Below are 57,671 nucleotides of genomic sequence, written 5' to 3' on the forward strand. Positions count from 1 at the left end.
AGCGCCGCTGCGCATCGGATTCGCCTTCCCCGGCCCGTTCGACTATGCCGCCGGCGTGGCGCGCCTGCAGGGCCTCGGCAAGTACGAGCGCCTCTACGGCGTGAACGTGCGCGAGGCGCTGCGGACCGAGTTCGCCCGTCAAGCCATGCGCGGGGCGCCGCACGCGGCTCAGCTCGCCCGGGCCGACATCCGCTTCGCGAACGATGCGCTGCTGTTCGCGCTCGGGCTCAGCCGCCGCTATCCGGGCGAACGCCTGCTGTGCCTGACGCTCGGCACCGGCCTCGGCTCCGCCTTCATCGAGGACGGGCAGCCGGTCGCGGGCCGAGACGGCGTGCCGCCGGGCGGCCAGCTTTATGCGGAGCCCTACCGCGGACAGCCCGCGGACGGCCATTTCGGCCGCCGCGGCATTTTGCGGCTCGCCGGCGAGCTTGGCTCGGGCGCTGCGGGCAGCGCAGGCGGCGACGTGCATGATCTCGCCGCGGCCGCGTATGGCGGCGATCCCCGGGCGGCCGCGGTCTTCCATGAATATGGCAGACGGCTCAGCGAGTTCCTCGCGCCGTATGTCGCGGCCTTCCGCCCCCGCCGCCTGATCCTCGGCGGGCAGATTGCGAAGAGCGCCAGCTTGTTCCTCGCCCCGCTGGATGCGCTGCTGCGAAGCGGCGGCGGCTTCGCGGAGACAAGCGATCGCGTCATGGAGCACACGTATGAGGGCATTGACGCTTTATTCGGATAATCAATGACTTCGGTCAACGGAGAACGTTTTAGACCACCGAGAAAGGATGATAAACTTGAGCCGACAGATTCAACAGGCCGACATGCCGAAGCCGAAGCGGGCATGGACCATCTGCGCCATTCATCATTCGCACACCGATATCGGATATACGGAACGGCAAGAGAAAATTGAGCAGTATCACGTCGATTTTATCCGCCAGGCGCTTCGCATCCTTGCCCAGGCCAAGGATGGCAGCCGCCCGGAATACGACGGCTTCCGCTGGACCTGCGAGACGTTCTGGGCGGTTGAGCGGTTCCTGGAGCGCGCCGCGCCGGAAGAGCGGGAGCAGTTCGCCGAAGCGGTCCGCGGCGGCCATATCGAGCTCTCCGGCACCTACCTGAATATGACGGAGCTGCCCGACTATTCGCTCCTGAGCCATATGCACGGCAAAGCGGCTTCCTATGCGGCTTCCATCGGCCATGCCGTCGACTCGGCGATGACCGCCGATATTAACGGCTATGGCTGGGGCTACGCGCGAAGCCTGCTTGAGAACGGCATCAAGCATCTATTCAGCTGCGTCCACACCCATCATGGCATGTTCCCGCTGGGACGCAAGCAGACGCCCTTCTGGTGGGAAGCGTCCACGGGAGAACGGCTGCTCGTGTGGAATGGGGAGCACTATATGTTCGGCAATGAACTTGGCCTGTGCCCAGGCGCGCTCGGCAAATATATCATCCGGGACGAATTCGATCACCGGCTCATTGACGAGCGGCATGACGACATCGCACGCATCCGTCTTCATCGCTATGTCTGCAAGCTGGAAGAGGAGGGCTATCCGTTCGACTTCGTTCCGGTCATGCTCTCCGGTCTTGGCACGGACAACGGTGCGCCGAACGGGCGCATCATGGAGTTCATCCGCCAATGGAATGAACAGTACGGAGAAACGATCCGGATCGAGATGACCAGCCTGCACGGCTTCTTCACCCGCCTCAAACGGGAGGATACGAGCCTTCTGCCTGTCCATCGCGGGGATTGGCCTGACTGGTGGTCGGACGGCGTCGCCTCGACCGCCATGCATACGCAAATTTTCCGGGATGCCCAACGCGTGCTCAGGCAGGCGGAGCGGCTGGATCCGGAACGGGCCGTGCTGACGGAAGCCGATCGGGACGAAGCCCTGCGGCCTCTGATCATGTATGCGGAGCATACGTGGGGATACCACTCCTCCATTTCCGAGCCCTGGCATCCGAACGTGCAGCGCCTGGAGGTGCGGAAGCTGGCCTATGCCGCGGAGGCCAGCCGCCGTGCTCATCAAGCTCTGGATAAAGTGCTCAGCGCCCAAGGCGGCGCGATGCTCTTCCCGGAACGGCCGCTTCGCTACCGGATCATCAACCCGGCATCCGTCGCCTCGATGCAGCTGGTGACCCTGCCGCTGGATGGATGGGAGCCCGCTCTGCTCGCCAATGGATTCGATGTCATTTGTGAAGCGACCGGACAGAGACTGGCTTGGCAACAGCCGGATCCGCAGGCCATTGTCGTCGAGGTCGCATTGGGAGCCGAAGAGGCTTGCGTGCTTCGCATTCAACCTTGTGCGGAAGAACAGGATACGGCTGGCGGGGCCATGACATCCAGCACGCGGCTAATCGGCAGCGATCGCGTGTATGATATGGAAGACATGTACCCCAACGCTCCCGGTCATGGGCCGATTTCGATTACAGAGCATGGAGTTGAATCTCCATTTTGCCGCATCGAATGGCAGGAAGATCGGGGCATTGTATCGTGGCGCAACCGGTTGACCGGACAAGAGCTGCTCCACCCGGATCATCCGCATGGGGCATTCACGCCCATTTATGAAGTGACTCCGGCAGAAGATCCGACGAGCCCCCACCAAGTATGGTCCGTGCGAAGCCAAATGGGCCGCAACCGCAAAGGGATGGGCGTCCGGCGCTCCGCGGGCCGGCTCGTCCGGGTCAAACCGTTGGAGAACGGCCCGCTTTACGCCACCCTGGAGCTGCAGTACAAGGTGGACGGCATGAGCTATTACAGTCTCCTTCTCAAGGTGTATGCCGCGTTGAACCGGGTCGATGTCGCTGTCCGTCTACACAAAGACAGCGTCTGGCAGCCGGAGAACGTCTATGTCGCCCTGCCATTCACGAATGGCCATCCGTCCGCAGATACCCTGTATGCCGACAAGGCGGGCGAGCTGATTCGACCGTGGACAGATCAGCTTCCGGGAACGTGCCTGGACTATACTTGCGTTCAGCACGGGCTGGCGTGGGTCAACGAGTCGACCGGCGCTCTCCTGCTGGGCATGCCGGATACGCCGCTGGTACAGTTAGGTCCGCTCGAGTATGGACGGCGCCTTGTTCATACCCAGCAGCCAGCGGACGCGAAGCCGCAGACGTACTCCTGGCTGATGACGAACTACTGGGAGACGAACTTCAAGGCAACGCTGGGCGGATTCTATGAGTTCCGCTACCTGTTGGCAGCCGGCGATTCGATCGGCGCAGCAGACATTGGACATGAGCTGCAGGCGCTCAATGACGGACTCATTGTCTCCCGCATGAAGCAATCGATATAGACACCTATGAACAGAACGCTCGGCAAGGGCAGTACGGATGCGCTCCGGCTGCCCTTGCCGCCTTCTTTTTCCCGCCATCTGCGTCCCCCGGACACGGACTGGACAAATGTGCTCGCGAAGGAAGCTCTAATTATGATATGTTCAAGGGAGAGTCATCGAATTGCTGCACTACGGAAAGGATGAAAACCGATGAACAAGTCCTGGATTACATTACGTACGGCAATGGAGCAGGAGGGCCATGACGCCGTCCTCATTACCGACCCGAAGCATGTCTATTACTTGACCGGTTTCGCCTGCGATCCGCATGAGCGCTTCCTCGGCCTCGTCATCGGGCGGGATGCCGAGCCGACGCTCATCGTGCCGGCCCTGGATGCGGACAAGGCGGCGTCCGCCTCTTCCGTCAAGAACATCGTAACTCATGAAGACACGGATAATCCTTACGATGTGTTGAAGCCCTGCCTGCCCGCCGGGCTGAACCAGTTGGCCTTCGAGAAGAATCATGTCTCGGTCGCCCGGTTCGAGGCGCTGGCCGCAGCGCTGGAGGCCAAGCGCTATGCCGATGCAGGGCCGATTCTGCAGGAGATGCGCGTCATCAAGTCTCCGGAAGAAGTGGAGCGGCTGCTGGAGGCGATCCGGGTCATCGAAGCGGTGCTGCAGGAAGTCACAAGCCGTGTGCGTCCCGGGATGACCGAGCTGGACGTGGTGGCGGAGCTGGAATATGTCATGAAGAAAAAGGGCGCGGAGCGGCCTTCGTTCGATACGATGGTGCTGGCCGGCGAAAGAGCCGCGCTGCCGCATGGCGTTCCAGGCAATCGCGTCATTCGCGAAGGCGAGCTGCTTCTGTTCGATCTGGGCGTCTACGTGAACGGATACGCTTCCGACATTACCCGCACCTTCGCCGTCGGCGAAGTGAACGAAGAGAGCCGCCGCATCTACGATACCGTATTGGCGGCGAATGAAGCGGCCGTTGCCGCCGTCAAGCCCGGGGTCACCTTCGGCTCGCTCGATCGCACGGCGCGGCAGGTCATTGAGGACCGAGGCTACGGCCCCTACTTTACCCATCGGCTCGGGCACGGGCTCGGCCTGGACGTGCACGAGTATCCATCGGTGCATGGCCGGAATGAGGATGTGCTGAAGCCGGGCATGGTCTTCACGATCGAGCCGGGCGTCTATGTGCCGAACGTGGCGGGCGTGCGCATCGAGGATGACGTCATCGTCACGGAGGATGGCGTGCGCGTGCTCACCTCCTATCCGAAGGAGTTGACCGTCATCGGAGGATAGCGGCTTCACTTGCCAATGCTGCAAAAATACAATATTTTCAAAGGTGCTGAATGAAGAAAAAGGAATTCCTGCAAAAGTGCGGCAATTTGCGCCGTTATCGCATCGATCCGAGGCAATGCGGGCAAAAAGATGTAAAATTGCAGGATTTTCGCCGCCTCCCGCCCACCAGGGCCAAAAATACTGCATTTACGCAGGATTCAGAAGTTCAGCTCCATAGCGAAAACAAGCCCTCCCCAAGCAATGCTTCGGGAGGGCTTGTTTCATTTTTATTTCTTCATGCCGAGCGTGAAGATTTCCGCTGCGCCGAGCTCAACGCTGACGCTGCGCTTGTCGCCGGATGCGAGGTCTTCGCCCTTCACTTCCATGATGCTGCTGCGGTAGAAGCCGCTGCCTGCCTGCGGAAGCGTCACGTTCAACGTGTTCGCTTCATGCGCGAAGTTGACCCAACGGCCAACCATGTCGCCAGTCTGCTCCGCCATTTTGATCGAGGAGAACGCGATGCCTTCGCCTTCCCATGCCAGGAACGCATGGTTGGCCGGCAGCTTGCCGTCATGCACCTCGGCCTGGCGGACAATCCACGGCACCTGGAACGCGTGCGCTTCCTTGTACGCGCCGGAGGTCACGACATCGCCCGCATGCGGAATAATCGCATATTCGGCCGTGTACGTGCCCAAGCATTGCGCTTCCGGCGTCGGGAAGACGCCCCAGTCGCCGAGCTCGCCGGAGGAGCGGAGCAAGGTGACCGCCATCGTGTTGCGGCCGTCGCGCAGCACTTCATATTCGAACAGCCCTTTGTTGGCGATGGTCAAGCCGAGTTGGCCGTCGCTTACGCTGACGAACGTATGCTGATGCTGATCGTTGCTCGGATTCTCCCATTCCGGAGCCGGCTGCGTATTGCGGCGGGCCACCTCGAAGATGGATTCCGCCTGATGCGTCTCGGCCTGAAGAGCGGTCGGGAACAGCGCGCGCAAACGGTGATCCTTCGATTCGTTATGAATGGTCACCTGAACTTCGACGCGCTTCGCGCCGCGATCAAGCGTGTAACGGGTCACCAGCCGGAACGGCGCCATGACTGTGGAGCGTTGAGCGGTACGTCTTGGGAAATCGACCAACTCATTCATCTCCTCCTGCAGCTTCTCGTCGGCGGAAGCCGGAATCTCCCAATGGTGGACGGCTTCGATGACGGCGCGGTATGGCGCGTCTTCGACGACGCGGATATCGGCCGCCAGGCCTGCCGTCGTCAGCGGCACCTCGCCGTCCGGCTTGCGGAACATGTACTCGTTGCCGATGTCTCCGCTGTCTTCGTACACATTCAGCCCGCTGAACGTATGGCCCGTCGCCTTGTCGGTCAGCGTCAAGGAACCGTCCGCTTCGACGATCGCCTTCAGATGTTCGTTCTCCAGCGTATTGTGCCCGTTCAACAGGCTGGCCGCTTGCGGCGATTCTCCGCCCGCCACCCAGGCGAAGGTCTGATACGCGAAGGCCGGCATGCCGCTAGCCTGCAGGCGAACCTTCACGCAGCGCGCCACGTAAGGCTGGCGGAACTTATCCTTCGGCAGATCGTAGCCGAACTGGACGCCGGCGTCTTCCCATTCGCAGACGACCGCATTGCCGTTCGCATCGATGACGGTGCCCGGCACGATCGGCTCCTGCTTCAGCTCGCGCGCCAGCTTCGTCGGATGCCCTTCGCGGAAGTAGCGGCGCTTCAGCTCTAGCGTCACTTCGACGACGCCGCTGCGCTCGTAGCCCGCCGTGTTGAAGACGACGAACGGCACGGCTTCCTTGGCGCCGTATGCCGAAGTATCGATCTGGTTCACAAGGCTGTCTACCGTCTCGTTAATGATCATCTCGGTCATATGCTTCGACTTCTCGAAGCGCGTCACCATCTCGCGGTGCACTTCATCGACGCTGCATCCGCAGATGCTGTCATGCGGATGGTTCTGCATCAATGTCTTCCACGCATAGACGAACAGATGATGCGGATACGGTTTGCCCGCCTGGTCGGCGAATGCCGCCAGCGGCTCCGCCACCTTCTCCAGGAGCGTCTGGTTCTCGGCGTTCATCTGCTTGAGATAGACGCGGGAAGACGCGGTATTGACCAGCGTATACCAGCCGTCGGTGCGCTGGCTGCGCAGCTCGCCTTTTACCGTCTGCAGATTCTCGGGCAATTCCTGTCTCAGCACATCCACATAGTAGTTGAAATTGGAGTGAACGAAGTCCACATCCGGGAACAGCTTCTTCGCCACTTCGATCGCCTTGGAAAGATCGGTCTGAATCGGCTGGTGGTCGCAGCCATTCATGAATAACAGATGCGGCGTGGAAGCGAATTTCTCCGCATTGGCGATATTTTTCTCCCAATAGGCGATCGCTTGCTTCTCGTCAACCGGCACTTCCATGCCGTTGCAGTACCAGTTCGCGAACAGAATGCCGATGACGCGCGATCCGTCCGGCGATTCCCAGATCATTTCCGAGAATGGAGACTCGTATGCGGCATCTTCGGATACCTGGTTGTTGAAGCCGGTCGGCTTCACGCCGCGTCCGAACACGGCGACATCGATATTGGCCTGCTTGAGCATCTGCGGCGCCTGGCCCATATTGCCGAACGAATCGGGGAAATACCCGATTTTGGAGATGGTGCCGCCGTAGTGGTTGGCGTCGCGATGTCCGATTTGCAGGTTGCGCACGTTCGCCTCGCTGCTCGTCAGGAACTCATCCTGCAGAATGTACCATGGACCGATATGAATGCGGCCTTCGCGGATATATTTCTCCAGCTTGTCCTTCATTTCCGGGCGGACCTGGAGGTAATCTTCCAGCATGATGGTCTGGCCGTCGAGATGGAAGCTCTTGAAGCCCGGGTCGTGGTCGAGCGTATCCAGCAGCGTGTCCATCAATTCGATCAGCAGCGCATGGTGATACTCGTAAGGCATATACCACTCGCGATCCCAGTGCGTATGAGAGATGATGTGGGCCGTTTTTTTCGTCATGTTCTGTCCCTCTCTTCTTGTCGGATTAGGCTTTCAACCAATATTCGCGGTAGATTAGCTCAGAGAACAAGCTGTTCGACCACGCGAACCATTCACGAGTGAATTGGGCCGGATCGTCGACATGAAATCCTTCATGCATATAACCGGTATCGGCATCCGTCGCCGTCAACAGCCGAATCAGGCCGTCGATCTCTTCCTGCGTTCCGGCGGTCAGCCCCTGCATCGACAAGGCGATATGCCAAATATATCGGTCAGGGGTATGCGGGCTGCCGATGCCCTGAGCGGCCTTGCCGGAATAGTAGTAAGGATTGTCCTCGCTCAGGATGAAGCGGCGCGTATTCTGATAGATCGGATCGTCCTCCGTCGTATAGCCGAGGTAAGGAATGGCCAGCAAGCTCGGCACGTTGGCGTCATCCATCAGATTGTAGTTGCCGAAGCCATCGGTTTCATAAGCATAGATTTTTCCGTATTTCGGGTGATGAAAGATGCCATAATTGCGAATGCCGTCTTCAATCTCTTCACACAGCGCCCGTGCCTTGGCAGCGAATGGCGCATCCTCGTAGACCGCCGTCGCGATCTCCTCCAAATAACGAAGCACGACAACCGCGAACATATTCGAAGGAATCAGGTAACCGAAGGTGCACGCATCGTCGCTTGGGCGGAAGCCCGACCACGTCATCCCCGTGTAGTTGACCGGCATGCCTCGTCCGTTGTTCTTGAGCGTGTCCGTCTTGCGGCAGTCCATCCGCGAGAAACGGTAAGGGGATTGCTCGAAGTGGCGCTGCTCCGTCGTCCACAGGTTCATGATAATATGCGCAACCGTCTTGTATTCGCCATCGAAGAGCGACGTATCGCCCGTCTCTTTCCAGTACAAATAGCTCAACTGGATGGGATAGCACAGCGAATCGATCTCGTATTTCCGTTCCCACACCCAGCCGTTCAATTCCGTCTGATCCCGGTGATGAATCTGATCGAGCGGAATCTCTTCTTCATTGAATGCATTGGCGTACGGGTCGATCTGAATATATTTCAACTGCTTGCGCACCAGCCCGGCAATGATGCGGCGAATATCCGCATCCTCTTTGGCCAGCGGCATATACTGGCGCACCTGGGCGCTGGAGTCGCGCAACCACATGGCCGGAATGTCTCCGGTGAAGACATACGACGTGCCGTCTTCATGCAATTTGGTTGTCGTCTGCAGCGTGTTCGGGAAACAATTCAAGAACAGCTGCTGCAATTTCGGGTTGTCCGCCAATCGGGTCTTGGCTTCTTCCATCACGCGAAGCACGGCTTGCGGTAGGCGTTCCATATCAGCTCTCTCCTTCTCCATCCATCGATCAAAGTCGTTGTTGTAGCCGTCTTATCCGGCCATTATCTTATTTATTACATTAGATATGTCCATCATATTGTATATAAGGCTTGTGCAAAATTCAACCAATCATCCCTACCTATTTCGCAGTCGTCAAGCGCGAATAGCAGACAGTCAGGTGAAGCCTACGCTCCACCTGACTGCACAGTTGCGGCGATTCATTGCTGGCCGGCAGCAGACTGCCTTCAACCAGCGAATGGAACGATGCCGTTACTTATTTTCTGGATGCTTTCCACTCATCCAATTGTTTTTGCATTTCGGCTTGAACTTTGTCCAATCCAGCCGCCTTGAACTTCTCGATTGCTTTCGGCACGTATACCTTCGGATCTACCGAGCCGGTGAACAGGGACGCATAGAACTCGTCTTTGACGTTCGTCAGCGCGGTCATTTCCGTTTTTACGCTGTCCGCATTGAAGTGGAAGCCAAGCAATGGAGCGTTTTTCGCGCTGTCGTTGAACTTCGCGAATTGATCCCACTTGTCTGCCGGGTCAGCAGGCAGTCTGTCCAGAATGAAGAAGTTGCCCAGCGTAAAGGTTGGCATATCATACGATTCTGTTTTTGCCGGCAAGTACTCTACCGTTTCGTCATCGATGCGCTTGTAGTGCACGCCTTCGATACCGTTGTTCACCAGGTTGCGCAGGTAGCGGTCAGAGTTCAACAGGTTCAGGAATTGCATCGCTTTTTCAGGATGCGGGCTGTTCGCGGAAATCGCGTGCATAGAACCCATTACAGACCAGTTATACACATATGGTTCGGTGTAAGGAACCGATACGACCGGATAGCCCAAAGATTGGGACCACAGGTTATCGGCGAACGGCTGCGTATCCGGCATGTCTACGAGCCATTTTCCGGTTTTCATTTCGTCCCCGCCGGAAGCGGTTGCGGCATCCTTCTTCAGGTAGCCTTTTTTGTAGTACTCATGCATCGTCTCGAAGCCTTTCATCATGTCAGGCTGTTCGAGAATGTTGACGATTTTGAGATCGTTCGTATCGGTCAACGCGACGCCCAACGGCAAATTCTCGTTCACCAGGTCATAAGGAACGGCGAATTTGAATTGCTTATCTGCGGACAACGGATACAGCCCTGGCTCGCCCTCTTTGACCTTTGCAAGCAGCGGCTCCAGATCTTCCAGCGTCTTCACGCTGTTTATGTCCAGATTGTATTTGTCAACAAGCCCTTTGTTGAAGCGGAATACTTTCTGTGCCGGCAATTCCTTGTTGACCGGAATGGCATATGTTTTGCCGTCGATTTTGGCGCCTTCGAGGAACGAAGGGTGAACCAGCTTTTTAATGTCTTGGCCATATTGATCCATCAAGTCATCGAGCGGGTAGAATGCGCCCTTTTTCGCATTGGCAACGTATTCAAAAGCCCACGAAGAAGTGAATGCGATATCAAAAGGCTCTCCGGAAGCGGCGATAACACCCATCTTTTGGTTGTAATCGCCCCAATCAAACAGTTTCATTTTTACGGTTACGCCGATTTTTTCTTTGGTGTACTCGCTAACCTTTTCCATGACCTTGTCCAAATCTTTTTGCGGCGCACCGATGGAATACCAGATCAGCTCAACCGGCTGCTCGCTCGTGCCTGCTTCTGCTCCGCCCGCTTCTTCCTTCTTGCTGCCGCAGCCAGCCAATGCCAGCGAAGCGACCAGGACAAGACAGAAGGTCATGAGCAACAATTTTTTTGCCTTAGCCATGTTTTTCCTCCCCTTTTTGTGACCAAGTTGTGGTGTATATTATTTCCGGAGCGGCCGCCTGCTTATGTATGCCGCCGCCCGGGAATAATCGAAGGTTGTCTTGCTTATTCTTTGACAGCTCCAATGGTCAAGCCTTGAACGAAATAGCGCTGGAAGAACGGGTACGCACATGCGATCGGCAGCGTAGCCAGGACGACGAGCGCCATCCGTGTCGATTCTTGCGGAAGTGTCCGCATCAATTCAAGCGTCTGCCCCGATGCGTTGAGCTGCGCATTGTTGAGCAAGAATTGCATGCTGTTCTCGATCCGCATCAGCATCGATTGCAGCGGAACGAGCGCAGGGTTGTCGATGTACAGCAAGGCGTTGAACCAGTCGTTCCAGAAACCAAGCGTGGCGAACAATCCAATCGTGGCAATCCCCGGCAAGGAGATGGGCAGCACAATCGTAATGAATGCCCGCAATTCCCCGGCTCCGTCAATCTTGGCCGATTCGATGATCGCATCCGGCACTGTTGTATTATAGAACGTTCTCATGATAAGGACGTAGAACGCATTCATGATCAGCGGCAAAATCAGCGCCCAGATCGTGTCCTTCAAATGAAGCACCTGCGTTAGAACCATATAGGTCGGAACTAACCCGCCATTGAACAGCATCGTAAAGAAGGCGATAAAAGAGAAGAATCCTCGATATTGGAAGTTCTTACGCGAAATCGCGTAAGCGTATAGACAAATTACCGCCAAGCTGATAAGCGTCCCCACAACCGTAATCAGGATGGTGACTCCATAGGAGCGAAGAAGCTGATCTCCGGCCTTGAAAATGTATTCATAAGCGGAAAAGCTCCATTTCTCCGGGAATATGGAATACCCGTTCCGTGCGAGCGCCTCCTCATTCGTCAATGAAATGACAATGACGAACAAGAACGGGTAGACGCACAGGAAAGCAAACACACCGGCAATGAGGTTGAATATCAGGTTCGTGCCTCTCGATAAATTGTGGAAATCTCGTGTTTTTTTTCTCAATGTCGTCCCCCCCTTAGAACAGCGCGTTGTCCTTGTCCACTTTACGCACAATCCAGTTCGATGTCATAACGAGAATGAATCCGACCAGCGACTGATACAAGCCTGCGGCCGTACTCATCGAGATTTCCCCTGTTGCCTTCAGCCCCCGGTACACGTACGTATCGATGACGTTCGTTACACTGTATAACGGACCGGAGTCGCGTGGAATCTGATAGAACAATCCGAAATCCGCATAAAAGATTCTGCCGATGGCCAGCAAGGTCAGAATGGTCATCAAAGGCGTAATCGCAGGTATCGTAATATGGCGAATCTGCTGCCACTTGTTGGCGCCGTCAATCATCGCTGCCTCATAATAAGTCTTGTCAATCCCGACAATGGCGGCCAGATAGACGACGCTGGAGTACCCGATTCCTTTCCACAGATTGAGAAACACGAGAATATAAGGCCAATACGTTGTATCGGAATACCAGGAGACCGGATCCTTTCCTAGCCAAGTGAGGAATTGGTTGAGCACCCCTTTGTCGACGCTCAGGAAGCTGAACGTGAAATAACCGACGATGACCCACGACAAGAAGTGAGGAAGGAACATCCCGGTCTGGTATATCTTCGCCAGTCGCTTGTTCACAATCTCGCTCAAGATGATGGCCATCGCCACGGCCCCGACCAGGCCAAGCACGATAAACACCATGTTGTACAAAATTGTGTTTCGCGTAATGACATAAGCGTCATTGGTACTGAAAAGATATTCGAAATTTTTAAAGCCTACCCATTCACTCTGCTGCAAGCTGGCAAGGAAGCCGTCTCTGCTAAAACGATAATCCTTGAAAGCGATAACAGTCCCGAACATCGGCAGGTAGGAGAAGAACAAAAACCACAAGGCTCCCGGAAGAACCATGATGAGAAAAATCCAGTTGCGGTTTAAGCTCCGAAAAACGTTCTTGATGGATTGCATCAGATTCATCCCCCGTTGCTATGTTGTACCTATAGCGTACCCCAATTGATGCGCTTCCAATAGTCAACAAACTTTAGATTTGGTGTACAAAATAAAGGAAGGGCTTTCACAGCGGCCACATTTTGATGTGTCGCCGTGGAACCCCTTCCCAGTAATGTATTTCATACGATTTCATTTCGGTTTGCATGGAATTCTCTGTATTCTTTCGGGGATACGCCGACGTACTTGCGGAACTGTTTATAGAAATAACTTTTATCCCAATAACCGACATTGGAGGCAATATCGGTCATTCGAAGATTCGTATTGACAAGCATTTCCTTCGCCATCTTGATGCGGGTCTTGTTCAAATAATCGGAGAAGGTCGACTGGACCTCCTTCTGGAACAATTGCCCTAAATAGACCGGATTGATATTATACACCTGGCTTAAGGTCTTCAATGACAGCTCTTCCGCATACCGGGCATGAATATCATGCAGTACTTGCTTGATGACCGGACTCATATGCTCCGGCTCCGCCAACTGCTCCATAATTCGGTAGGCGACCTGGAGCACATGATCCTTCAGCACCTCCAGGGTCTGAATATGGTACACATCATCGAACCAGTCCCGCTCCTCTTCCATTAAATAGTGAGCGGTATCCTTCACGGCCTGCTTCCAGGCGATAAGCAATTCGACGGCGAAGTTGCGAATATCCCGCGGCGTAACCCCTGACGTCGATGACAGCCGTTCGAAATCGGCTTCAAGCTGCTGCCGAAGCTGCTCCTTGTCCCGGTCGTACAGCAGCTTCACGTAAGGCTCTGTCTCCGGCTGGACATCCGCCGGACGGGACGAGCGATAGTCGGCGATCTCATCGGCGTCGACCCATTCGTCATCCGCACGGACAAGATGGTAAGGCTGGACCCGCTTCGCATGCAAGTAGCTTGCCGAAGCATTGGCGTATCCTTCCTGGATACTTCCCAGCGTAATCTGCAGGGAGGTGCCCAGCGTATCCTCTACCTCCCGCTTCCATTGGCGCAGCCGCTCCGTCAGCTCTTCCTTCTCCACGCTCCGGTACAGGCCGAAAATGATCGCGGTCTCTCCGTCCCATTCCGGGACGCAAAATCCGCCGTTCGTCTGCTGCAACAGACGTCTGGCGTGGTTAACGACCTCTTCCTGCTTGTCATAATCCGCCTCCTGATCCATTCGCGGCTCGTGCCGGACGAGGACAACCATATAATAGGGGTGAACAAAACGGATATCCAACAAGTCCGCCCGCTGCTGCAGCTCTTCCAGATGAATCAAATCACGCAGCCAGCGGTACAGCACATTATCCCGCAAAATATCACGATTATGCTGCTCCGCCATCCGATGAACCCGGGACTGGTCAATCTTCTGCACGGTCGTTTCCAGCGTGGAGCGGAACTCCTCAATATTGATCGGCTTCAGCAAATAGTTCTCCACGCCCAGCTTAATGCCTTCCTTCACATACATGAACTCGTTATAGCCGCTCAATATAATGAACCGGGTCTGAGGATGATCCTCCTTCACTTTCTCGATCAACTGAAGGCCGGTCATGCGCGGCATCATAATATCGGTAATAATCAAATCCACCGGCTGGCGCTGCAGCTTCTCCCATGCATCCTCCCCATTCTCCGCCGTTCCCGCCACGCTTAACCCGTAATCGTTCCACTCCAGAATCGTCTGCAAGCCTTCTATAATAAATGGTTCGTCATCTACTAAAAATACGCTGTACATCGTATCCCCCCTTAACCGCTTCCCGGCGTCAATTCAAAGGCACACGAATGGTGACCGTCGTGCCGGCCCCGAGAACGCCTTCCAGCGTAATCCCGCAGTTGTCTCCATACCATATCCGCAGGCGGTCATGAATATTGTCAACCCCAATGAACCATGTTCCTGAATGCCCGATTAGACCGGGAGCTGCCCCGGCATGAAATCGGTTTACGCATCCATTATCATATCATAACTCGGCAGCCCGTTTGATACCGTCGATGAATTCGCATATCAACCTTGCCGGCAGCCAACAACTTCCAAATACAACCTTGTGATGAATGATTTAGAGGATATAATAAAAATATAAAAAGTTTGAAATAACTGTACCGCATTGCTGCAATACCACTTTTTGTTATCCAGTCTGCTCTTGGATTTCCACTCTATTTGTAATAAAGTAAAAAATGTTGCATAATTATACCGAAATCTAAGGAGAATTATTCATATATGGTAGCCAAGAACGACAATGCGCAGCCAAAACTTGCGCACACACAGCAATTGAATCTAAGAGGCCTGCTGCATTTCGTCATTCCCTCTTTACTTGGGTTGCTTCTCTTCGTCATTCCCGTTCCGTGGAACGGAGAAGTGACCGTGCCCATTGCATTCCTGACCAACGCCATCACCCAAGGGCTTGCGCCTTGGCTTCCGTCGGCGGTCACCATCATCATCGTGCTCGCCTGGCTGGGAACCGCTTATACCCGCTGGTTCAAACCGGTCAGGCTGCTGCATATGCCGCTATGGAATGCACTGTTCCATATTTCCCCTTTCTGGTTCGCCGCACGGACGTTAGGGGTCATATTCGCGATACTTACCTTTTTCCGGGTCGGGCCGGAATGGATATGGTCGGAGAATACGGGAGGCATGCTGCTCTCCGGTCTTATCCCCGGCTTGTTCGTTGTTTTCTTGCTGGCCGGGCTTCTGCTCCCGCTGTTGGTCGATTTTGGCCTGCTAGAGTTTTTCGGCACACTGATGACCCGAATTATGCGCCCCATCTTTACTTTGCCGGGACGAGCCTCGATTAATTGCATGGCATCCTGGCTTGGAGACGGCACCATTGGCGTCATGATGACGAGCAAGCAATATGAATCCGGATACTACACGAAGCGCGAAGCCGCCGTCATCGGCACGACATTTACGGCTGTGTCCATTACGTTCAGTTTCATCGTGTTGAGCAATGTCGGGCTAGGGCATATGTTTCTTCCTTTTTATGCGACGGTAACCTTTGCCGGGATGGCAGCCGCCGTTATCATGCCGCGCATTCCGCCGCTGTCGCGCAAGCCGGACACCTATTCGCCCGATGCCGCGCCTGCGGAAGAAGAGGTCATCCCGGCCGCATGGAGCCCCTGGCGTTGGGGACTGCGCCAGGCCGTCGGCAAGGCGCGCCAGCATGGGGGAGCAGGCTCCTTCCTTCGGGACGGCTGCAAAAACATTATCGACCTGTGGTTCGGCGTTATCCCGGTAGTTATGGCCATCGGCACACTGGCTGTGGCCATCGCCAAATTCACGCCCATCTTCAAATGGCTCGGCTTGCCCTTCATTCCGCTGCTGCAAATGCTCGGTATTCCGGAAGCGGAAGCGGCTTCCCAGACCATTCTTGTCGGATTCGCGGACATGTTCCTGCCTACGGTGCTGGCCTCCGACATTACGAGCGGCATGACCCGCTTCGTCATTGCCGCATTGTCCGTTACCCAACTCATCTATATGTCCGAGGTCGGCGGATTGCTGCTCGGCTCCAAGCTGCCCGTAAGCTTCAAGGATCTGGTTGTCATTTTCCTGCTCCGCACCTTGCTTACATTGCCGATTATCGCGTTCATCGCGCATCTTCTATTTTAATGGCACTCACATTCGATAGGACCCAATCCTGCGAGATTTCTTCCAAGCTTCTCGAGGATTAGGGTCTTTTCTTGGTGTCGGATATCCCTTCGTCAAATCAATGGCACGCGAATGGTGACCGTCGTGCCGGAGCCGAGAACGCTTTCCAGCGCAATCCCGTAGTGGTCTCCATACAATATTCGCAGGCGGTCATGGACATTTTTCAGCCCCAATGAACCATGCTCCTGAATGCTCGACTGTCTCAGTTCGTTTTGAATCTGCTTCAGCCGCTCGGGCTCAATCCCTTTCCCGTTGTCGGCAACCCGGATCACCAAATCCCCTTCATCAGACTCGACTTCGATGGCGATATGGTTGTCGGTCCGGTCCAACCCGAGCCCGTGCACCAGATAGTTCTCAATAATCGGCTGCACGGAGAGCTTCATAATATTATACCCGCCCAGACGCTCGTCCATAAAGATAGAGTACTGCAGCTTGTCCCGGTAACGGATTCGGGTCAGCTCCAGGTAACGGCGGCAATTTTCTATCTCTTCATTGAGTGTAATCGTGGTCTTGTCCTTCACCATATGCCGGAACATGGACGCCAGATTATAGATCATATCGCCGACATCGTTCGCGCCCTGGGAGATCGCCCGCATCCGGATAACCTCCAGGGTGTTATACAGAAAATGAGGTTTGATTTGCGACTGAAGCGCTACCAGCTCCGCATTTTTCTGCTTCAGCTCTGATTTATAGACTTTATTGATATACTGCTGCAAATCCTCGCACATTTGGTTGAAGCTGAGCGCGATAAGCCCGAGCTCGTCTTCCCGATCCACCGGAAGCTTCGTGTTGAGATAACCCTCTCTTACCTTCTTCATCCCTTGGATGACCGTCTGCGTGCGGCGCGACAGATGGAGAACGGAGAAATAGGTAGCCGCCAGGACCGTTATGATGCATAACAAAGTAATAATGCCTATCGTATTTCGAATTCCCGACAACCGGTCGGTAATCGCTTTCTCAGGGATCGTGTTGACGACAACAAGGCCCAATTTATTCGTCTCCGACACCATGACATAGGACTTCTGTCCGTTCAGCTCCACTTGCTCCGACTTGTTGCGCGGCATAGACATCAATTCTTTGTAAATTGGCAAGGGTACCGGTAGCGGCGAACTTTCCGTATGGTATACCGTTTCGCCGTTGGAATCAAGCACGAGCCATTGTTCCCCCGGCATTTGCTCGCCAATCTGCCGCGATATGCCGTCGGCGTTGAAGTCGATGGTTATATCTCCGGCCGTCGCCAGCGTCTCCGGGTTGCTGATCCGATTCGTTACGCTCAGCAGAGAGAGCGGCTTGGCCGTCTGATCCGGTTCAAACGGCGGCATATTCCCGATTTCCTCGATTGGCTTCGTTGCGATGTCATGCCCCGTCTCCACCCCCGGATTGGAGTTCACCGACTCCAGCGAGTAGCGCTTGGTCGGAATGGCATAACGATTATTCTGCCATAGCTGCTGCGCCTGGCTGTTCTCGCTCCAGTCGTAATATCCGCGATAGAAGCCGCCTTTATAATAGATGTAGGCAAATTTCTTTTTCAGACTAATCAAATTGATATTTTGGAGATCCTGATCCTTTACGAACTGCGTAGAGAAGAAATCGTGCATATTCCGGATATAGAAGCCGTTGCTTGAACTGAAGCTGTCCAGCCGGTAGCGGATGAAATTCTCCAGCCCTTCATTAAGCAAATAGACCGTTTCCTTCACAAGAATGGTATCCTGATACACCTGCTGAATGATAGCCTGGGCCGTATCATACTTCTGATCGAGAAAGCGGTTGATCGCATCCACATTCCGCTGCTGATCGAACAGCGCATTGTTGACGTTGTTATAGACGAAGAAATGATACGCCGACACGGACAGCGTAACCAGAGAAGCGACGGCAATAATCGAGTAAACGACAATCAGCTTAATGAACAGCTTTTTCTTGAAGTGCTTCATATATATCTGTTTGATTGCCTTGAGCATCCTGATGCCTCTCCTTTATTCGACTGCGTGATCCGCAGCCCATCCACCATGTAATCGGTTTACGCATCTTCTATCATACCATAATCGCTATATCCGGTTGATGAGTCCATTAATTAGCATATAAGAGAGTTCCCTAGTTGAGGACTGGCTGCTTTAGGCGTGTAAAGTGAGAGGGTATGCCGCCGATTGTTCAACAGTTTTCGCTAAAATATTACATAGACTGCATTAAAATTAAATCAAATATCAATTCAATATTCTGTACATCCTAGCTTATACTAAAAGAAACCATCTCAAAAATATCCATTAATTGAAAATTAAACATTATCTCACCTATACATATGATGAACTATAAGAACGGGGGGGGATCTATAATATGGTATTCGATTATCATTTGGCACCTAAGATACTCCGACAATATTTACAGGAGGAACTTGTCAAGAAAAGATGGAAGCAAAAAGAGTTAGCAGAAGCTGCAGGAATCGATTGCGCTACGATAAGTAACATTTTCAACCACAAGCAATCCCTTATGCTTCCCCAGCTTCACGCAATCAATCAAGCTTTTGGATTGCCGAACGATGCCTTTTATGAACTGTTTATCGGGGAATGCTGCGGTGATAACGGACGGTTCAAGCCGGAGAAGACGAGCGATTTCCTCCTTCATTGCATCCTGGTCGAAAAATACGAAATTGTTAAACAGATTGTTCAGCTTCTTCATGAAGAATCAAGCCGCTCCAAAATGATCGACACTACCTTCAAGATTGCGGAGTATATTTTTCAATCGGACAAACGCAACTACTCCCTCCCCTTCTACGATATCATCACCCAGAACGGATACAGTCGAAGCGAGAAATTGGCGATCTCTTATTACAGAAGATTTCTTATCCTCAGAGACCTGGATACTTGCGAGGCCGGTAACGAAGCCTTATGTCAGTTGATTGAATATTTGCCATTACTGCCAGATGACATCAGACTTGATGCCTACTACCGTATCCTAACTTTTTATAATGTAGTAGAGAACTGGCCGAAGTTGCTCTTGTATGCCCAAGAACTAAGAAGCATTGCACTTGCCGAGGGAAATAATAACTATGTGGCTGAAAGCTGGTTGTATGAGTCAATGGCCTTGAAAGGTATGAAAAACTTCGAAGGCGCATTAAAGGCAACGAAGGCGTATAGAAGTTATGGAGATCATTATGCATGGCTGTCCAAATGTAACGAGCTCTATATTTCTATTGAAATGAAGCGGATCGAACCAATCGAAGAACTTATGGGCATGCTGAAGGGCCCTCAAGCGCTTCTTGTGCTCCCGGTTGCCTTGGACAGTTACCTTAGCAACAATGCGCTCATCGAAGCGAGAGGGTACCTGGAAAAATATAAAAGCTATGTGGACGACCTGTTATCCCGAAAAGATCCGTTTCATTTGAAGCATAAGCTGCGGCTGACGCAAGCTTTGAGTCAGTACTATTTCAGATGCGGACAATATGATACCGGGTTCGAATATAACGCTGCTTCTTTGAAAATGGCGCTGAATCTTAAAAATATGCATCGCGTAGGAATGGCCGTTGTTTCATTTCAAGAACATGAAAAGCAGGCTTCAGCAGAACATAAAGAACGTTTCATAAATATCCTATTGAGTATGAATCACGATCTCCATGGCTCTTTTCTTGTTCAGTATTACAGGAGTGTCGTCGCTGGGTGATATTGGAGGTGGTTGGTTCGTCCACGATATTGGAGGTGGTTGGTTCGTCCACGATATTGGAGGTGGTTGGTAAGCTGAGAGCTGCTGCAGTTGCTTAGAATTTCAGTTAAACATACTATTTGAACATAAAGGAGTATGAGCCGCGAAACGATTTCGACGGCTCATTTTTATTTATTTTTGGTTACTATTATTTTCACTGCTGGCAGGTGCTGCTTCTTCGGCAGTGACAGGTGATATGGCGCCGAATTGCAAGGCCATTTGTTCTAATAAGAGAAAATCGCACAGCGGGCATTTAACTTTGGTTGTTTCCGGCTCTTCACAATTTGATACAATCGTTTTGCTTTTTTCTTGATTGCTTCTTCATTTTTCCGAACATACAACATTTGTTTCATCAATAATTGCCGATACCGATGGTCGGGTTCACTCCCAATATGAATCGGAATGATGACAGGCGGAAGGACGGGAATCATATTATTCAAATTAATAAGCCCCAATCTTCCACGCTCTATTTTAATGACATCAGGTGCGGTGTCAGCTATAAATTCGTGTTTTGGTTTTGGAGAAGACAAGGGAGCATAATAAGAAAATTCATTTACCTCAAGCAGGATTCCAACAAACTTCCGATTCTCCCTAAAAAATAAGGGTAGCATAAATGCTACCCGTTCTAACTTTTTCGTCCCTCACTTGTACAGCAGAGGATCTCCGGCTTTTTCAGGAGCAATCATGCTCCTCCCTCACGTTAAGGGATACATTGGAAGTTGTCAAGATGCTGAATTGCATCTGTATTAAAGCCTGTCCTTCTATTTCACCGCACCCGCGGCAATCCCCTTAATAATATACTTCTGCGCAAAGATGTAGAAGAGGACAATCGGGATGATCGTGAGCGTCAGCCCGGCCATCGCCTGGTTCCATACGATCGTGAACTCGCCGAAGAAGTAGAAGGTCGACAGCGGAATCGTTCTCAGCCCTTTGTCCGCCAAGGTCAGGGATGGAAGCAAATAATCGTTCCACAGGGCAATCACGTTTAGAATGGCTACCGTGATCGTAATATTTTTGAGCATCGGGAAGACGATTCTCCAGAACACCCCGAACTTGCTGCAGCCATCGATGGTTGCCGCCTCCTCCAGGTCGATCGGAATCGACTTGATGAAGCCATGATAGAGAAAGACCGCCATGCCCGAGGCGAAGCCTACGTTCATGTAGATCAAGCCTTCATGGGTATTCAGCATCGGAATATGAAGATGGGTGCGAATCCAGTCCATCACCTGCATCAACGGCATCATCAGCGTCTGGAACGGAATGAGCATGGTGGCGACCAACGTCATGAAAATGATTTTGCTCAGCTTATTGTCGGTGCGCACCAGCATCCAGGCTGTCATCGACGCCAGCACAATGACAAGAATGACGGAGACGACCGTGACATACAGCGAGTTGCCGAAGGCGGTGAAGAAATTCATCTTCTCCATGGCTTCTTTATAGTATTGGAAGCTGAATGAAGTCGGAAAAGCGAGCGCGTTCTCATACAGCTCCGCACGGTTTTTGAATGAATTGACCAGCATCAAATAGATCGGCGACAAAAAGAGGAGAGCCAGCAGAAGAAGCAATAGTTCAAGCAGCCATTTGCTCGTTTTCTTCATTAGTACTGCACCTCTCTTTTCTTCGTCAGGAACACCTGAGTCAGGGTAAATACCGCCACGACAAGGAAAAAGAGCACGGCCTTCGCTTGTCCGAGACCGTAATTGCCGTAAGCAAAGATCTCATTGAAAATATTCATCGCGAACATCTCGGTCGCATTGTTCGGACCGCCGCGCGTCAAGCTCAAGTTCACGTCATAAATCTTGAACGCGCCGGACAACGTCAGGAAGAGACAGATGGTGAATGCCGGCATGAGCAGCGGAAGCGTGATTTTGGTGAGACGATGCCACCAATTCGCTCCATCCACCTTCGAGGCTTCAATCAACTCATCCGGTACGCCTTGAAGACCGGCCACATATATAATCATCGTATATCCGGCAAATTGCCACGTGAACACGACAACCAGGGCGAACAAGGCGAATTGAGAGTCGAGAAGCCAGTTAAAGAATACGTTGGCAAGCCCCGTGCTCTCGCCGATATAGCCCATCGCATCCGTAAATATGAACTGCCAAATATAACCTAGAATGAGTCCGCCGATCAGATTCGGCATAAAGAACATCGTACGAGCGAGATTGCGCACTCGCAGCTTCGTGGTGACAAAGAGAGAGAAAGCAAGACCGAACACGTTGACGAGGAGTACGGCTAGAATCGTGAATTTCAGCGTGTGCCACGCCGATGCCAGGAATCGTTCATCCTGGAACAGGTGAATATAGTTGTCGAGCCCGACGAATACTTTGGGATTGGCCGGAATGCCATCCCATTGCACGAACGAATAAGCAATACCGAACAGAAACGGTATGACGACGACGGTGGTAAAGATAAAAAGCAGGGGAAGCGTAAATAAGGCAAACCATAGCCGGTCTTTCCGCTTCTTCATGGTTTATCCCTTCTTTCCGGTAAAGTTCGAGCCAGCCGTCCTATCACGCTGGAACATGATGACGAGAGTCCGAATAACAAAAAGCCTAACACGGTCATGTATGTAAACCCATGGGTTAGGCTTTTTGTCTTCAAGCTGTGTATCCGGTTATTTGGCCGCCTTGGCCCAGACCTCATCCAGCTTCTGGAGGAACTGCTCTCCTGTCATCTCCTTGCTCAAGAAGAATTCCTGGGCTACCGGCGTAAGGTCATTGGTAATGATGCCGGCCGGGAAGTAGGTGTGCGCCGTCATTAACGTCTCCCCGCTCTGAGTGGCTTCATATACCGCTTGAGACAATGGGTCCATGCTGCCTGCTTCGATATTCGTCATGGCCGGAATGAATTGGAAATCCTCCACAATCGTTTTCTTGCCGGTCTCGCTATTGAAGAGCCAATCCAGGAAAGCGTTTGCGGCTTTGATTTCATCGGCATCCGCCGTCCCGTTAATGGCCCAGTAGCTTGCCACGCCTACCGTCAGCTTCTTGTTGCCGTTGATCGGAAGCGGCATCATTCCGATGTTGGAGCCGAAGTCGCCGAAGTCCTTCAGCATCGAGAAGCTCCAGTTGCCTTGATGCACCATCGCTGTCTTGCCGGTCGCAAAGTCACCCATTTGCGTATCGTACTTGATTTCCATCGGATTTTTCGCGTAGGCCTTGATGGCATCCATGAACTTCGCGAACTCCTGGAACTCCTTCGTGTCGGCCATCTTCACTTCGCCTTTGTTCAGCTTATTAATGTAGTCGACCGGATCGGCCTGCAAGGCGAACGGCGTATTAATGATATGGCCGATCAGGAAGTACGCCTCTTGAGAAAGCGCAAGACCGTTGATGTTCTCGTTCTTGAACTTTTCCAGCGTCTTGGTGAAGGAATCCAGGTCCGTCACGTCGGAAGGATTGACGAGATCCTTGTTATACACCAGGCCGTAGCCTTCGACGCCATACGGAATGCCCGTCACCTTGCCGTCGGTCTCTAACGCCATGTTCGGCGCTACATTCTTGGCATATCCTTCATTGCTCATATCATAGAAGTACGACTTGAACTTCTCTGCTTCCGTGCCCGGCCCGATGCTGAAGATGGACGGCCCTTGATTGCTGGTCAACTTCGCCTGCAGCTGCGTGATATAGTTATCGCCGGCAGCGCCCCATACTTCCGCCTCATTGCCGGTTTCCTCTGTATATTTCTGAGCCAATTTCTCTAATTGCTCCGCGATCTCAACCTTGGATTGGAAAATGGTAATCTTCTTCAGCTTCTCCTGCCCCGAAGAATCCGTGGAAGGATTTGCATTTTTGCTGTCCGATCCGCCGCCGCAACCTACAAGCGCCGTTATCACGGCCAGCACGGTCAGCAAGCTAAGCGTGCGCGTAATGTATTTTCTCTTACTCATTTTTTACGCCTCCCCGATCAAGATGAATACTTCGTAGTTAAGCGCTTTCAAACCCATCTTAACGGATATTTTGTGTGAATGCAATAAAAAATAAGTGAAATAATCCGATGTTTTTATTCGTTATTAGATAAACTTTAACTCTTGACCAAGTAAAATAATGATATATTTTTACCTATTTCGTTGTTTTTCTCCATTGAATCGTTGCATTGAGCTTCACGGGCTCACGATTCGCCTGGCCGCGTATCATCGCAAGCAGCTCCTTTGCCGCCAAGTAACCGCATTCATACCGCGGAATCGCGATTGTCGTCAGCCCCGCCATCATCGCTGCGTCGGTGTTGTCGAAGCCTGTCACCGCAATGTCTTCGGGAACCTTGATTTTATTTTCCTCGAAGGCCTTGAACGCGCCGAGCGCCATATGGTCATTCGCGCAGACGAGCACTTCCGGCAGTTCATTGCTGAGAATAATAAGCTTCGCCGCCTGGTACCCGCTCGTCTCGCTGTAATCGCCATGGAAATAATGACGCGAATCGAAGGTCAGGCCATTGTGATGAAGCGTATCCTTGAAGGCCGCAAAGCGTTCCTTGTGGTCCAGCGTGAAGTCGACCCCGCCGATATAGCCGAACCGCCTGTAGCCCTTGTCCACAAGCCCCTGAACCATCTCGCACATGACGGGATAATTATCGACGACGACGCTTTTCGTATTCGCGTAATCGTGGGTGATCATCCGATCCATCAACACGACCGGGAAATGGGGCTTCGCATATTCGATCAGGACGTCGTCGCTCATATGGCGATCAAGGCAAATGATCCCGCAGGCGAAGTTATTGCGCATAAATTTTTGACTGGACTTATTTGTGCAAATAACCAAATCATAGCCATTCTCCGTCAGACAATGGTTAATTCCTTTAATAATCTGCAAGTAATATTCCCGATCAAAATCACTGAAAATGAACATTACGGTGCTGCTGCTCACCGCCTTGTTCGAAGAGCTTGAATAATAGCCCTTCTCCATGCATATTTTCAGCACTCGCTCCCGGGTCGCTTGTCCTACATTTTTACGGCCATTCAATACGTTGGACACGGTTGCGACCGAGACATCCGCAAGCTCCGCAATTTCCTTCAATCTGCTCTTCAAGCCGCTTTCCCTCCTACAGCACTTGTTTTATCCAAAAACCCGATTTTTTTCCGGCTCCCTCCTCCTCCTGACTGCATGATTAACATTTATGGATTGCATTATTAACTATTTTACTAAACCATTTTACTAGAATACACTCTTTTTTTCATGCCGCTGCCATGGATAAAGATGATCGCCCCGTTCTCCTCATTCAAAAAGGCTGCAAAACCTTCTCAGGTTCTGCAGCCTTGGCCATGCTTTTGCATTTGTTTGAGTGGTTCTCGCCGCTAACTCCGGATGACCCGGCCCAGGAACCGCTTGACCGGACCGTACGGGGTATCCAGCGACTCGTAGAAATTGACCATCACCGGATATTTGACGCTCGCCAAATCGATATTCTCGAAGTAGATATGCTGCACTCCGTCCGTCAGCCGCGGCTCTTCGACCAGCGAGAACTGCTTTGTTCCCAGCACGCGGCCGCCGTGATCCGTCAGCTCCAGCCGGATGCGGGACAGATTCGCATCGGCCATCACCTGCCGCGCCCGATCGATATTGAGCCTGAGCTCCAGGTCGTAGGAGGAGGAGTCCGATTGCGTCATCGGATTCATGTCCCGGATCCACTTGCCATCCCAATTGTCGATCTTGATGCGGAACGGATACATGTCGTAGATGAGATCGGAGGTGTTGTCCAGCGTCGTCGAGAAGCGGAACGTGTCCATGACGACAGGGTACCCCTTCTCTTCCCGGTTGTCGACGAGATGCAGGAGCAGATCCTTGCCCGTCTCGCCTTCCGGAAGAATAAACAGATGCGACTCGACGACGGAGGCGTTCGGGATGAGCGCCTTCGGTTCGGCCGCCGGCGTGCCGATTCGCTCCCCGCCATACCGCGTCCCGTCCGCGCCCTCAAGCTCCGCATGGAACGGCGGCGGGATGATGGACGAGCCGCTCTTGTTCTCCAGCTTGAACCGGAGGAGCAGCGCAGTGAAGCCGGCCTCCTTGTTCGCCAGCATCGTGTCTTCCTCGATGGACATACTCAGCCCCTTCGGGAACAGATCCGAACCGGAAGAGAACTTCATCGGCGTTCGGAGCTTATAATCGATCGGCGGGACGGAGGCCTCCGCCTGCCTTGGCACGGCAATCTGAATGCGCCCGACCTGATAGGTTACCGCCTGAGCCGGATCAGACGCGTCGGGCGGCAGGAACGTCTCCGGCGTCAGCACCCGCAGCATGGTAATCTCCCGGTTCGCTCCCGTCTCGACGGCATAGCGGAGCTGAACCGCTTCGCCCGGCTTGAGGACGGGCGGAGCCGGCTGGCCGAGCCGCTTCCCGTCATAGATGGCGGTATCCGACCATGCGGTCAAGGTGAACTCGGGGAGCTTCTCGCTAATATTATTCCGGTTCTCTACCCGCAAGGTCACGATATGGACCGTATCCAGCTTCTCTCGCGCCCGTTCCGTCGTCTGTTCCGGCTTGCCCGAGCTCTTCACGATGCTTATCGGGGTGAAGATGAGCATCGAGGCGCCGGCAGGACCATTCAATTGAAACGGCTGCCCCCAAGGCTTCACCTTCTCCGGATCGGTAATCGGGCTGTAGTCGTTCTCCCATACGTCCCGGATGGGCATTCCGCCGAGATTGGTCGCCTTCGCCGGATACACCTCCCGATCCGTCTTCTTCCAGATGAACCGCACCGGAGCGGATTCCTCCGCCAGCGTCCGGCTCATCCAGCGCCACTCCACGGTCTGGCCCGGCATGAGGAAGCGCGGGCTTCCGGCGCTCGGCTCCATGGCGGCTTCCGCCCCGGACGCCATCCGGACGGCCAGCTCATAGTCCGGGATACGGACCCGCTTCCCGGAACTATTCTTCAGCTGGAACACGGCGGCCACCTGGCGCCCGTTGTCCTGCTGCCCGTAGATGACCCGCTCCACCGCGATCTCGATACCGTGGGCGGACTTCATGAAGGCGGCCGCATCCGTCTGGATCGAAGCCCGCGAGGGCGCTGCCTTGCCGCTCTTCTGCTCCTTCGCTTCCGCCGTGCCGGACAGTCCCGGCACCGGAACCGCCCCGGTTATCGCCATGGCCAGCAGACTGACCGCCCATGCCACGGCCGTGATTCGCTTCAAGCTCCGCTTCGTCTTCGGCTTCATTGGTTATCCCCCTTCTCTGGCTGCTGCGGCTTGGCGGATGGCGGCTCCACCGATACCGGCTCATTCTCCTTCAGCCGATGCTGTCCCGTCACGATGACGGTATCTCCTTCCTTCAGTCCATCCGGCACGGCATAGAGCGTGCCCTGCAGCGGGCCGAGCTCGACTTCCTGCCGCACCGCCTTGCCGTCCTTATAGACAAAGACGAACGTCTTGCTCTCCTCACGGAGGATCGCGCTGGCCGGAACGGCCGGCACGAGCCGCTCCGCTTCCGTCTCCAGCCGAATGCGCACCTTCATGCCGGGCTTAAGTTCCCCTTTGCCGTTCGCGGCCCGCAGCTCGACATCATAGGTTCGGGTGCGCGTATCCATGACCTCGGACAGATAGGCGAGCGAGCCCTTATAGGTCTGGCCGGGGCGATCGGATACATAAAAGGCAAGCGAGCTCTTCCCTTCCACCAGGGGCAGCAGGTCTTCCGGAAGCTTGGCCCGGACAAGGACCGGATCAAGCTGCACGATCCTGCCGATCGTCCCCCCTTGGTTCAGCATCATGCCAGGCTGCGGAGTCCATTCGGTCAGGATGCCGTCTGACGGCGCGGCGATCCGGGCCTCCTCGATAGCCATCCCCGCCTCCAGAAGCTCCAGCTTCGCCGTATCGAGCTGTTGGCGGGCGGTGGCCTTCGAATCGCTATTGTCCGCCGCCTCCAGCTTCATCTTCCACACGCCGAGATCAATCTCCGAATTTTTCAGCTGCAGCTCGGCCTGATCGACGGCGGCCTTCTCTACCGTGCCTTCGTCATATCCGTTTTTGAGGCGGTTCAGTTCCTTCGTCTGCTGCTCCATCTCCCGCTCCAGCTTCTCAATGCTCTGCTTCACCTCTTCTTTGCCTATCCGCTCCTTCTCCTCCGTCTGCTCCAAAAGATTCTCGGCGCTGCGGATAGCAAGCTCCGCCCGCTTCTTTTTCATATGGGCGGCGGTGTCATCCAGCCGGGCGATAACCTCTCCGCGCTTCACGCGATCGCCTCGCTTCTTCAGGACGGCGGTCACCTCGCCGCTCCCCTTCGCCATGACGTCCATGGAGACGGAAGGCGCGATCTCGGCAATCAGCTCGGCCGGCATGCCGATCTTCTCGCGCTTCACGACGGCTGTCTTCACGAGCGGAGCCGCTTGCTTCGCATCCGCAGGCGCCGCCCCATTCTCCGGCTGGCCGGCGCAGGCCGCCAGCAGCACGGCGCAGGCGGCGATGCCGGCCATCATGCCGAGCCCGCGCTTGCGCCGGCTCTTCTTGCTCTGTCTCATTCGTTACATCCCCTTTCCTTCCGCTTGCTCCGGCGCGGCGGCCGGCAAGACATGAACTTGACTGCGCTTCCCACGTCCGATCAGGTCATACATAACAGGCACGACCAAGAGAGTCAGCAGCGTGGATACGGTCAGTCCGCCGATGACGACGACGGCCAGCCCTCTCGATATCAGCGTGCCATGCCCGAATCCAAAAGCGAGCGGCAGCAGCGCCACGATGGTAGCTCCGGCCGTCATGATGATCGGCCGCAGGCGCGACACCCCGGCCTCCACCAGCGCTTCCCGCACCGCAAAGCCCGCCTTGCGCAGCTGCTGCGCCTTATCGATAAAGACAATGGCATTGGTGACGACAATGCCGATCAGCATCATGAACCCGATTAGCGAGGTAATGTTCAGCGATTCGTTCGTCACGAACAGGCCGAACACGCCGCCGATCGCGGCGAACGGGAGCGAGAACAGAATCGAGAACGGCGCGCTGGCATTGCCGAAGGTCAAGACCATAATGAGGTAGACGACGCCGATGGCAGCGCCCATTGCGACGAACAACTGGCCGAAGCTGTCCCCGATGTTCTCGCTGATGCCGCCCACGGAACGGCTCACGCCTTCCGGGAGCTCGATCTGATCCAGTTCAGCGGCGATATCGGCGCTGATGCCCCCCTTGTTTTTGCCGATAATTTTGGCCGTCACCGTGACGACCTGCTCTTCATTTACCCGCTTGATCGAGGCGGGAGCCAGCTCCCGGGTCACATCCGCAACGTCGGCGACGCGAACCATGCCGCCGTTCCCCGTCTCCATCAGGATATTGCCGACCCCCTCCAGATCCTGCCTTCCGTTCTCTCCCGTCTGGATGGTCAGCGCGCGCAGGCCTTCATCGAACCGGTATTCGCCCAGCTTCTGCTCGAACAGCCAGGTGCGAAGCGAATGCTGGACGGCAGCCGGGGATACCCCCGCCTGAAGCGCCTTGTGCGGGTCCAGCCGAATCGTCACCTCGGAGGAAGCTTCGCTCAACGAGTCCTTGACCTCCGTCAGCTCCGGGTAGCCCAGCGCGGCTTCCTTGATGACGGCCGCGGCCTGGCGCAGCTTTCCGCTGTCCTCTCCCTTCAGCACGTAGGAGAAATCCTCGCCTCCTCCCGAATCGCCCGACAAGGTGCGCGTATCAATCTCGCTTCCGGCCGGGACAAGGGACAGGAGCGATTCCTTATACTCCCGCTTCACCTGCTCGACGTCGGCATCTTCATTCACCTCGGTATAGATCTGGGCCATATACGGAATCGCGTTCGGATCGCCCCCGTAGCCGACCAAGGCCTCGACGAAGGTGAACAGTGGACGTCCCGCCTTGTCCGACGCCGACCGCAGCTTCGCCTCCATATCCTTGACGACGGCATCCGTCGTCTTGAGCGCCGTCTCGTAAGGCAGCTTCACCGTAAAATAAAACTGGCGCGGCGGATTCCCTTCCGGCATGAAGGTGAAGGACAACTGCGGCACGAGCGCAACCATCGTGACGACAAAGAGCAGCGCCGATGCCCCCAAGGTCTTCCAACGATGGCGCAGCGACCATTCCAGGATGCGCCGGTACCCCTCCGTGAAGGCGGACGGCCCCGGCTCCACATGAGCCTTGGCGTTGGCGCTGCGGAGCACGAGCAATTTGGCCAGCATCGGAATGACGGTCAGCGCGACGGCGAGCGAGGCCAGGATGGCGCAGGACAGCGTCACCGCGAACGGGCGGAACAATTGCCCGGCAGGCCCGCTGATCAGACCGATGGGCGCAAACACCCCTACCGTCGTCAGCGTGGACGACGTAATGGCATTCGCCACTTCCTTCGTCGCGAGCAGGATGACCGACTCCTCCTTGCGGGCCGCCTGCTCCAGCTTGCTGTAAATATTTTCGATAACGACGATGCTGTCGTCGACGACGCGGCCGATAGCGATGAACATGCCGCCCAGCGTCATGATGTTCAAGGAAATATCGAGCCACTTCATCATCAGCAGCGCGATCAGGACGGACAGCGGAATCGACACGAGCACAATCAGCGTCATCCGCATGTTGCGCAGAAACACCAGAATCATGAGCGAAGCCAGCACGGCGCCGACCATTCCTTCGCGCAGCAGTCCGCCAATCGACTGCTTCACTTCATCCGCGTAATTGTACACCTGCTTGAACGTAATCCCCTTCAATTCGGAGGTCCACCGCTCCATCAAGTCATCGGCCTGGTCCGTGAATTGAACGGCGTTCGCGCTCCCGGTCTTATACAGCAGGACCCCGATAGCAGGCCGATCGTCCATGCGGGCCGCGAACGCCGATTCGCGTATCTCCGCCACGCTTCCGAGACTGCCCACCGTTAGCTGGCTTCCGTCCGGTGCCGCCAGCGGGATCGCCTCCAGCTGCGAGATGCTGCGCAGGCCGTTGTCCATCCGGGCGAGCAGCGTGTTGCCGTCCAGCTCCACAGTCCCCGCCGGGCCGGCAGCCATCGCGCTCTGGACCGCCTCGGACACTTGCGCCGGCGTGAGCCCGTTCACTCGCAGCAGCTCCGGGGACAGCCGGATCGCCACCTCCGTCTTGCGCTCGCCGATGACATCCATATGATCGAGCCCCGGCATCGCCTGGAATCCGGGCCGGATCACTTGCTCGAAATGATGCTCCAGCTCCGTCTGCTCCATTCCTTCCCCCGCCTGAATGGCGAGATAGTATGTAGGGATGGACGAGACGCCGAATGTCGATACTTTGGGGCGTCCCGCTTCCGACGGCAGCTCCGTCTCCTGGAACAGGCTCTCCATGTCCGCCTTTTTCCGATCCGGGTCCGCACCTTCCTCGAATGTCACGATAATGGTCGCCATCTGATCGCTCGAAGTGGACTCGATCGTCTTCACATTCTCCATCGCGCTAATTTTCTTCTCCAGCGGCTTGGTGACGTCTTCCATGACATCCTGCGGCGAACCCGGATAGGGAACGGTGACCATGACGATAGGCAATGAAATATCAGGCATGTTGTCCACCTTGAGGCTGGTCGCGGCATAGATCCCGCCCCCGAACAGCATGCAGCACAGGATGATGACGGCCGCCACCTGTTTCATCGAAAATTGAACAAGCGAATTCATCGTTGTCTATCTCTCCCCTCCTTTTTCTCTGCGCTACCGCAACGAACGAATCCAAGATAGCAGCGAAATATGAACGGAGTATGAACTGATGAAAATAAAAAAAGCCGCCTGCACCTGGAAGGTGCAAGTGGCTTGACGTGTATTTACGGATGGCGCCGGATCGGAAGCGTCACGCTCACGGTCGTCCCCTGGCCGGGCTCGCTGTCGATTCGGATCGTCCCGTGATGCAGAGTGACGACCTTTTTCACGATGGCCAGGCCGAGGCCGCTGCCGCCCGCATTGCGCCTGCGAGCCTTGTCCGCCTTGTAAAAGCGCTCGAACACGCGCGCCCGGTCCTCCTCCGCGATGCCGATGCCGTTGTCGGCAATGATGACGAGCGCTTTGCCGTCCTGACGCGCAAGGCTGACGGTAATCCTGCCGTTCTCCGGCGTGAACTTGATCGCATTGCCGAGGAGATTCGTCCAGACGAGGCTCAGGAGATCCTCATCGGCTTCGATCGTGACGTCTTCGAGCCGCTCCTCCAGGCGCAGCGTCTTGTCGGCCCTTTGCGGCTCGGCGGCGACGATGACTTGGCGAAGCTGCTCGTCGAGCCGGTAGATGCGCGGCGCGAACGGATGATGCTCCGAATCGAGCGAGGCGAGCTGCAGCAGATTGTCGCTGAGGCGCGACAAGCGTTCGCATTCCGTCATCATAATTTCCAGGTAGCGCTCCTGATCCGTCTCGGGGATGACGCGGTTGCGAAGCGCCTTGGAGAAGCCGTAAATCGAAGTAAGCGGCGACTGAATCTCATGCGACACGCTGGAGACGAAATCCTGCCGCATCTGTTCCATCTGGCCGAGCTCCTGCGCCATATGGTTGAAGCTGGCGGCGAGGACGCCGATCTCGTCCTTCCGCCGGAAGCTCAGCTTCGTGCTGAAATCCCCCTTCGCCATGCGCTTCGTCGCCTCGGTCATCTTCTTGATCGGCCGCACGACATAGCGGGCGGCGACGAGAAAGCAGAGGCTCCCGGCCGCCAGCACCACGGCAAGCGTGAACAGAATCAGCCGGTTGATAAGTTTATTGTCGCCATACTTCATTCGCAAGAAGAGAGCATGCGGCTCTCCCTCCTTCAGAAAGGAGATGCCGATGATGGGCTCGGAGCTCTCCGGCTCCGTGCTGTGATACGGCCTCCCGGACAGCACATCCTTCACCACCTGTGCCGCAATCGACTCCGGCGGACGTCCGGCGAGGGTATGCCGCACGATCGCGTTGCTCTTGCTGTCGAAGACATGAACCTGTATCCATTCGAATGATTTCAAGGAATCCAGATAATCGCGGAACTCCGCTTCGGGCACCTGCTGATACAGCCGGACCATATCATTGCCGAGCTGGGTCAGGTCCTGATAGACAATCTCTCTCATCTCTCTCTCGAAAAAAAAGCCGGAAGCGGCAAATGCGACGATAATGCCTGCGATTACGGCGAATAAAAAGGTGAGCACAACCCGGACGTACAGCGTCCTCATCATGAGCAGACCTCCAGCCGGTACCCGAGACTGCGGGCAGTCTCGATGCGGAACTCGTGCGCGTGGCCGGCGAAGCGCTCGCGCAGACGCTTGATATGGACATCGACGGTCCGTTCCTCCCCCTCATAATCGATGCCCCAAATGTCGCGGATCAACTGTTCCCGGGTCAAAATCTGCCCCGGATGGCTCGCGAGCTTGAACAGCAGCTCGAACTCCTTGAGCGGCAGCGTCGTCCCCGTGGACGGGTCATCCGCATAGACCTTGTAGCTGTTCCGGTCCAGCTTCAAGCTGCCGAGGCGGATAATCTGCTCGTACACGATCTTGTAGCGACGCAGCAGCGCCTTTACCCGCATCACCAGTTCCATCGGATCGAACGGCTTTGTTATATAATCGTCCGTGCCGAGACGGAAGCCCTTTACCTTTTGGCCGGACTCTCCCTTGGCCGTGACCATGAACAGCGGAAGATCAGGGTACTGCGACCGCAGCTCGCTGCAGAGCTGCCAGCCGTCCATTACGGGCATCATAATATCGAGGATAACCAGATCGGCCGGATCCGTCTCCATCAGCCGGAGCGCCTGCTCCCCGTCCTCCGCCTCCAGCACCCGGAAGCCTTCATTGCGCAAAAACAAACCTATCATCTCGCGGATATGCTCGTCATCATCTGCGACCAATATCGTTCTCATCGTCTGTTCGACACTCCATTCCCCTCGTTCTCCCTTAATTTCTTTTTCTAATGGATGACCCGATGCCTCTCATGACACCGCATTTATTGTAATATACCTCACCCCCATATTCCATGATTTCCCTTACGGTTGCGAGCCATCTTTCTCTTCATCGGATATATCTTCCCTGTCCTGAATAAGACGATCGCGAACAGGCCGCTTCCGCTATCGAAAGCAGCCTGCCGATGCCAACCGTACGGTTCAATCCTGCACCAGACGGTCCGCAAAATAAATTTCCAGATTCGGATGGACGGCCCGAAGCAGCCTGCACCGCGGCCGAACCGCGCCGAACATCTCTCCCCGCTGCGGGGCGGTCAAGCCTTCTGCGCTCACATACAGCTTGATATCCATGATGGCGCCTTCGCCGTTCCGCTCATCCTGCGCTTCAATCTGCAGGGCGGACAACGCCCATCCCCGTTCCTCCGCGTAGCGCTCCATCTCCGCTCCAACGTCGGATGCAAGCGCCATCAACCATAGTTCCCCAGGCCTAACGCCCCGCTCTTGCTCGCCCTCCTGCACAATCGCAATGTTTTGGGAACGAACGTTCCCAACCTGGCGATGCGGCTCCATTCGTTTGACTATAACTTGCAAATGTCATGCCTCCTTTTCAAAAAAGCCTTGCTTGACGCCAAGACTTGTCCTGCCGAGCCTCCGCAGAGAAAACTCATTAAACCTCCAGGAAATTGATTCCTTTTCTTCGACGTCCCTTTCATTTCCATAGCAGCTTCCGATAATACTGCATTAAGCCTTGTTTCGCTCCAAAATGGCTCTGCAAAGCGAAAAAAAGCGCCTCTCCGAAAAGGTTACAGTTTTGTAATTATGATTCCCGCAGACTATTGTAATCATTTTGTAACCTATGTTAGGCTAGTTTTGTCGATTTTTTAGTAACCCATTTACAGTTTTAACAATGAAGGAGGAGATGCCGTGAAGACCGCCATCCGATCTGCCCTTGTGGCTGGCGCCGTATTCGGATGCATGCTGTTGGCAGACAGCGCATGGACTCATGCGACTGCCCAAGCCGCCGCAGCTACGAAGCAGATTACATTCCAAGTTAACGGTGAAAATTTGCAATTTACAAATAATATTATTCCCATTATAGATGAAGCGCAGAACATGCATGTTCCTCTGCGCACGGTAGCCGAGCAATTGGGCTATGAACTGAACTGGCAAGCCGATGACAAAGGCGCGCAGACGATTGAAATGTCAAATGGCACGAACACGATCCGGATGAAGTCCAACAGCTCCAAAGCCGAGGTGAACGGCAATACGGTGAGCATGGGCAGTGCCCCGATGTCCTATAACGACAGTACATACGTGCCTTTTCGCTTTCTGCTGGATCAGCTTGAATTGAGCTTTACATGGGACGCGGAACAGATGAAGGACATCCCTCGCATCAATCGGAGCCGGGGAGAGGTACAAACCGCTTCGGCCCGAGCGTCCGAGAACAAGGCCGCCGCGATCCTGAACACGGCCCGCAGCTACCTGGGCGTTCCTTATGTATGGGGCGGAACGACGCCGAGCGGCTTCGACTGCTCCGGCTATGTGGGCTACGTCTTCCGCAAGCATGGTATCGAGCTGCCGCGCACGTCCCGCGCCATGTACAGCGCTTTGGGCTCGAAAGTGAGCAGCCCGCAGCCTGGCGATCTCGTCTTTTTCGCGGGCGACGGCAAGACGATTTCTCATGTCGGCATTTACATCGGTGACAACAAATATATCAACGCTTCTTCCGGTTCCGCCGGCCGCGTTACGATATCCAGCTTGTCCTCCGCTTGGTCCAGCCGCACCTACGTCGGCGCCAAGCGGGTGCTCTAAATCGATAACCAGCTTTACCCCTTATTCCCTTCCCCTGAAACACCTGCCTGCGATGATCCATCCAGGCGGGTGTTTCTTTGCTGTTTTCTCCTTGGTCGAATCCGCGTAATTGCAACCTGTACGGCGAAGAACTCAATCTGCCGATAACGCCCGTTTTGATGTGATTCACATCATTGACAACTCCAACCTGAATTGAAGTAAACCTTCAGAATCGGGCGTTAGCGCGAGCAGGATGCGCAATCTGTTCTGAAAACGGTATCAATATGACGGTATAGCCGAATTGTTCCCTTTTTCATAATCTGCTACGCTCGGATTGGAAAATAAAGCGCTTATAACTTGTTCACTAACATTCCGTTTTCAACGCCGGGAAGGTTGCTGGAACGCGAAGCGAACGCTTCCGATTTTACCCCCCATTTCAAGGAGGAAAGCCATGAAACTATCCATTGGAGGCTTCTCATTCAACACGATGCGCGTGGAAGGCAAAATGGATATCTTCAGTTATATCCGCACGGTGCATGAACGCTTTGGGCTTCATGCCGTTGACTTCTGGAACGCTTTCTTTGCCGATACATCCCGTCCGGTCTGGAAGGTGGCGGATGACGATCATCTGCGCCGCATTCGTCAGGCGCTGGACGAACGGGAGATGACGCTGGTCAACATCGCCGTCGATACGGCTCACCTCTGGGATCCGGACCCGGAAATTCGCGAGGCGCTGCATCAGAATGCGCTCGCCCATCTTCGCGCGGCCGAGATTCTGGGCGCGAAGTCCGTCCGGATCGATGCGGTGCTGCATGGCGGCGATCAGATAAGCGACGAGGCCCTGGAATATATCGCCGGCCGCTACCGTTCCTACGCGGACCGGGCCGCAGACGGCGGCTATTGGGTCGGCCCGGAGAATCATACCGGCTTCGCCCTGCGTCCGGAAGCGCTCGCGCGCATCTCCGAAGCCGTCGATCATCCCCAGTACGGCATCCTGCTTCATCTGGGACGCTGGCAGGCGAAGAATAAGCCGATCGTGAACGCCAAGCTGATGACGGATGAGAATGAATCCTTCATCTGGGAGGGCGATATCGAGGTTGCCCGCTGGGTGCGCCATACGCATGTCGACTGGCGGACGCTTCAGGCCCCGAATGCCGCGATGCGGCTGTCGAACCTGGTTCAGGCCGGGTACGACGGGTACTGGGCCGTCGAGTACAATGCGCCGGCCAATCAGCTCGCGGCCATCGAAGAGGCGCTGGCGCGGCTTCGCGCGCTCCTCCAGGAGACCGGGCCGGACAGCCAGCCGGAAGCATAACGCCGGGGAGAGCACGGAAGCTCCGCGCCGAACGGGAGCACGCCGATTCTATTCGCATGAATTCAGGAACACCAGGAGGCAGATTCGATGGAACAAAGACGTATCGCGATCATTGGAGCAGGCCAGATTGGGAAGCATCACCTGAACGAATATCATCGGGTGGGCGGCGCCGACATCGTCGCCATTTGCGATATTAATGAAGCGGAGGCGCGCCGGGTCGCGGAGGCGAACCAGATTCCCTATGTGTACACCGATTTCCGCGAGCTGCTGAAGCGGGATGACATCGAAGCGGTCGATGTATGCCTGCACAACAACTTCCACGCCCCGGTGTCGATCGCGGCCATGGAAGCTGGCAAGCATGTCTATTGCGAGAAGCCGATTGCCGGTTCCTACCGGGATGGCGCCGCGATGCTGGAAGCGGCCCGGGCCACAGGCAGGATGCTGCATATCCAGTTGGCCACCCTGTACAGCAAGGAGACGAAGGCCGCCAAAACCCTGATCGACGGCGGCAAGCTCGGCAAGCTGTATCATGCGCGATCGACCGGCTTCCGCCGCCGCGGCCGCCCATTCGTCGACGGGTACGGCACGACGGCGTTCACGCAGAAGGCCACCGCCTCGGGGGGCGCCCTCTACGATATGGGAGTGTACCATATCTCCCAGATTCTCTATCTGCTCGGTCTCCCAGCGGTGACCCGCATTAGCGGCCAGACCTATCAGGAGATGGATATGCTGCCGGACCGGAGGGAGATGAGCAAGTTCGATGTGGAAGAACTGGGGGTCGGCCTGATCAAGTTCGAAGGCGGGATCACGCTCGATATCATCGAGGCTTGGGCGATCCACCTTGGCGGATTTGAAGGCAGCAGCATCGTCGGCTCCGAGGGCGGCATCCGCATGCCGGCCCGCAAGGGGGACCATATTCAACCGTTCACGTACCATAGCACGATGCTCGACCTGGACCTCGACACCGTGATCGACCTGAATGCGATGGACCGGCGCCGCCATCTGCTCAACCCGAACGAGTGGGCTTATGATTCGTCGCAGGGACACTGGGTTGCCGCGCTGAGCGGGATCGTTCCCCTCCTGCCGACGGCGGAACTGGCTTCGAGCACGATGCTTATCAGCGAGGGCATCTATATGTCCAGCGCGCTCGGCCGGGAAGTGACGGCGGAGGAGGTCGCCGCCTCGTCCGTATCCATCGCAATCCGATTGTAGAGAGAGGAGCGGCTGCGTTGCCATGAACCATCCCCCGCTGGAGACCGCCGCCATCCACCGGTCCAAGTCATCCGGCAGGCTCTGCTTCCTGCTTGCCGATGAAGGAGGATGGGGGACGGGCCCCCTGACCCTGTACTCCAGTCCTCGCTCCCAATATGATCCGGAGCAGTCTGCCTTCGCGGCCACCATAGTGCCGGGACAGGAGGTCTCCTTCCCCGATCCGGCGCCGGGCCGCAGAAGCTACTATCATCTATGCCAAAATGGACAATATCTGTTGACGACAGCCGAGCGCGTGCTTCCGCTCGCGGGCGTCTCCAACTTCCGCGATCTGGGCGGATACCGGACGGCAGAAGGACGGTATGTCCAGTGGGGCAGGCTCTACCGATCTCCGGAATTATCGGATCTGACTCCGGATGATCTCGACTACCTGGATTCGCTGCACCTGCGCCAGATCTGCGATCTGCGGGACAGCGACGAAGTGGCGGCCATGCCGTCTCCGCCGCTTGCGCCCGCCGTCCTTACCCATATCCCGCTCGTCGAGATGCTTGGCAAGGACGTCATTCGCCAGCCGGGGGACGTCTCGGATCAAGGCAGACCGCCGGCAAGCAAGCCGGGTCAACTGCTCGTCGACATGAACCGCTCGCTCGTCCACTCGACGGCAGGACTTCGCGGCATCTTCGATCATTTACTGGCCGAGAACGGCGCTCCGCTGCTGTTCCACTGTACGGCAGGCAAGGATCGCACCGGCCTGGTGGCCGCGCTGCTGCTCCTGACGCTGGGAGTTCCAGCACGGAAATGATTCCCCCGCCGATCAGCAATGCCGTAGCGGCGTCTACCCCATTGGCCGCGAGAGCAAGGCCGGCCAGAAAAATCGGCAAGCCGATATTTGTGCAGCCAGAAATGAACCGTCCCGAGCGTGCTGTCGCCGGCTTGCGGAAAGCGCGCATAGATCAATCCGCTGATCGCCAGTGACACCCAGCCCAGCAGATTCAGATGCGCATGCAGCGACGTATATTGGAACTGATTGGTCGCCCCGGCGATCAATCCGGCCAATACCCCCGCCGCAAAGTAAAATGCCGCTGCCTTAATGAAGCGGACCCCGACCGTCACCCTATTCCCCCATCCTCGCATTAAATTGGTTATACATATGAACGGCGGGACTTGTTTATTACGAGCCCCGGACCAATCCTGCAAAAGTGCAGGATTTTTCCCGATTTTCGCTCGATGGAAGGGGATTTGCTGCATTCATACATCAATTTCACCCGTTCCAGCTTCCAATGGGGATAATATGAGGAAAATGATGCAGCTGTGCAGGAATGGTTCAAATTGTACCCCTCAAGGGAAGGAAAGCTGCATAGTTGCAGGATTTATTGCTGTTTACCATCAACCTTATTAACTAATAATGAGATTAAATACCAGATAACGGAGGTATGAGCTGCCCTATCCGCCACCCGTTGCATGGAGCGCTTCACCCCCACGGCAAAAAACCGGGTCCCCAAGGAACCCGGTTCATGCAACGGCTGCAACCAGCAATACATGGCAGGTGCAGCCCAGGTGCAGCCGCTTCGCGCTATTCATGTGTGGCCAGCATAATGGTGCTCGCAGCCAAAATTAACCTAACGTCATCACTTCATGCCGGGAGGCGAGCTGGACGAATTCGCCCATGCTTGAAATCTCTCCCGCCTCCAGCTCATCCGCAATGCCGTAATGATCTACGCATGTCTTGCAGGCGAGCACAGGCACTCCCGCCTTCGCCAAATCGGCCAACTGCAGCGAGGCCATCGACTTGGAGGTCAGTGCAAGCACACCCCGATTCATGCAGAAAATCGCGGCCGGAAGCTCTTCCTGCTGCTTCAACAGCGTCAGGAAGGTCTCCAGCACGGACGGGCCAAGCCCGTTCTCTTCGGCGCCGATACGATCCGACGTCAATAGAATGACTTTGTTTTTCATGACAGCCACCCTTTCCTCAGCGTGTCTCCTTCGACTCCACCGCCTGGCCCTCCCGCCATTACGCTTGCTGTACAATCCTAACAATAGCAGCTCCAACGGCTCTTGGGAGGCTCATCCCGTTCGAAGTTACTTCTTCGGCAGCTCGAAAGAGCTCTTCAACGATACGATAAGATTGAAAACGATACGTCCGTTATTCGTATATTTCGGGTCCGCATTGAAATAGCCGTGGCGGAAAAATTGATACTTGTCATGGCCTGCGACATCCTTCATATTCGGCTCCACGAAGCCCTGCTCCACGACCAGGGAAGACGGGTTGACCCGATCGAGGAACGTCGTGTCGCCTTCATCCTCCGTCTCGTCGAGAATGAGCGGCTCATACAGCCGGAATTCCGCCGGAACCGCCTGGGAAGCCTCGACCCAGTGAATCGTTCCCTTGACCTTGCGGCCGGTGAAGCCGCTGCCGCTCTTCGTCTCCGGATCATACGTGCAGCGCACCTCGACCACCTGGCCGTCGCTGTCCTTGATCACTTCGTTGCACTTGATGAAGTATGCATGCTTCAAGCGGACTTCATTGCCCGGGAACAAGCGGAAATATTTGCTTGGCGGATTTTCCATGAAGTCGTCCTGCTCGATGTAAATCTCGCGCGAGAACGGAATCTGGCGAATTCCCATCTCCGGATTCTCCGGATTGATTTCCGCGTCCAGCCATTCGATCTGGCCTTCCGGATAGTTCGTAATGACGACCTTCAGCGGCTTGAGCACGCCCATCGTGCGCGGCGCCTTCAGCTTCAAATCTTCGCGGATAAAATGATCGAGATACTTGGAATCGACGGTGCTGTTCCCTTTCGTCACGCCGATCTCCCGGCAGAACGTCCGAATCGATTCCGGCGTGAAGCCGCGGCGGCGCAAGCCGGAAATGGTCGGCATCCGCGGGTCGTCCCAGCCGTCCACGATCCCCTCGTCCACGAGCAGCTTCAGCTTCCGCTTGCTCATGACCGTGTTCGTCATATTGAGGCGCGCGAATTCGTATTGATGCGGCGTAGCCTCCATCTCGCATTCCTGCACGACCCAGTCATACAGCGGCCGCTGATCCTCGAATTCGAGCGTGCAGATGGAATGGGTAATGCCTTCGATCGCATCCTCCAGCGGATGGGCGAATGCGTACATCGGATAAATGCACCATTGGTCGCCGGTGTTATGATGCGTCGCATGCGCAATGCGGTAGATAACCGGATCGCGGAGGTTGATATTCGGGGAGGCCATGTCAATCTTGGCGCGCAGCACCTTCTCCCCATTTTGGAATTCGCCGTTCTTCATCCGTTCGAATAAATCCAGATTCTCCTCGATCGAGCGATCGCGGTACGGGCTGTTCTTGCCCGGTTCGGTCAGCGTGCCCCGCATCTCCCGTATCTCGTCGGCGTTCAGGTCGCAGACGAAGGCTTTGCCCTTCTTGATGAGCAGGACGGCGCGCTTATACATCTCGTCAAAATAATCAGAGGCGAAATAGAGCCCATCCCAATCGAAGCCGAGCCAGCGGACATCCTCCTTAATCGATTCGACGAATTCCGTATCCTCCTTGAGCGGATTCGTATCATCGAAGCGAAGATGCACGCGGCCCTTGAACTCTCGGGCCAGCTCGAAATTCAGGCAAATCGACTTCGCATGCCCGATATGCAAATATCCGTTCGGCTCGGGCGGGAACCGGGTCACGATTTTGTCTACCCGGCCTTCTTCCAGATCATTCACAATAATATTGCGAATAAAATTCGATGTAGCATTGGGGTTCTCCACCAGCAATCAACCTTTCTCTGTCTAGCGCTTTGTCTATTAATATACCCATATCATGGGGGGACTTCAACTCTGATCGGCCGGGAACCAATTCTCGATCAGCGCGGCATACTCCCGTTCCGAGGCGGCCTGCTGCCGTTCTGCGCTCGCGGCTTCCTCCTCCAGGCGCCGAATCGTCGCCTCAACGTGCCGGACCGCCTCTTCCACCCGTTCCAGCGAACGGTTAATCCGGCCCTGCACCATCCAATCGGTCAGAAATCCGTCGAACACATAATCGGCGAAGGTAAGCCCCGCGCCGATATCGACGGCCTGTGCCGTCTGCCGCAGCTTCTTCACGTCTTCCAGCTCCCGGCCGAAGCGGCGCAGCCGATGATTGGCATGGTTCAGCTCGGCCTTGGCATCGTCATAGCGGTTATGCTTCAGGTAGGTAGCAATCGTGCCGCCGCCGAGCATATCATACGTTCCCCAATTGCGGGCGGAACGGAACTGCTCTTCGGCCCGCTTCAGAGCGCGCAGCGCGTCGCGTCCCGCCTGGATGGCCTCGTCCAGCTCGCGCTTTTCCGTCTGCAGCCGGGCCCGCCCGGAGATGAGCGCATCCAGTTCGGCTGCCACGGTCCGGTCGCAGGCGCGAAGCAGACGCTCCTTCTCCTCGATGGCCCGCTGCAGCTCTTCATCCGCCCCGCTGACGCCGATCAACTGGCGGCGCCATTCCGCCGCATCCGCCTCGGCTTGGCGGTAAGCATCCTGCGCCAGATCGTATTGCTCTTTGGCGCGGAGCGCCTCTTCCTCTTCCCGCTCGAGCTTGCGCTCCTTCTGTCCAATCAGCGTGAAGAAGAAGTTCGCCATCGACCAGGACCGCAGCCGTTCGACATCCCGTTCTTCCTCGCGCCACCACTTTTCCAGCCGCTCCAGCTCCGCCTTGCGCCGCTGACGCTCCCGCTCGGCTTCCTGCAGACGCGTCTCATACTTGTCTTGAAGCCTTCCATTCAGCCGTGCCCGCTCGATGCGTTGCTGCAGTTCATGCCATGTCTGCATGCCATCTCCTCCTTTTTCCCGCATTCCTTACCTATTTATACGTGAGGAACGCCTGCCGGGATTCGTCCGAAGCGCGCAAGGCAGGGGGCAGGGGCAGCGCAGCCAGGATGATTACACGAGCATATTGTACAGCGTCGCGTTTTTGTTCACTTCCACGTACTGGATGCCCCGCTTCTTCATCCGTTCGATGAGCGGCTTATAATCTTCAGTGTGCTCCAGCTCGATGCCGACCAGGGCGAAGCCGTCATCTTTATTATGCTTCTTGTTATATTCGAACCGGGTAATGTCATCATTCGGCCCGAGGACATCCTCCAGGAATTCGCGCAAAGCGCCCGCACGCTGCGGGAAGTTCACGATGAAGTAATGCTTCAAGCCTTCATAAATGAGCGACCGTTCCTTAATCTCCTGCATCCGGTCAATATCGTTGTTGCCGCCGCTGATGACGCAGACGACATTTTTGCCGCGAATCTGATCCCGGTACAAATCGAGCGCCGCGACAGGCAGCGATCCGGCCGGCTCCACGACAATCGCATTCTCGTTGTAGAGCTGCAGGATGGTCGTGCAGGCTTTCCCTTCCGGCACGAGAATGACATCATCGAGCACCCGCGAGCAGATCTCGTAAGGAAGCTGCCCTACCCGCTTCACGGCGGCGCCGTCCACGAATTTGTCGATCTTCTCCAGCGTGAGCACTTCATGATGTTCCAGCGCCGCCGTCATCGAGGCCGCCCCTTCCGGCTCCACGCCAATCACGCGGGTGGACGGACTCACCGTCTTCACGTATGTGCCTACGCCGGCCGCCAAGCCGCCGCCGCCAATGGTCACGAAGACATAGTCCGCCGGCACATCAAGCGATTCCATAATCTCCATGCCTACCGTACCGCTGCCTGCGACGATATAAGGATCATCGAAAGGATGAATGAAAGTGCTGCCGTTCTCTTCGCAAATGTTCATGGCCGCTTCATAGGCATCATCGAAGGTGTCCCCCGTCAAAACGACTTTGACGAACGATCCGCCGAAGCGCTTCACCTGGGTTACCTTCTGGCTCGGCGTCGTGGTTGGCATCACGATCGTGCCCTGGATCTGCAGCGCCTGGCACGAATAAGCGACTCCCTGGGCGTGGTTCCCCGCGCTGGCGCACACGATTCCCTTCTGCAAATCCTCGGCGGACAGATGGCGAATCATATTGTAGGCGCCCCGGATTTTGAATGACCGGACGATCTGCAGATCCTCCCGCTTCAAATAGACATTGCATTGATATCGGGCGGATAAAATCGGGTCGCGCTGCAAAGGCGTCCGCACAATGACTTCCTTCAACACATGGTGGGCACGGACGATATGCTCCATCGTCACGGCCGGTGCAGGATGAGTCGTCTCCATGTCACATTCCTCGCTTTCGGTCGGTATACAGTCTAGTGTTGGGCAATTGCCGGGAAAATAAAAAAACTCGTCCCAAAAAAGGGACGAGAGTTACCGTGGTACCACCCTTGTTCCGCGAAAGACCGGATTCGCTTGCCGAATCCGCTTCTGCGGCGCTTGGCCGCGGCAATGCCGCGCATCCGGGTAACGGCGGATGAGCCGTCCGCGCTTACTGAGCGCCGCCAGGCGGCATACGGTTCAGCGCGGCATCTCGGAGAGGATATTCAGCTGGTCCAGACATCGACTCGCACCGGCCGTCGACTCTCTGCGGACTGCATCCCAGCTTACTTGTTCTCGTCATCGATTCCAATAACGTTTCATGAATTGTATCCTATTATTATGAACATGCGTCCGGCTTCATGTCAATGGGCACGGTTATAAATTGTTCACTGGCCTCAAACGCCGACATTCGATCATTCCTGGCCGACGGCGGGTTGGGCCGGCTCGGCAGGCTCCGGCGTCTTCTTCGTCCGCAGAATCGGCAGCATCACGGCAATGCCGACGATGAATAGAACCGCAGAGATCTCATACATGGTCGTAATGGAAGTCAAATTTTTGATCCATCCGGAGATCGACATCATAATGACCATCGCTCCCATGAACAGCGGCGTCAGGATGCCGTTAACCCGGCCGATGAAGGACCCTTCCGTATTTTGCAAGATCATCGTGTTGATCCCGATCTGAATCGACGGCAGCATCAAGCCGCTGATGAATTGCGCCACAAGCGTAAGCCACAATTGAGTCGACATGCCGGCCATCCAAATTCCGATGCTGCTGAACAGCAAGCCGATCGCCAGCATATGCTGCGGCAGCAGCCGCTTCGATATGCCCATCGCGATGGCGCCGCCGATCATCATCGCCACGCCGTTCGTCATCATCAGATAACTCAAATTCTCCTTCGGCAGGCCAAGGCGTTCCGTCACGAGGAAAGCCCCCATCGGCTGAATCATCCCGATCGCCAGCCCTGCGAAGGCGAAGCAGCCGCCAAGCGACTTCAGCAGCTTGCTTTTCATCACATAGCGCAAACCGGCTCCAAGCTCATCCCATACCCGGGAATCCTTCTGATTCGCTTCATCCTCCCGAGAATCGCCAGGAAGGAACGTCAACGAGATGGCCGAGAGTACGAAGGCCAATCCGGTCAGAACGAGCGATGTCGTAATGCCATAATGCTGGAAAATCATCGTACCGATGACCGGGCCGAGCACCATGAACAGCGCCACCATCGTCTGGAAGATGGACATTCCCGCCTGCATCATGTCGGCCGGAACATGCTGCTTGAACAGCTTCATGGAAGAAGGCTGCGAGAATTGCGACAGAATGGCCGAAATAAAGGTGGTGAAAAAGACGGCCTGCCACGATCCGAGCAGGATGGTCACCAAGACGGCGAATACGGACAAGGCGCTTAAAATATCACACCATATCATGGTGAGCTTCGGTCGCCAACGGTCGGCGAAGGTTCCTCCGATAAATGAAAAGACGAAGATCGGAGCGAACTCTGCTACCGATATCATTGAGACCGCAAAGGCATCCCCGTTCGTCATCTCCATGACAAATAACAGCACGGCGAAGTTGCGGATCCAGATGCCGACCTGCATGAACAAACCCGCCATCATGATGGCTTGCACGAACCGGTTCCGGAACAGACTGAATACCGAGTCATTTTTCTTGGCAGTTGGTGCAGAATTCATGTACATTTCCCCCCACTCTATCCTCAATGCGGATGACTCCGCTTTGGAATTTTTCTGAACTTGCATGGTTTCTTCTCTCTGAACTCAACTAGTTTACTGGATCATCACCGCTTTTCGCAATCATTTTGTTTCAAAAATTTTGTGTAGATGTTGGATGGAGGATCAGTGCTGTGCTCCGCTCCTCTTATGCCGTTCAAAACAAGGACACAGCCGCGTTTTTATCGGTATCGCATTGCTTCCGGGCGGGCTTCAGCCACAATTCAGTGTACCGGAAAAGCGGGAATGGCTGCATCCGCAACCAGCAGGAACTTCCGCTGCGTCCCGGAAAGGAACCAAGGCTCCGCCTCGGGTTGGATAGTCTCTCCGCCTCTGGACCGATCCAATCGGCTCGAAGATCGGTCTCGTCCTCATTTCGTTGGGCTGCCGCGTTTGATCCGGCTAGCCGAATGCTATATTTAAGGAAGAGAATTGGGCCGGAGAACAAGATCGGGATCCGTATGTCATAAAATGGATTGCGAGAAACGTTATACATTACTCTGGTAACGTGGTAATGTTTTAATTAATTATTATCATCAAGTGAGGTTGATCTTTTACATGAATGCGGTTCTTCTCTCTCTCGCGGTATTATTCGGACTAAGCCTGCTGCGAGTGCATGTCGTCCTCGCCCTGCTCGTGTCCGCCATCATCGGCGGCTGGGCCGGGGGGATGCCGATCTCGAACACGATCTCGGCCTTCTCCGAAGGGCTGAAGGACAACGCCGGCATCGCGCTCAGCTATGCCTTGCTTGGCGCTTTCGCGGCCGGGCTGGCCGAGACGGGGCTGCCCGAACGGCTGGTGCGGCGCGCGGTGCGGCTCGTCCGGGGCCGATCCGACAGCGGTCCAATTCGCGCCCCCGTCCGGTTCGGCGTGTTGGCCGCGATCGCCGGCATCGCCTGGCTGTCGCAAAATGCGGTGCCCGTTCATATCGCTTTCATTCCCGTGCTTATCCCGCCGCTCCTCATGCTGTTCAATGCGGCGCGTCTGGACCGGCGGGCCGTCGCGTGCGCGCTCACCTTCGGGCTGATTACGCCCTATATGCTCTTGCCCGTAGGCTTCGGCGCCATCTTCCACGATATCGTGGCGAGCAATATGACGCAGAACGGCCTGGCCGTCGATGCTTCCCAGCTTCCGAAGGCGATGCTGCTTCCGGCGCTCGGGATGATTGCGGGCCTGCTGTTCGCCATGATGATCAGCTACCGCAAGCCGCGGCACTATGCCGAAGGGGCCGAGCCTCAACCGGCTGCCGCAGCCGAAGAGGGCTCCGCTTCCGGCAGCCGCTTCGCGGCCGGAGCCGGCATCGCCGCCATCGCGGCCATGCTTGCCGTGCAATTAAGCACGGGCTCCATGATCTACGGCGCGGCCGCCGGGCTGGCCGTACTGCTGGTCTCGCGCGTCATGCCGCTCGGCCGGGCCGACCGCGTCCTCTCCGACGGCATGCGTTCGATGGCCTACATCGGCTTCGTCATGATGTCGGCGGCCGGCCTTGGCGCGGTGCTCCGCGAGACCGGGCATATCGAGTCGCTCGTCCAGGGGGCCGTCCACATGGTCGGCGACAACCGGGCGCTGGCGGCCATCCTGATGCTCGCCATCGGCCTGCTCGTCACGCTCGGCATCGGGTCGTCGTTCTCGACGATTCCGCTGATCGCGACCGTTTTCGTGCCGCTCTGCGTCGAGCTTGGCTTCAGCCCGCTGGCGACCGTGGCGCTCATCGGCACGGCAGCGGCGCTGGGCGACGCCGGATCCCCGGCCTCGGACAGCACCCTGGGCCCGACCGCAGGGCTGAACGCCGATGGACAGCATGATCATATATGGGACACCTGCGTGCCGACCTTCCTGCACTATAACGTGCCCCTCCTGCTGTTCGGCTTCCTCGCGGCTATGATGCTGTAGGAGCCGCATCCGGCAAGGCGCGTCCTTCCGCAGAGGAGCAGGCTAAGCAGCCCCCGCAGGGCAGGCTCCTGGCTGCGCAACTTCCGGCTGCGCACGCTTCCACAGGCGCAGACGCCTGTCAAGGAGCCCACGCGGGGCCGGGACGGGCAGGGCAAGCTTCCGCAGCGCACACATCTGGCAGGCAGGCTCCCGGGCCCGCCCCGCATGCGCAGCCGGGGCTACACGCCGTAGCAGCGCTTCGCGTTGGCCCGCAGGAGCGCGGCGGCCTCGCCGAACTCCAGCCGCTGGAGCGCGGCCCATGACGCGGCGACGTCGCGCACCATCAGCGGGAGCGTGACCTGCCCCGCAAATGGCCCTTCGAACGGCCACGGCCCGTCCGTCTCTGTCATGACGCGGTCAGCCGGGTAGCGAAGCGCCAGCTCCCGGATCTCGGCTTCATAGGCGAGATCCGGCGTGAACGAGATGTAGTATCCGTTCCCGGCCATCCGCTCCGTCGTTTTTGCGTCTCCCTTGAACCAATGAAAGTGGGCCGTCCGCACGCTGTACCGTTCCAGCAGTTCGATGACGAGCGGCGCGTCGTCGTAGACCGCATGCAGCACGATCGGCTTATCCCACGCGGCGGCCCGCTGCACGAAGGCCTCCAGCAGCTCCAGATAAGCGCCGCGGGGAAAGGCGGCCTCGCTGCCCTCCGCGCGGACGGCTTCCTGCCTCATGTAATAGGGCAGGCCGACCTCGCCGATGGCGATCATGGCATCGCGCCGCTCATCCATCCATTGCAGGAGCGCGCTCCGCTCCGGCTCGGAAGGCAGCGCTTGCTCCGGGTGGAAGCCGTACGCGGGGTGAACCCGCCCCGGATACCGCTCCGCCCAGCGCTGCACCTCGCGGCACGAGGCCGCGTCCATCGACACGGCGATGACGCCGTCCAGTGCTTCCGCCTCCAGCGATTGCTCCAACAGCGGCCGCTGCTCCGGGCCATATCCGTCGAGATGGATATGGGCATCCATGAAGCGAAGCCGCTCCGGGCCTGCGGCGGTATGATTGCTTTCCATTGTCCGCACCTCTCCTCTTCCTCTATGATCGAATGCCGAAATACGGGTTGTTCCAACGGGTCGTCGTACGGGACTGCCGTACGCTGCTGCTCTACGTGGATGCCATTCATGGCTGCCGTACGCGTCACGGCTCTCTACGTGGATGCCATACATGGCTGCCGTACGCGTCACGGCTCTACGCGGCTGCCGTACGGGGCTGCCGCCGCGAGCGCGGATCCGCCCCCTTAAGTTCCGGCTAGTGAAAATGCATTAAAAAGCAGTTCAACTTGTTAATGCTGTAAAAATACAGGATTTTACGCCAAAAACTCCTCTAAATGGATAAATTCCTGCAAAACTACATCAATTTTGTCGAATACATCTCGTTTCGGGCTGATACTAAGGAAAATCATGTAATTTTGCAGGAATGCTCTTGCAGCGACCGACCCTCGAAAAGAAAGCTGCAGAATTGCAGGATTGCCGCGGGTTGGCACGTCATGGGGTGCAGTATGCGATATACGATACCAATAAGGCAACATACGGGACAGGCAAACAGTAACAACGATACCAAATAAGGCAACATGCTGGACAGGCAAACAGTAACGACGATACAGTTAAGGCAGCACGCGGGACAGGCAGACAGTAACGATACAGAGAAGACAGCATGCGATACAGGCAAGACAGGTACGATATGGACAACGCAGCCTGCCTTGCAGCTAACAGTAACGAGACAGACGGCACTAGCCAACCCTTACCACCCGACACTCCCGATATGAAAAAAACCGCTGCGCTCCCAGGCAGGCAGCGCAGCGGCCAATGTCTGCAAAACAGCGGCCCTGCTCAGGACACCGCTTCTTCCGATTTGGCGCCGGAGCCTTTGCCGGCGGCGTCATCCATCATGCGCGCATTGCCCATCAAGGCGATGCAGATGAGCGCCAGGCCGACCGGAATCAAGGCCCAAGCAAAAATGCCGCCGATGGAGTCGGCGAGAGCGGCCGCCATCCCCTTTATCGCCTCCGGCGGGAGGTTGGCGCCGCCTCCGCCGCGGAGCAGCTCTTCGGGCTTGATGTCGGCCGGCATCGCTCCGCCCGGCATCATTTCCTTCAGCCGCCCGGTGAACAAGGAAGACTGCAGCGAGCCAAAGACCGTAATCCCGATCGTCATGCCGAGCGAGCGGCAGAAGGATGAAGTCGAGTTCGCGGTTCCGCGCTGATGGTAGCTCATCCCGTGCATGGAAGCCATGCCGAGCAAGGAGAAGGAGAAGCCGACCCCGAGTCCGGTCAGCACCATGTACAGGGTGACCAACGCGCGGGGAGTATCCGCGGACAGCGTGCTCAGCGACACGATGCCGGCAGTGAACAGGATGCCCGAGATGATCATGAGCTTGCGGAAGCTCGTCTTCGCGGCCAGAATCCCGCCGATCGAGCTCGTGACGACCGACCCGATCATCATCGGCGTCAGCACGAGGCCGCTGTTCGTGGCCGACCCGCCGTACACGCCCTGCACGAACATCGGAATGTAGACCGTCGCGATGACGAACGTGACGCCGTAGAAAAAAGCGACCCCTTGGCTGGAGGCGAACAGCCGCTTCCGGAAAAGAGCGAAGGAGATGATCGGCTCCTTCGCATTCAGTTCGAACAGAACGAACGCGAGAAGGAAGATGGCGAAGGAGGCAAACAATCCGATGATGAATAAAGAATTCCATTCAAAGCCTTCCTTGCCGCCCAGCTCGAGGGCGAACATCAGGCTGACGACGGCGACCACCAACGTAACCGCGCCGCCCCAGTCGATGCGCTGCTTCGACTTCGCCGCACTCTCCTGGTAGAACTGGATAATCAGCCACAAAGACACAATGCCGAGAGGCAGGTTGATGTAGAACACCCACTCCCAGCCGATATATTCGGTAATATAGGCGCCGAGCAGCGGCCCCGCCACGCTGGAAATGCCGAACACCGCTCCGAACATGCCGGTCATTTTCCCGCGTTGCTCTAACGGAAAGACGTCATAAATAATCGTAAAGGCGATAGGCATCAGCGCGCCGCCCCCAATCCCCTGGATGGCGCGGTAAATCGCCAGCATCATGATGCTGTCTGCCGTCCCGCACAGCATGCTGCCCGCCAGGAAGACGAGCAGGCCGAAAATGTAAAACCGCTTGCGGCCGTACATATCGGACAGCTTGCCGAAGATCGGCATGCCGGCCATGGTCGCGACCATATACGCCGAGGTGACCCAGACGTACAGCTCGAAGCCTCCCAACTGGCCGACGATCGTCGGCATCGCTGTCGCGACGATCGTATTGTCCATCGCCGCCATCAGAATCCCGAGCAGGAGCGCTACTACCACCAAGCTCAAGTTGCTCTTTTGAGCCACCATATATCATTTCCCTCCTTCTATGTACCGGATCGGCTTCGGAAGCCGGTCCTGATTCACCCGCAATCACTTCGCTGCCGAAGCCGGGATAACTTATTATATAGCGTCAACTTTCCATTTACCAGTAAAAGTTATTCATCCGAATTTGCCATAAAAGATGGAAATTCCCCGCTGGAGAATCGGTTCCGGCCGCCGGAAAATGGGCCTGCTTCTCCCTGACACTTCTCACTGCATCGGCCAAAAAGGGACGGCTCTCGCCGTCCCTCTGCCTTTATTTGTCCAGTTCGCCGGTCCCGTGCCGCTGCGCCTCCCGGAGCAGCCCGGCCAGTTCCCGCTTCAAGCGGAGAAAGGATTCTTCCCCCGTCAGCGTCTCCCGCCGCGGACGAGGGAACGGCACAGCCACCTCCCGCAGCACGCGGGCAGGGCGGCTCGAAAATACGTAGATCGTATCGGAGAGCAGCAGCGCTTCTTCGATACTGTGCGTAATGAACAGCACGGAGCGCCGGTGCTGCTCCCACAGATCGATAAGCCAGCGCTGCATCTCGGTGCGGGTTAAGGCGTCGAGCGCGCTGAACGGCTCGTCAAGCAGCATCAGCTCATGCGGGCTCATCAGAGCGCGCAGGAACGCGACGCGCTGCTGCATGCCGCCGGACAGCTCGTGCGGATACGCCCGCTCATAGCCGGACAAGCCGATCTTCGCCAGCCACTGCCGCGCTTCCGCCCGGGCCTCCTTCTTCGGCCGGCCGCCAATCTCCTGGGCCAGCATGACGTTCTGCTCCACCGTCCGCCACGGGAAGAGCGCCGGCTGCTGGGGCATGTAGCTGACATGCCCCGTCCGCCCAGCCGCCTCTTGTCCGTTCATCCGGATATGGCCGCCATCCGGGCGCAGCAGGCCGCCGATCAGATGGAACAAGGTGCTCTTGCCGGAACCGGAGGGGCCGATGATAGAGACGAATTGCCCCTGCTTCACCTGCAGCGACACTTGGTCCAGCACCGGCAGCCGTCCTTCGCCGCGGCCGTTCGTCCCCGGATAGGACATGTCGACCCGCTCCAGCTCCAGAGCGGGCGGCCGAGCGGCGGCCGCCCGGGCAGCCGCGCCTTCTATCGAATCGGCCAGATGGGCCGTTGCCTTCATAGCGCTTCCCTCCCTCATTTGTCGTTCTCCTCGGGCCGCCAGCGGATGATCATCCGCTCCAGCAGGCGGATCGCTCCGAACATCGCCAGACTGAGCAGAATGATGACGACGATGCCGAGGAACATCCGGTCGACGCGGTAGGCCGCTTTTTGCAGCATCATATAATAGCCGATGCCCTGATCCGTTCCGAGCCATTCCGCGATTACCGCTCCCATCACGCTGTAGGTGGCGGCGATCTTCAAGCCCGAGAAGACGGAGGGCATCGCATGCGGCAGCTCCAGCTTCCAGAACAACTGTGCCCGGGTCGCCCCCGTCATGCGCATATAATGAAGCATCGTCCGATCCGTCTGGGTCAGGCCGTCGAGGGCGGCGACGCAGACCGGGAAAAAGCAGACGAGCGCAATGACGATCACCTTCGGCAGCAGACCGAAGCCGAACCACAGCATCAGGAGCGGCAGCAGCGCGATCGTCGGCACGTTTTGGCTCAATATGATGAGCGGGTAGATCGCCCGCTTCAGCCAAGGGAGCGGATGGAGCAGACAAGCCAGCGCGAGGCCGATCCCCGCTCCGGCCCCGAAGCCGATCAGCATCAGCTTCAGGGTAGCCAGGGCGTGCAGCAGAATGCCGCCGCCGTTGGCCGCCGCTTCCCGCGCAATATCAAGCGGGCTCGGGAGCATCCATTTCTCCACATCGAACAAAATGACGCCAATCTGCCACGCCACGATGAACAGCAGCAGGGCCGCCATCGGCGGTCCCGCCGCTGCAAGCCGTCTTTTCATCCCGCCGCCACCTTCCTGCGCATTCCTGCCGCACCTAGGCGGTTCGTCCTCCTCATGCCAAATTCCTCCTCTCGATGCTGATCCCGCTCTTGGTGCCGACTCCGGCTCGAACCGCCCGTCCCGGAGAGGGTAGACCCCTTGGACGGATTATCCGCCCTCATTTATCTAACGCCGGCTATCGCCCGCTCCTGAGCAGCGCCAACGTCAGGCTTCAGGCAGGAACTCATTCGTGAACGCCTTGTCGATATCGATCGGCTTCTCCATCAGCTTGTTCTGCAAAAGCCAGTTCGTATAGTTTTCCCACACTTCCCGCTTCTGCTCTCCCCAGCGCGGCGCATCGTCGCGGTATTTCGGGCTGAGCCAGCGCTGGCTGGCCATAACCAGTTCCTTGTCCAGGTCAGGCACCTGCTTCAACAAAATCCCTGCCGCCTGCTCCGGATTGTCGATCGCAAACTGATATCCCCGGGAGACGGCCCGCATGAACGCCTTGACCAGCTCGGGATCGGATTCGATCAGCTTCTCGCTTGTGGCGATGACCGGAGTATAGTAGTCGAGCGCATCCGAATATTGATTGACGTACATCATATCGATCGGCTCGTTGCGCAGCTCGGCCTCAATGCCCGTCCACCCGTAGAAAATCCAGGCGAAATCAATATCCTTTTTGACCGCGGTAAAAAAGTCGGCGGAGCCCATATTGATGTTCTTGATCTTGTCGTAGTCGGCCCCCTCCTGCTCCATGAGCGTCCGCAGCACCATTTCTTCTACCGGCGAGCCCCAGCCCCCGTACGTCTTGCCCTCGAAATCTTTGGGCGACGTAATATGCTTGTCGCGCGGGGCGGCGAACCCGGACGTATTATGTTGAATGATGGCCGCCAATGACACGATCGGCACATTCTGCGTGCGCGCCAGCGTAATGCTTTCCTGCACGCTGACGCCGAACTGCGCCGAGCCGGAGGCGATCATCGCGTCGGCTCCGCCCGTGCCGGGCTGAATAATGTTCACTTTCAGCCCTTCGGCCTCAAAGTACCCCTCTTGCTGGGCCACATACACCCCGGTATGGTTCGTGTTCGGCGTCCATTCCAGCACAAACGTAATCTCGCGCAGATCCTTCGGCGCTTCAGCGCTTTGGGCTCCGCTTCCTTGCGGGGTCGGGGCGTCTACTCCTCCCCCGCAGGCTGTCAACAGGAACATGAGCGCCAAAGCAAGTCCAAGCGCTCCTTTTTTTCGTGCACGCATGCTTCTCATCCTTCTCCTCTTCCCCTTTCCGATTTGCTGCCACTCAGGCGGTCGAGACGGCCTTGCTCCTTCTCTGGCATACGATTCCGGCGTCCTGCCGGGGGTCCTCCCTGATAAGCGGCGGCCGCGCAAGCACTCGCGCGGATCCAAAAAAGCGCCCCTCATCGGGGCGCTTACGCTATTCATTACCTATGCGCATGCATGGCGGCAGCTCGAATTGTACGACGCGTTCCATGCAAAGCATTCCGCTTGCCCGTCCGCGCTATCAACACGGATGCGGTGCATCGGAATCGCCGACCGCAAATGAACACCTCCGCCGTTCGGCATGGCGCCATTCTCATTCCTACGCTGGCATTACCCAGATCAGGTGTAAGGGTCAGTATCTTGACGGGATACGATCTCAGCCGGCCCTATTCCAGCCCCCCTAGTATGCATATTCAGTTGCCGTTTCACATGCAATTATAGACCTCGTCCGCTCCCTTGTCCAGCCGTTATCCGGGGCAGGAGCGGCATTTCCCGTACCTTTTCTGTGACGAAGCACACAGCGATCCGCTTTCCGGTTCGGGTATGATGGCCTCGGGAGGGATGTCTTCATGAAAAAACGTCTGGCATGGGTTGGGGCAACCGCGCTCGCCCTCATCTTCGGAACCGCGGTCTATGCCTCTGGCAGCGACGACAGCGGCTTCGGCCAAATGCTCCCCCATATGAAGCAGATGCATCCGGACATGACCGATGCGCAGGTTGATCAAATGGTTCAACACTGCCACGGATCCGATCGCCAGGCTGTCCGCAGCCAAGGCATGATGCGCGGGGGCATGATGCATAATCACATGATGCAGAACGGACATTGGTATTGATCGCATATATCAACGCCCGAGTGAAGCAAGGGGTTCCGGCCGCGAATCAGCGCAGGAACCCCTTTTTGTGCAGGGAATCAGGCCGCCGGCCATGGCGAAATCGAGATATTCGCGGCAGACATCCCGAGGCGTTGCTTGGCGCAATAGTAAGGCTTCTGCCGCCCCAAAAGCGGATGCCCATTATGAACGGACGCCCTCTTTCCGGAAAACGTTCCATGTGAAACATGGCGCAATTTGTCAAAAAACCTCGACCGTCCTCTCGGCGGGAAATGCCATCTCCGCCGCATAGCGCCCCTCGTAATGGCCGCCGACGCGGATCAAACCTCAACGCAGAACCGCGAAGCCGCGCCTTCCGGCTTCAGCTTAGCTGCCTATCCGATGATTGCTTGGATTTTTCCCTTCGCTTCTGTCCGAATTTTTTCGATGTCCGCATCACAAAAAAACCGCCCGGCTCCGCATCTTGTCTGCGGAGCCGGACGGATATTTTTACGCGAGTTATCGTCTGTCCATGCCGCCTTCCCGAGCGGCGGACGATTCCATTCCGGGCACGCGGAAGCTTCTCGCCCAATACAAAAACGGCGTTGACGCTACCGACAGCAGCAGCTTGACGACATAGGTCGTCAGCAAAATTTGGAACCATACATCCCATTGGTAATAGCCGGCAAACGCGATCGTGCAGAAGACGAACGAGTCCGCCAATTGGCTGATTCCCGTGCTCCAGTTGCTGCGAATCCATAGCTGGCCCGACTTGGGGAACCGTTCCCGCAGCATGCTGAACAGCTTGACATCGAGAAATTGACTGACGAGATAGGCCGTCAGGCTCCCCGCGGCGACCCGAGGCATCAAATCGAAAATATGCGCCAGCGACGCCTGCGCCGTCTGGGCAATCTCATCTCCTTGAGGAATGAAGGCAAGGGCCATCTGCATAATAACCGTTGTCATGATGAGCATGAAAAATCCGAACCAGACCGCGCGGCGCGCTTCCTTCGGTCCGTATTTCTCGTTCAGCAGATCCGAGGTCATGAACAGGCTGGCATTCGCCGCGTTGCCCAGCGTCATCACGATGCCGAACATCTCGATCGTCTTGCCGACCTGAATATTGGCGACGATGGTCATGACGCCGACCCAGGCGAACAAGCCGTTCTTGCCGAACAAGCGGTAGCACAGCAGAAAAAAGCCGAAATTGGCCAGGACAAACAATATCCCCCATATGAAATTGAACATTCGGTACTCCCCCTAGTTTTGATTACGCGGGATGGTTGCGAACCGCGGTGTGGTGGCACACAGGGGTATACTTTACCATAGACCGGGTCAATTGCCAATGCCAAAAACTCACTGTTTTCCTTCCCTCGCGCTCCTCGGCAGGTGTGCCCAATGCGGCCCTCCCTTGCCGGGCGCCGCCCCGTCCGGGCCCAATCCGTCCCGCTCACGGGAACTGCCGGGGCCCGTGCCGCCGATCCGCATGCCCGCTGCCGTCGTTCACCCTTGACGCTGCGCGAAAATATGCAATAATCAAGACATGTAAGCGAATTCATGACAGAATACGACATGGCAGGGGACATCTATGATAACGAGCCGTCAACAACGAATGCTTCAGCTTCTTATGGAAGCTCGCGATTATATCCCGATACAGCAATGGGTTGATGAATTCTCCATCTCCCCCCGCACCGTCCGCCATGATCTGCTTCAGTTGGAAGACTGGCTGTCCCGGCACGGGACCGTGCTGGAACGGAGCCGGACATGCGGCGTCCGGCTGCGCCTGCAGCCCCGGCAGACCGAGCTGCTCGTGCAGAAGCTGGCGCAGCCGCCCGACACGGTCGACGCCAAGGAGAGGCTGGCGCTTCTGCTGAAGCGGCTGCTGCAGCAGGCCAGCATCCATATGGGGAAGCTGATGGAGGAGTACGGCATCAGCAAAAACACGCTGCTGGTCGATCTGGCCGAATGCAGGCGGTGGCTGGAGGAACGCCGCCTGACGCTCGTCAAGCAGCGCGGCGTATTGAGCGTGCGCGGCAGCGAGCAGCGGAAGCGAAGCGCCTATCTCGAGCTGCTGCGGGCCGAATTGACCGACGACAAGCTGATGCGCTTCGTCTGGGACAGGCAGGCGGAACGCCAGGATCCTTATGGGGCGCTGCTGTGGAATTCCTGGTTCCAGGTCGAGGACGCCCGCTTCCTCTTCGATCTCGTGCAGCGGCTGGAGCAGATGCTGCAGGTGCAGTTCACCGATGCCGGCTATTCCACGCTGACCCTCCATCTGCTTATGGCGATGGAGCGGCTGAAGCATAAGCATGCGATCGAGATGGAATCGGGGCTGCTGCAGGAGCTGCAGGCCCATCCGGCCTACCGCCTGATTCAGATCCGGATCCGGCCGGAGATCGAGCGCCACTTCGGCGTCGCGCTGCCGGAGGCGGAGATTGGCTATATTACGCAGCATGTGCTCGGCGCGCAGAAACAGCAG

General features: G+C 56.4%; 41 protein-coding genes, 1 riboswitch and 1 other annotated feature (1 of these 43 running past the window's edge). Of the genes, 12 read left to right on the forward strand and 29 right to left on the reverse strand.

All coding sequences use genetic code 11. The annotated features are described in order from the left end of the window. From ABD76_RS06445 to ABD76_RS06455, 3 genes are all read left to right on the forward strand, one after another. The coding region (locus ABD76_RS06445; protein WP_197255286.1) for an ROK family protein at positions 1–733 on the forward strand (733 nt) is incomplete at its 5' end. Positions 734–779: 46 nt separating this feature from the next. Further along, entirely contained in the window at positions 780–3,290 is a 2,511-nt protein-coding gene (locus tag ABD76_RS06450; protein ID WP_242069414.1) for a glycoside hydrolase family 38 N-terminal domain-containing protein, read from the forward strand. A gap of 189 nt (positions 3,291–3,479) precedes the next feature. Then, positions 3,480–4,571, forward strand: a complete 1,092-nt coding sequence (locus ABD76_RS06455; protein ID WP_197255289.1) for a M24 family metallopeptidase — start codon at positions 3,480–3,482, stop codon at positions 4,569–4,571. Positions 4,572–4,837: 266 nt separating this feature from the next. Here the strand turns inward: ABD76_RS06455 and ABD76_RS06460 are convergent, their stop codons facing one another. The 6 genes from ABD76_RS06460 to ABD76_RS06485 form a co-directional block, all read right to left on the reverse strand. Beyond that, positions 4,838–7,555, reverse strand: a complete 2,718-nt coding sequence (locus tag ABD76_RS06460; RefSeq protein WP_197255291.1) for an alpha-mannosidase — start codon at positions 7,553–7,555, stop codon at positions 4,838–4,840. A 25-nt stretch (positions 7,556–7,580) separates the two neighbouring features. Continuing rightward, positions 7,581–8,864 carry a glycoside hydrolase family 125 protein gene (locus tag ABD76_RS06465; protein WP_197255293.1) on the reverse strand — a complete coding sequence of 428 codons (1,284 nt, stop codon included), beginning with the start codon at positions 8,862–8,864 and terminating at the stop codon, positions 7,581–7,583. A 274-nt stretch (positions 8,865–9,138) separates the two neighbouring features. After that, positions 9,139–10,620 carry an ABC transporter substrate-binding protein gene (locus ABD76_RS06470; RefSeq protein WP_197255295.1) on the reverse strand — a complete coding sequence of 494 codons (1,482 nt, stop codon included), beginning with the start codon at positions 10,618–10,620 and terminating at the stop codon, positions 9,139–9,141. 104 nt (positions 10,621–10,724) lie between these two features. Then, positions 10,725–11,639, reverse strand: a complete 915-nt coding sequence (locus ABD76_RS06475) for a carbohydrate ABC transporter permease (RefSeq protein ID WP_006679056.1) — start codon at positions 11,637–11,639, stop codon at positions 10,725–10,727. Positions 11,640–11,652: 13 nt separating this feature from the next. Then, positions 11,653–12,591 carry an ABC transporter permease gene (locus ABD76_RS06480; RefSeq protein ID WP_197255297.1) on the reverse strand — a complete coding sequence of 313 codons (939 nt, stop codon included), beginning with the start codon at positions 12,589–12,591 and terminating at the stop codon, positions 11,653–11,655. A gap of 161 nt (positions 12,592–12,752) precedes the next feature. Further along, positions 12,753–14,324, reverse strand: coding sequence for a response regulator transcription factor (locus ABD76_RS06485; RefSeq protein ID WP_197255299.1), 1,572 nt, complete (start codon positions 14,322–14,324; stop codon positions 12,753–12,755). A gap of 480 nt (positions 14,325–14,804) precedes the next feature. On the opposite strand from ABD76_RS06485, the gene ABD76_RS06490 reads away from it, so the two are divergent. After that, the gene (locus ABD76_RS06490; RefSeq protein WP_197255300.1) at positions 14,805–16,190 is read left to right on the forward strand and encodes a YjiH family protein; all 1,386 of its coding nucleotides are present in this window, start codon (positions 14,805–14,807) and stop codon (positions 16,188–16,190) included. 92 nt (positions 16,191–16,282) lie between these two features. On the opposite strand, the gene ABD76_RS06495 is transcribed toward ABD76_RS06490, so the two are convergent. Further along, a complete protein-coding gene (locus tag ABD76_RS06495; protein ID WP_197255302.1) occupies positions 16,283–18,187 on the reverse strand; it encodes a sensor histidine kinase in 1,905 nt (634 codons plus the stop codon). 373 nt (positions 18,188–18,560) lie between these two features. Here ABD76_RS06495 and ABD76_RS06500 point away from each other — a divergent pair, with 373 nt between their 5' ends. Further along, positions 18,561–19,883: a helix-turn-helix domain-containing protein gene (locus ABD76_RS06500; RefSeq protein WP_197255304.1), complete on the forward strand. Its 1,323-nt coding sequence runs from the start codon at positions 18,561–18,563 to the stop codon at positions 19,881–19,883. Positions 19,884–20,146: 263 nt separating this feature from the next. Here ABD76_RS06500 and ABD76_RS06505 read toward each other — a convergent pair whose 3' ends face one another. The 11 genes from ABD76_RS06505 to ABD76_RS06555 form a co-directional block, all read right to left on the reverse strand. Beyond that, positions 20,147–20,533, reverse strand: coding sequence for a type III toxin-antitoxin system ToxN/AbiQ family toxin (locus tag ABD76_RS06505; RefSeq protein WP_197255306.1), 387 nt, complete (start codon positions 20,531–20,533; stop codon positions 20,147–20,149). 150 nt (positions 20,534–20,683) lie between these two features. Then, complete coding sequence (locus ABD76_RS06510) at positions 20,684–21,520, reverse strand: carbohydrate ABC transporter permease (protein WP_197255308.1); 837 nt, start codon at positions 21,518–21,520, stop codon at positions 20,684–20,686. Continuing rightward, on the reverse strand, positions 21,520–22,395 hold the full coding sequence (locus ABD76_RS06515; protein ID WP_197255310.1) for a carbohydrate ABC transporter permease: 876 nt from the start codon (positions 22,393–22,395) through the stop codon (positions 21,520–21,522). Before ABD76_RS06515 ends, ABD76_RS06510 begins: the two co-directional genes overlap by 1 nt. Before the next feature lie 147 nt (positions 22,396–22,542). After that, positions 22,543–23,817, reverse strand: coding sequence for an ABC transporter substrate-binding protein (locus tag ABD76_RS06520; RefSeq protein WP_197255311.1), 1,275 nt, complete (start codon positions 23,815–23,817; stop codon positions 22,543–22,545). 172 nt (positions 23,818–23,989) lie between these two features. After that, positions 23,990–24,952: a LacI family DNA-binding transcriptional regulator gene (locus ABD76_RS06525; protein ID WP_197255313.1), complete on the reverse strand. Its 963-nt coding sequence runs from the start codon at positions 24,950–24,952 to the stop codon at positions 23,990–23,992. A gap of 266 nt (positions 24,953–25,218) precedes the next feature. Then, a complete protein-coding gene (locus ABD76_RS06530; RefSeq protein WP_197255315.1) occupies positions 25,219–27,075 on the reverse strand; it encodes a hypothetical protein in 1,857 nt (618 codons plus the stop codon). After that, positions 27,072–28,370: an efflux RND transporter periplasmic adaptor subunit gene (locus ABD76_RS06535; protein ID WP_197255317.1), complete on the reverse strand. Its 1,299-nt coding sequence runs from the start codon at positions 28,368–28,370 to the stop codon at positions 27,072–27,074. The genes ABD76_RS06530 and ABD76_RS06535 overlap by 4 nt, the downstream gene beginning before the upstream one ends. 3 nt (positions 28,371–28,373) lie before the next feature. Next, on the reverse strand, positions 28,374–31,466 hold the full coding sequence (locus ABD76_RS06540) for an efflux RND transporter permease subunit (protein WP_197255319.1): 3,093 nt from the start codon (positions 31,464–31,466) through the stop codon (positions 28,374–28,376). 143 nt (positions 31,467–31,609) lie between these two features. Continuing rightward, positions 31,610–32,971, reverse strand: a complete 1,362-nt coding sequence (locus ABD76_RS06545; protein ID WP_242069415.1) for a sensor histidine kinase — start codon at positions 32,969–32,971, stop codon at positions 31,610–31,612. Further along, positions 32,968–33,651: a response regulator transcription factor gene (locus ABD76_RS06550; protein WP_197255321.1), complete on the reverse strand. Its 684-nt coding sequence runs from the start codon at positions 33,649–33,651 to the stop codon at positions 32,968–32,970. The genes ABD76_RS06545 and ABD76_RS06550 overlap by 4 nt, the downstream gene beginning before the upstream one ends. Before the next feature lie 240 nt (positions 33,652–33,891). Continuing rightward, a complete protein-coding gene (locus ABD76_RS06555; protein WP_197255323.1) occupies positions 33,892–34,281 on the reverse strand; it encodes an OsmC family protein in 390 nt (129 codons plus the stop codon). Between the two features lie 333 nt (positions 34,282–34,614). Between ABD76_RS06555 and ABD76_RS06560 the strand changes: the two genes are divergently transcribed. The 4 genes from ABD76_RS06560 (at position 34,615) to ABD76_RS06575 (ending at position 38,807) form a co-directional block, all read left to right on the forward strand. Then, positions 34,615–35,502 (forward strand): NlpC/P60 family protein, encoded by an 888-nt coding sequence (locus tag ABD76_RS06560; RefSeq protein ID WP_197255325.1) that lies wholly within the window; start codon positions 34,615–34,617, stop codon positions 35,500–35,502. Positions 35,503–35,932: 430 nt separating this feature from the next. After that, on the forward strand, positions 35,933–36,796 hold the full coding sequence (locus ABD76_RS06565) for a sugar phosphate isomerase/epimerase family protein (RefSeq protein WP_197255327.1): 864 nt from the start codon (positions 35,933–35,935) through the stop codon (positions 36,794–36,796). 87 nt (positions 36,797–36,883) lie between these two features. Next, positions 36,884–38,008, forward strand: a complete 1,125-nt coding sequence (locus ABD76_RS06570; protein ID WP_197255329.1) for a Gfo/Idh/MocA family protein — start codon at positions 36,884–36,886, stop codon at positions 38,006–38,008. A gap of 22 nt (positions 38,009–38,030) precedes the next feature. Then, entirely contained in the window at positions 38,031–38,807 is a 777-nt protein-coding gene (locus ABD76_RS06575) for a tyrosine-protein phosphatase (RefSeq protein WP_242069416.1), read from the forward strand. Positions 38,808–39,619: 812 nt separating this feature from the next. On the opposite strand, the gene ABD76_RS06580 is transcribed toward ABD76_RS06575, so the two are convergent. The 5 genes from ABD76_RS06580 to ABD76_RS06600 all read right to left on the reverse strand — a co-directional run bounded on the left by ABD76_RS06580 (position 39,620) and on the right by ABD76_RS06600 (position 45,885). Then, on the reverse strand, positions 39,620–39,958 hold the full coding sequence (locus ABD76_RS06580; protein WP_197255331.1) for a DsrE family protein: 339 nt from the start codon (positions 39,956–39,958) through the stop codon (positions 39,620–39,622). A gap of 126 nt (positions 39,959–40,084) precedes the next feature. Then, positions 40,085–41,749, reverse strand: a complete 1,665-nt coding sequence (locus tag ABD76_RS06585; RefSeq protein WP_197255334.1) for a glutamine--tRNA ligase/YqeY domain fusion protein — start codon at positions 41,747–41,749, stop codon at positions 40,085–40,087. Between the two features lie 63 nt (positions 41,750–41,812). Next, the gene (locus ABD76_RS06590) at positions 41,813–42,781 is read right to left on the reverse strand and encodes a coiled-coil domain-containing protein (protein ID WP_197255336.1); all 969 of its coding nucleotides are present in this window, start codon (positions 42,779–42,781) and stop codon (positions 41,813–41,815) included. 111 nt (positions 42,782–42,892) lie between these two features. After that, positions 42,893–44,158, reverse strand: a complete 1,266-nt coding sequence (gene ilvA / locus ABD76_RS06595) for a threonine ammonia-lyase IlvA (RefSeq protein ID WP_197255338.1) — start codon at positions 44,156–44,158, stop codon at positions 42,893–42,895. Positions 44,159–44,234: 76 nt separating this feature from the next. After that, positions 44,235–44,507: a binding site (T-box leader), on the reverse strand. A 103-nt stretch (positions 44,508–44,610) separates the two neighbouring features. Continuing rightward, positions 44,611–45,885 carry an MFS transporter gene (locus ABD76_RS06600; protein WP_197255340.1) on the reverse strand — a complete coding sequence of 425 codons (1,275 nt, stop codon included), beginning with the start codon at positions 45,883–45,885 and terminating at the stop codon, positions 44,611–44,613. A 594-nt stretch (positions 45,886–46,479) separates the two neighbouring features. Between ABD76_RS06600 and ABD76_RS06605 the strand changes: the two genes are divergently transcribed. After that, on the forward strand, positions 46,480–47,814 hold the full coding sequence (locus tag ABD76_RS06605) for a Na+/H+ antiporter family protein (RefSeq protein ID WP_197255341.1): 1,335 nt from the start codon (positions 46,480–46,482) through the stop codon (positions 47,812–47,814). 218 nt (positions 47,815–48,032) lie between these two features. Here ABD76_RS06605 and ABD76_RS06610 read toward each other — a convergent pair whose 3' ends face one another. From ABD76_RS06610 to ABD76_RS06630, 5 genes are all read right to left on the reverse strand, one after another. Next, entirely contained in the window at positions 48,033–48,863 is an 831-nt protein-coding gene (locus ABD76_RS06610; protein ID WP_197255342.1) for a TatD family hydrolase, read from the reverse strand. An 816-nt stretch (positions 48,864–49,679) separates the two neighbouring features. Then, a complete protein-coding gene (locus ABD76_RS06615; protein WP_197255343.1) occupies positions 49,680–51,212 on the reverse strand; it encodes an MDR family MFS transporter in 1,533 nt (510 codons plus the stop codon). 268 nt (positions 51,213–51,480) lie between these two features. Next, positions 51,481–52,344: an ABC transporter ATP-binding protein gene (locus ABD76_RS06620; protein WP_197255344.1), complete on the reverse strand. Its 864-nt coding sequence runs from the start codon at positions 52,342–52,344 to the stop codon at positions 51,481–51,483. 14 nt (positions 52,345–52,358) lie between these two features. Further along, positions 52,359–53,123 carry an ABC transporter permease gene (locus ABD76_RS06625; protein WP_197255345.1) on the reverse strand — a complete coding sequence of 255 codons (765 nt, stop codon included), beginning with the start codon at positions 53,121–53,123 and terminating at the stop codon, positions 52,359–52,361. Positions 53,124–53,327: 204 nt separating this feature from the next. Next, a complete protein-coding gene (locus ABD76_RS06630) occupies positions 53,328–54,359 on the reverse strand; it encodes an ABC transporter substrate-binding protein (RefSeq protein ID WP_197255346.1) in 1,032 nt (343 codons plus the stop codon). A 321-nt stretch (positions 54,360–54,680) separates the two neighbouring features. Then, positions 54,681–54,795, reverse strand: a riboswitch (TPP riboswitch). Between the two features lie 157 nt (positions 54,796–54,952). On the opposite strand from ABD76_RS06630, the gene ABD76_RS06635 reads away from it, so the two are divergent. Beyond that, positions 54,953–55,216, forward strand: coding sequence for a hypothetical protein (locus ABD76_RS06635; protein ID WP_197255347.1), 264 nt, complete (start codon positions 54,953–54,955; stop codon positions 55,214–55,216). A gap of 495 nt (positions 55,217–55,711) precedes the next feature. Here the strand turns inward: ABD76_RS06635 and ABD76_RS06640 are convergent, their stop codons facing one another. Continuing rightward, positions 55,712–56,440: a queuosine precursor transporter gene (locus ABD76_RS06640; RefSeq protein WP_197255349.1), complete on the reverse strand. Its 729-nt coding sequence runs from the start codon at positions 56,438–56,440 to the stop codon at positions 55,712–55,714. 340 nt (positions 56,441–56,780) lie between these two features. On the opposite strand from ABD76_RS06640, the gene ABD76_RS06645 reads away from it, so the two are divergent. Beyond that, a protein-coding gene (locus tag ABD76_RS06645; protein WP_197255351.1) for a BglG family transcription antiterminator crosses the window boundary here: on the forward strand, positions 56,781–57,671 show its start. 1,212 nt of this gene lie beyond the right edge of the window; 891 of the gene's 2,103 nt are visible here — the first part of the coding sequence; its start codon is at positions 56,781–56,783; its stop codon lies off the right edge, out of view.

It is taken from the genome of Paenibacillus dendritiformis, assembly GCF_015845845.1.
GTDB lineage: Bacteria > Bacillota > Bacilli > Paenibacillales > Paenibacillaceae > Paenibacillus_B > Paenibacillus_B dendritiformis_C.

Bases quoted from the DNA above. Each gene is read 5' to 3' on its own strand.
- ABD76_RS06495 (WP_197255302.1), bottom strand. From the start codon at position 18,187: ATGCTCAAGGCAATCAAACAGATATATATGAAGCACTTCAAGAAAAAG.
- ABD76_RS06565 (WP_197255327.1), top strand. From the start codon at position 35,933: ATGAAACTATCCATTGGAGGCTTCTCATTCAACACGATGCGCGTGGAA.
- ABD76_RS06515 (WP_197255310.1), bottom strand. From the start codon at position 22,395: ATGAAGAAGCGGAAAGACCGGCTATGGTTTGCCTTATTTACGCTTCCC.
- ABD76_RS06450 (WP_242069414.1), top strand. From the start codon at position 780: ATGATAAACTTGAGCCGACAGATTCAACAGGCCGACATGCCGAAGCCG.
- ABD76_RS06610 (WP_197255342.1), bottom strand. From the start codon at position 48,863: ATGGAAAGCAATCATACCGCCGCAGGCCCGGAGCGGCTTCGCTTCATG.
- ABD76_RS06605 (WP_197255341.1), top strand. From the start codon at position 46,480: ATGAATGCGGTTCTTCTCTCTCTCGCGGTATTATTCGGACTAAGCCTG.
- ABD76_RS06630 (WP_197255346.1), bottom strand. From the start codon at position 54,359: ATGCGTGCACGAAAAAAAGGAGCGCTTGGACTTGCTTTGGCGCTCATG.
- ABD76_RS06540 (WP_197255319.1), bottom strand. From the start codon at position 31,466: ATGAATTCGCTTGTTCAATTTTCGATGAAACAGGTGGCGGCCGTCATC.
- ilvA (WP_197255338.1), bottom strand. From the start codon at position 44,158: ATGGAGACGACTCATCCTGCACCGGCCGTGACGATGGAGCATATCGTC.
- ABD76_RS06635 (WP_197255347.1), top strand. From the start codon at position 54,953: ATGAAAAAACGTCTGGCATGGGTTGGGGCAACCGCGCTCGCCCTCATC.
- ABD76_RS06600 (WP_197255340.1), bottom strand. From the start codon at position 45,885: ATGAATTCTGCACCAACTGCCAAGAAAAATGACTCGGTATTCAGTCTG.
- ABD76_RS06465 (WP_197255293.1), bottom strand. From the start codon at position 8,864: ATGGAACGCCTACCGCAAGCCGTGCTTCGCGTGATGGAAGAAGCCAAG.
- ABD76_RS06570 (WP_197255329.1), top strand. From the start codon at position 36,884: ATGGAACAAAGACGTATCGCGATCATTGGAGCAGGCCAGATTGGGAAG.
- ABD76_RS06455 (WP_197255289.1), top strand. From the start codon at position 3,480: ATGAACAAGTCCTGGATTACATTACGTACGGCAATGGAGCAGGAGGGC.
- ABD76_RS06510 (WP_197255308.1), bottom strand. From the start codon at position 21,520: ATGAAGAAAACGAGCAAATGGCTGCTTGAACTATTGCTTCTTCTGCTG.
- ABD76_RS06520 (WP_197255311.1), bottom strand. From the start codon at position 23,817: ATGAGTAAGAGAAAATACATTACGCGCACGCTTAGCTTGCTGACCGTG.
- ABD76_RS06580 (WP_197255331.1), bottom strand. From the start codon at position 39,958: ATGAAAAACAAAGTCATTCTATTGACGTCGGATCGTATCGGCGCCGAA.
- ABD76_RS06485 (WP_197255299.1), bottom strand. From the start codon at position 14,324: ATGTACAGCGTATTTTTAGTAGATGACGAACCATTTATTATAGAAGGC.
- ABD76_RS06505 (WP_197255306.1), bottom strand. From the start codon at position 20,533: ATGCTACCCTTATTTTTTAGGGAGAATCGGAAGTTTGTTGGAATCCTG.
- ABD76_RS06480 (WP_197255297.1), bottom strand. From the start codon at position 12,591: ATGCAATCCATCAAGAACGTTTTTCGGAGCTTAAACCGCAACTGGATT.
- ABD76_RS06545 (WP_242069415.1), bottom strand. From the start codon at position 32,971: ATGATGAGGACGCTGTACGTCCGGGTTGTGCTCACCTTTTTATTCGCC.
- ABD76_RS06590 (WP_197255336.1), bottom strand. From the start codon at position 42,781: ATGCAGACATGGCATGAACTGCAGCAACGCATCGAGCGGGCACGGCTG.
- ABD76_RS06470 (WP_197255295.1), bottom strand. From the start codon at position 10,620: ATGGCTAAGGCAAAAAAATTGTTGCTCATGACCTTCTGTCTTGTCCTG.
- ABD76_RS06530 (WP_197255315.1), bottom strand. From the start codon at position 27,075: ATGAAGCCGAAGACGAAGCGGAGCTTGAAGCGAATCACGGCCGTGGCA.
- ABD76_RS06625 (WP_197255345.1), bottom strand. From the start codon at position 53,123: ATGAAAAGACGGCTTGCAGCGGCGGGACCGCCGATGGCGGCCCTGCTG.
- ABD76_RS06640 (WP_197255349.1), bottom strand. From the start codon at position 56,440: ATGTTCAATTTCATATGGGGGATATTGTTTGTCCTGGCCAATTTCGGC.
- ABD76_RS06620 (WP_197255344.1), bottom strand. From the start codon at position 52,344: ATGAAGGCAACGGCCCATCTGGCCGATTCGATAGAAGGCGCGGCTGCC.
- ABD76_RS06460 (WP_197255291.1), bottom strand. From the start codon at position 7,555: ATGACGAAAAAAACGGCCCACATCATCTCTCATACGCACTGGGATCGC.
- ABD76_RS06550 (WP_197255321.1), bottom strand. From the start codon at position 33,651: ATGAGAACGATATTGGTCGCAGATGATGACGAGCATATCCGCGAGATG.
- ABD76_RS06490 (WP_197255300.1), top strand. From the start codon at position 14,805: ATGGTAGCCAAGAACGACAATGCGCAGCCAAAACTTGCGCACACACAG.
- ABD76_RS06575 (WP_242069416.1), top strand. From the start codon at position 38,031: ATGAACCATCCCCCGCTGGAGACCGCCGCCATCCACCGGTCCAAGTCA.
- ABD76_RS06535 (WP_197255317.1), bottom strand. From the start codon at position 28,370: ATGAGACAGAGCAAGAAGAGCCGGCGCAAGCGCGGGCTCGGCATGATG.
- ABD76_RS06615 (WP_197255343.1), bottom strand. From the start codon at position 51,212: ATGGTGGCTCAAAAGAGCAACTTGAGCTTGGTGGTAGTAGCGCTCCTG.
- ABD76_RS06500 (WP_197255304.1), top strand. From the start codon at position 18,561: ATGGTATTCGATTATCATTTGGCACCTAAGATACTCCGACAATATTTA.